The organism is Hyphomicrobium nitrativorans NL23 (assembly GCF_000503895.1).
Classification (GTDB): domain Bacteria; phylum Pseudomonadota; class Alphaproteobacteria; order Rhizobiales; family Hyphomicrobiaceae; genus Hyphomicrobium_C; species Hyphomicrobium_C nitrativorans.
The window spans coordinates 2013847-2069025 of record NC_022997.1 but is presented as its reverse complement, the minus strand read 5'-3'; the positions used below and the strand labels follow the sequence as shown (position 1 = coordinate 2069025).

Annotated in this window: 57 protein-coding genes (2 of these 57 cut by a window edge); 33 read left to right on the top strand and 24 right to left on the bottom strand. The window is 64.3% G+C overall.

Annotated elements, in window-relative coordinates:
- Positions 1-684, bottom strand: the 5' end (the start) of a protein-coding gene (locus tag W911_RS17390; RefSeq protein WP_023787353.1) for a pentapeptide repeat-containing protein. 1371 nt of this gene lie to the left of the window's left edge; 684 of the gene's 2055 nt are visible here — the first part of the coding sequence; its start codon is at positions 682-684; its stop codon lies off the left edge, out of view.
- Between the two features lie 332 nt (positions 685-1016).
- Between W911_RS17390 and W911_RS09630 the strand changes: the two genes are divergently transcribed.
- Both W911_RS09630 and W911_RS17385 read left to right on the top strand, forming a co-directional pair.
- Positions 1017-1379: a YkgJ family cysteine cluster protein gene (locus W911_RS09630; RefSeq protein ID WP_023787352.1), complete on the top strand. Its 363-nt coding sequence runs from the start codon at positions 1017-1019 to the stop codon at positions 1377-1379.
- 253 nt (positions 1380-1632) lie between these two features.
- Positions 1633-2154 (top strand): hypothetical protein, encoded by a 522-nt coding sequence (locus W911_RS17385; protein WP_023787351.1) that lies wholly within the window; start codon positions 1633-1635, stop codon positions 2152-2154.
- A 103-nt stretch (positions 2155-2257) separates the two neighbouring features.
- Here the strand turns inward: W911_RS17385 and W911_RS09615 are convergent, their stop codons facing one another.
- Complete coding sequence (locus tag W911_RS09615) at positions 2258-2857, bottom strand: hypothetical protein (RefSeq protein WP_023787350.1); 600 nt, start codon at positions 2855-2857, stop codon at positions 2258-2260.
- Positions 2858-3322: 465 nt separating this feature from the next.
- Here W911_RS09615 and W911_RS09610 point away from each other — a divergent pair, with 465 nt between their 5' ends.
- Complete coding sequence (locus tag W911_RS09610; RefSeq protein ID WP_023787349.1) at positions 3323-3622, top strand: hypothetical protein; 300 nt, start codon at positions 3323-3325, stop codon at positions 3620-3622.
- A 983-nt stretch (positions 3623-4605) separates the two neighbouring features.
- Here the strand turns inward: W911_RS09610 and W911_RS09605 are convergent.
- Positions 4606-5664, bottom strand: coding sequence for a sensor histidine kinase (locus tag W911_RS09605; RefSeq protein WP_023787348.1), 1059 nt, complete (start codon positions 5662-5664; stop codon positions 4606-4608).
- Positions 5665-5815: 151 nt separating this feature from the next.
- Complete coding sequence (locus tag W911_RS17380; RefSeq protein WP_081717695.1) at positions 5816-7282, bottom strand: sensor domain-containing diguanylate cyclase; 1467 nt, start codon at positions 7280-7282, stop codon at positions 5816-5818.
- 302 nt (positions 7283-7584) lie between these two features.
- On the opposite strand from W911_RS17380, the gene uvrA reads away from it, so the two are divergent.
- Together uvrA and W911_RS09590 are read left to right on the top strand one after the other, a co-directional pair.
- Positions 7585-10581 (top strand): excinuclease ABC subunit UvrA, encoded by a 2997-nt coding sequence (uvrA, locus tag W911_RS09595; protein ID WP_081717845.1) that lies wholly within the window; start codon positions 7585-7587, stop codon positions 10579-10581.
- 149 nt (positions 10582-10730) lie between these two features.
- A complete protein-coding gene (locus W911_RS09590) occupies positions 10731-11516 on the top strand; it encodes a hypothetical protein (RefSeq protein ID WP_023787345.1) in 786 nt (261 codons plus the stop codon).
- Between the two features lie 117 nt (positions 11517-11633).
- Here the strand turns inward: W911_RS09590 and W911_RS09585 are convergent, their stop codons facing one another.
- Positions 11634-11888: a hypothetical protein gene (locus W911_RS09585; protein ID WP_023787344.1), complete on the bottom strand. Its 255-nt coding sequence runs from the start codon at positions 11886-11888 to the stop codon at positions 11634-11636.
- 262 nt (positions 11889-12150) lie between these two features.
- Between W911_RS09585 and W911_RS09580 the strand changes: the two genes are divergently transcribed.
- From W911_RS09580 to W911_RS09565, 4 genes are all read left to right on the top strand, one after another.
- Complete coding sequence (locus W911_RS09580; RefSeq protein WP_023787343.1) at positions 12151-12435, top strand: hypothetical protein; 285 nt, start codon at positions 12151-12153, stop codon at positions 12433-12435.
- Between the two features lie 10 nt (positions 12436-12445).
- On the top strand, positions 12446-12733 hold the full coding sequence (locus W911_RS09575; RefSeq protein WP_023787342.1) for a YdeI/OmpD-associated family protein: 288 nt from the start codon (positions 12446-12448) through the stop codon (positions 12731-12733).
- 111 nt (positions 12734-12844) lie between these two features.
- On the top strand, positions 12845-13282 hold the full coding sequence (locus W911_RS09570) for a pyridoxamine 5'-phosphate oxidase family protein (RefSeq protein ID WP_023787341.1): 438 nt from the start codon (positions 12845-12847) through the stop codon (positions 13280-13282).
- Between the two features lie 171 nt (positions 13283-13453).
- Positions 13454-13639 (top strand): hypothetical protein, encoded by a 186-nt coding sequence (locus W911_RS09565; RefSeq protein WP_023787340.1) that lies wholly within the window; start codon positions 13454-13456, stop codon positions 13637-13639.
- Positions 13640-13716: 77 nt separating this feature from the next.
- Here the strand turns inward: W911_RS09565 and W911_RS09560 are convergent, their stop codons facing one another.
- A complete protein-coding gene (locus W911_RS09560) occupies positions 13717-14001 on the bottom strand; it encodes a hypothetical protein (protein WP_023787339.1) in 285 nt (94 codons plus the stop codon).
- Positions 14002-14218: 217 nt separating this feature from the next.
- Between W911_RS09560 and W911_RS09555 the strand changes: the two genes are divergently transcribed.
- Entirely contained in the window at positions 14219-14455 is a 237-nt protein-coding gene (locus W911_RS09555) for a hypothetical protein (RefSeq protein WP_023787338.1), read from the top strand.
- 157 nt (positions 14456-14612) lie between these two features.
- A complete protein-coding gene (locus W911_RS18170; protein WP_023787337.1) occupies positions 14613-14762 on the top strand; it encodes a hypothetical protein in 150 nt (49 codons plus the stop codon).
- A gap of 82 nt (positions 14763-14844) precedes the next feature.
- On the opposite strand, the gene W911_RS09550 is transcribed toward W911_RS18170, so the two are convergent.
- Positions 14845-15138, bottom strand: coding sequence for a hypothetical protein (locus W911_RS09550; RefSeq protein WP_023787336.1), 294 nt, complete (start codon positions 15136-15138; stop codon positions 14845-14847).
- A 241-nt stretch (positions 15139-15379) separates the two neighbouring features.
- On the opposite strand from W911_RS09550, the gene W911_RS09545 reads away from it, so the two are divergent.
- On the top strand, positions 15380-15937 hold the full coding sequence (locus tag W911_RS09545; RefSeq protein ID WP_023787335.1) for a TIGR00645 family protein: 558 nt from the start codon (positions 15380-15382) through the stop codon (positions 15935-15937).
- A gap of 62 nt (positions 15938-15999) precedes the next feature.
- Here W911_RS09545 and W911_RS09540 read toward each other — a convergent pair whose 3' ends face one another.
- The gene (locus W911_RS09540) at positions 16000-16254 is read right to left on the bottom strand and encodes a hypothetical protein (RefSeq protein ID WP_023787334.1); all 255 of its coding nucleotides are present in this window, start codon (positions 16252-16254) and stop codon (positions 16000-16002) included.
- 97 nt (positions 16255-16351) lie between these two features.
- On the bottom strand, positions 16352-17158 hold the full coding sequence (locus W911_RS09535; RefSeq protein ID WP_023787333.1) for a hypothetical protein: 807 nt from the start codon (positions 17156-17158) through the stop codon (positions 16352-16354).
- A gap of 217 nt (positions 17159-17375) precedes the next feature.
- On the opposite strand from W911_RS09535, the gene W911_RS09530 reads away from it, so the two are divergent.
- Entirely contained in the window at positions 17376-17819 is a 444-nt protein-coding gene (locus W911_RS09530; protein WP_023787332.1) for an FKBP-type peptidyl-prolyl cis-trans isomerase, read from the top strand.
- A 74-nt stretch (positions 17820-17893) separates the two neighbouring features.
- Here W911_RS09530 and W911_RS09525 read toward each other — a convergent pair whose 3' ends face one another.
- Positions 17894-19429, bottom strand: coding sequence for an MFS transporter (locus W911_RS09525; protein WP_023787331.1), 1536 nt, complete (start codon positions 19427-19429; stop codon positions 17894-17896).
- A 164-nt stretch (positions 19430-19593) separates the two neighbouring features.
- On the opposite strand from W911_RS09525, the gene W911_RS09520 reads away from it, so the two are divergent.
- The 4 genes from W911_RS09520 to W911_RS09505 all read left to right on the top strand — a co-directional run bounded on the left by W911_RS09520 (position 19594) and on the right by W911_RS09505 (position 23586).
- Positions 19594-20412, top strand: coding sequence for a DUF72 domain-containing protein (locus tag W911_RS09520; protein ID WP_023787330.1), 819 nt, complete (start codon positions 19594-19596; stop codon positions 20410-20412).
- A 68-nt stretch (positions 20413-20480) separates the two neighbouring features.
- Complete coding sequence (locus tag W911_RS09515) at positions 20481-20846, top strand: hypothetical protein (protein WP_023787329.1); 366 nt, start codon at positions 20481-20483, stop codon at positions 20844-20846.
- A gap of 447 nt (positions 20847-21293) precedes the next feature.
- On the top strand, positions 21294-22031 hold the full coding sequence (locus W911_RS09510) for a Spy/CpxP family protein refolding chaperone (protein ID WP_023787327.1): 738 nt from the start codon (positions 21294-21296) through the stop codon (positions 22029-22031).
- Between the two features lie 145 nt (positions 22032-22176).
- Complete coding sequence (locus W911_RS09505) at positions 22177-23586, top strand: OmpA family protein (protein ID WP_023787326.1); 1410 nt, start codon at positions 22177-22179, stop codon at positions 23584-23586.
- Between the two features lie 126 nt (positions 23587-23712).
- On the opposite strand, the gene W911_RS09500 is transcribed toward W911_RS09505, so the two are convergent.
- Complete coding sequence (locus W911_RS09500) at positions 23713-23964, bottom strand: hypothetical protein (RefSeq protein ID WP_023787325.1); 252 nt, start codon at positions 23962-23964, stop codon at positions 23713-23715.
- 170 nt (positions 23965-24134) lie between these two features.
- On the opposite strand from W911_RS09500, the gene W911_RS09495 reads away from it, so the two are divergent.
- The 3 genes from W911_RS09495 (at position 24135) to W911_RS17815 (ending at position 27291) form a co-directional block, all read left to right on the top strand.
- Positions 24135-24551 carry a thioesterase family protein gene (locus W911_RS09495; RefSeq protein ID WP_023787324.1) on the top strand — a complete coding sequence of 139 codons (417 nt, stop codon included), beginning with the start codon at positions 24135-24137 and terminating at the stop codon, positions 24549-24551.
- 103 nt (positions 24552-24654) lie between these two features.
- Positions 24655-25581: a polysaccharide deacetylase family protein gene (locus W911_RS09490; protein WP_023787323.1), complete on the top strand. Its 927-nt coding sequence runs from the start codon at positions 24655-24657 to the stop codon at positions 25579-25581.
- A 174-nt stretch (positions 25582-25755) separates the two neighbouring features.
- The gene (locus W911_RS17815) at positions 25756-27291 is read left to right on the top strand and encodes a DUF1134 domain-containing protein (protein WP_023787322.1); all 1536 of its coding nucleotides are present in this window, start codon (positions 25756-25758) and stop codon (positions 27289-27291) included.
- Between the two features lie 12 nt (positions 27292-27303).
- On the opposite strand, the gene W911_RS17810 is transcribed toward W911_RS17815, so the two are convergent.
- The 4 genes from W911_RS17810 to W911_RS09465 all read right to left on the bottom strand — a co-directional run bounded on the left by W911_RS17810 (position 27304) and on the right by W911_RS09465 (position 32291).
- Entirely contained in the window at positions 27304-28242 is a 939-nt protein-coding gene (locus tag W911_RS17810) for a L,D-transpeptidase (RefSeq protein WP_023787321.1), read from the bottom strand.
- Between the two features lie 86 nt (positions 28243-28328).
- The gene (locus tag W911_RS09475) at positions 28329-28754 is read right to left on the bottom strand and encodes a L,D-transpeptidase (RefSeq protein WP_023787320.1); all 426 of its coding nucleotides are present in this window, start codon (positions 28752-28754) and stop codon (positions 28329-28331) included.
- A gap of 4 nt (positions 28755-28758) precedes the next feature.
- Positions 28759-30726 (bottom strand): tetratricopeptide repeat protein, encoded by a 1968-nt coding sequence (locus W911_RS09470; protein WP_051388540.1) that lies wholly within the window; start codon positions 30724-30726, stop codon positions 28759-28761.
- A 116-nt stretch (positions 30727-30842) separates the two neighbouring features.
- Positions 30843-32291, bottom strand: coding sequence for an NAD(P)H-hydrate dehydratase (locus W911_RS09465; RefSeq protein WP_174394680.1), 1449 nt, complete (start codon positions 32289-32291; stop codon positions 30843-30845).
- A 416-nt stretch (positions 32292-32707) separates the two neighbouring features.
- Here W911_RS09465 and W911_RS09460 point away from each other — a divergent pair, with 416 nt between their 5' ends.
- Both W911_RS09460 and glnA read left to right on the top strand, forming a co-directional pair.
- Positions 32708-33046, top strand: a complete 339-nt coding sequence (locus tag W911_RS09460) for a P-II family nitrogen regulator (RefSeq protein WP_023787318.1) — start codon at positions 32708-32710, stop codon at positions 33044-33046.
- Positions 33047-33105: 59 nt separating this feature from the next.
- Complete coding sequence (gene glnA / locus W911_RS09455) at positions 33106-34512, top strand: type I glutamate--ammonia ligase (protein WP_023787317.1); 1407 nt, start codon at positions 33106-33108, stop codon at positions 34510-34512.
- Between the two features lie 86 nt (positions 34513-34598).
- Here the strand turns inward: glnA and W911_RS09450 are convergent, their stop codons facing one another.
- On the bottom strand, positions 34599-34907 hold the full coding sequence (locus tag W911_RS09450; protein WP_041318252.1) for a hypothetical protein: 309 nt from the start codon (positions 34905-34907) through the stop codon (positions 34599-34601).
- 829 nt (positions 34908-35736) lie between these two features.
- On the opposite strand from W911_RS09450, the gene W911_RS09445 reads away from it, so the two are divergent.
- Positions 35737-36543, top strand: coding sequence for a DUF4846 domain-containing protein (locus W911_RS09445; RefSeq protein ID WP_023787315.1), 807 nt, complete (start codon positions 35737-35739; stop codon positions 36541-36543).
- Between the two features lie 17 nt (positions 36544-36560).
- Here W911_RS09445 and W911_RS17375 read toward each other — a convergent pair whose 3' ends face one another.
- From W911_RS17375 to W911_RS09425, 4 genes are all read right to left on the bottom strand, one after another.
- Complete coding sequence (locus tag W911_RS17375; RefSeq protein ID WP_023787314.1) at positions 36561-36956, bottom strand: hypothetical protein; 396 nt, start codon at positions 36954-36956, stop codon at positions 36561-36563.
- 143 nt (positions 36957-37099) lie between these two features.
- Positions 37100-38221 (bottom strand): pyridoxal phosphate-dependent aminotransferase, encoded by a 1122-nt coding sequence (locus tag W911_RS09435; protein ID WP_023787313.1) that lies wholly within the window; start codon positions 38219-38221, stop codon positions 37100-37102.
- A 22-nt stretch (positions 38222-38243) separates the two neighbouring features.
- Positions 38244-38684 (bottom strand): DUF1489 family protein, encoded by a 441-nt coding sequence (locus W911_RS09430; RefSeq protein ID WP_023787312.1) that lies wholly within the window; start codon positions 38682-38684, stop codon positions 38244-38246.
- An 89-nt stretch (positions 38685-38773) separates the two neighbouring features.
- On the bottom strand, positions 38774-39253 hold the full coding sequence (locus W911_RS09425) for a hypothetical protein (RefSeq protein ID WP_023787311.1): 480 nt from the start codon (positions 39251-39253) through the stop codon (positions 38774-38776).
- A 185-nt stretch (positions 39254-39438) separates the two neighbouring features.
- Here W911_RS09425 and W911_RS17370 point away from each other — a divergent pair, with 185 nt between their 5' ends.
- Complete coding sequence (locus W911_RS17370) at positions 39439-39984, top strand: hypothetical protein (RefSeq protein ID WP_144083574.1); 546 nt, start codon at positions 39439-39441, stop codon at positions 39982-39984.
- Positions 39985-39993: 9 nt separating this feature from the next.
- Here the strand turns inward: W911_RS17370 and W911_RS09415 are convergent, their stop codons facing one another.
- Both W911_RS09415 and W911_RS09410 read right to left on the bottom strand, forming a co-directional pair.
- Positions 39994-40794, bottom strand: coding sequence for a YdcF family protein (locus tag W911_RS09415; RefSeq protein ID WP_023787309.1), 801 nt, complete (start codon positions 40792-40794; stop codon positions 39994-39996).
- 79 nt (positions 40795-40873) lie between these two features.
- The gene (locus W911_RS09410; protein WP_023787308.1) at positions 40874-41170 is read right to left on the bottom strand and encodes an SH3 domain-containing protein; all 297 of its coding nucleotides are present in this window, start codon (positions 41168-41170) and stop codon (positions 40874-40876) included.
- A 207-nt stretch (positions 41171-41377) separates the two neighbouring features.
- Between W911_RS09410 and W911_RS09405 the strand changes: the two genes are divergently transcribed.
- The 4 genes from W911_RS09405 (at position 41378) to W911_RS09390 (ending at position 44983) form a co-directional block, all read left to right on the top strand.
- A complete protein-coding gene (locus W911_RS09405) occupies positions 41378-41890 on the top strand; it encodes a methyltransferase family protein (protein ID WP_244438483.1) in 513 nt (170 codons plus the stop codon).
- Positions 41891-41950: 60 nt separating this feature from the next.
- Complete coding sequence (locus tag W911_RS17365) at positions 41951-42652, top strand: DUF5655 domain-containing protein (RefSeq protein ID WP_023787306.1); 702 nt, start codon at positions 41951-41953, stop codon at positions 42650-42652.
- 103 nt (positions 42653-42755) lie between these two features.
- Complete coding sequence (locus W911_RS09395; protein WP_023787305.1) at positions 42756-44108, top strand: hypothetical protein; 1353 nt, start codon at positions 42756-42758, stop codon at positions 44106-44108.
- A gap of 182 nt (positions 44109-44290) precedes the next feature.
- Positions 44291-44983, top strand: a complete 693-nt coding sequence (locus W911_RS09390; protein WP_023787304.1) for an MgtC/SapB family protein — start codon at positions 44291-44293, stop codon at positions 44981-44983.
- A 31-nt stretch (positions 44984-45014) separates the two neighbouring features.
- Here the strand turns inward: W911_RS09390 and mgtE are convergent, their stop codons facing one another.
- The gene (gene mgtE, locus W911_RS09385) at positions 45015-46391 is read right to left on the bottom strand and encodes a magnesium transporter (RefSeq protein ID WP_041318232.1); all 1377 of its coding nucleotides are present in this window, start codon (positions 46389-46391) and stop codon (positions 45015-45017) included.
- Between the two features lie 252 nt (positions 46392-46643).
- On the opposite strand from mgtE, the gene W911_RS09380 reads away from it, so the two are divergent.
- The 4 genes from W911_RS09380 to W911_RS09365 all read left to right on the top strand — a co-directional run bounded on the left by W911_RS09380 (position 46644) and on the right by W911_RS09365 (position 53371).
- Positions 46644-47747, top strand: coding sequence for a polysaccharide deacetylase family protein (locus W911_RS09380; RefSeq protein WP_023787302.1), 1104 nt, complete (start codon positions 46644-46646; stop codon positions 47745-47747).
- Positions 47748-47842: 95 nt separating this feature from the next.
- Positions 47843-48817 (top strand): polysaccharide deacetylase family protein, encoded by a 975-nt coding sequence (locus W911_RS09375; protein WP_023787301.1) that lies wholly within the window; start codon positions 47843-47845, stop codon positions 48815-48817.
- Between the two features lie 322 nt (positions 48818-49139).
- Entirely contained in the window at positions 49140-50300 is a 1161-nt protein-coding gene (locus W911_RS09370; RefSeq protein WP_023787300.1) for an efflux RND transporter periplasmic adaptor subunit, read from the top strand.
- Positions 50300-53371, top strand: a complete 3072-nt coding sequence (locus W911_RS09365; protein ID WP_023787299.1) for an efflux RND transporter permease subunit — start codon at positions 50300-50302, stop codon at positions 53369-53371. The genes W911_RS09370 and W911_RS09365 overlap by 1 nt, the downstream gene beginning before the upstream one ends.
- Positions 53372-53608: 237 nt before the next feature.
- On the opposite strand, the gene W911_RS09360 is transcribed toward W911_RS09365, so the two are convergent.
- Positions 53609-54358, bottom strand: coding sequence for an SDR family oxidoreductase (locus W911_RS09360; protein ID WP_023787298.1), 750 nt, complete (start codon positions 54356-54358; stop codon positions 53609-53611).
- Positions 54359-54744: 386 nt separating this feature from the next.
- Here W911_RS09360 and W911_RS09355 point away from each other — a divergent pair, with 386 nt between their 5' ends.
- Positions 54745-55179: the 5' portion of an EAL domain-containing protein gene (locus W911_RS09355; protein WP_023787297.1), read on the top strand. It continues 1278 nt past the right edge of the window; only the first 435 of its 1713 coding nucleotides appear in the window; its start codon is at positions 54745-54747; its stop codon lies off the right edge, out of view.

The following is a 55179-nucleotide window of genomic DNA, read 5'->3' as shown; positions in this document are numbered from 1 at the left end:
CGTCGTCACGACGAAGCTGACCGGATGCGCCCGCGTGCTCCGCATCAGCGCCTGCGGAAACGACGCCTCCGCGCGAAGCAGGAACACGCCGATCGAAATCAGCATCACGACATCCGCGATCAGCGCCGCGCGATGGATCCAGGTGATGCCCGCGTCGTGGTAGGGCAGAAACACGACCTGCACATAGAGCAGCAGCAGAACGGGAAGCGCGACAAGCGTCGTCCAGCTCATGGCGTAGAGAAACGCGCTCATCACGCGGCTTCGGTGCGGACCCGCGATCGCCTGCACGAAAAAGAAATTGTTGAGTTCGAGCCGCAAGGGATGTGTGCGCTTGTCGGTCGCCTCGATCAGCCGGATCGCCGCGTCGAACTCCAACGTCTCGCGCGCCAGGAGGGCGAGCTGCGACACCAGCCCCACGTGCATCAGCACCAGCACGACGGGCGCGAATTGGAAGAACTGACGAAGCTGAATGTCGACTTGCAGGATCGGCAGCGAGACCGCCGTTTCGAGCAGAAGATCCTTATGCGTCACCCCCGCCACCGCGATGGTGAGATAGGCCATGACGCCGAGAAAGATCAGCCACGCCGTGTGCGCCGTATGGCTCGAATTGTTGACGGCTTCGAGCAGGCTGTAGGGATTGACCGGCGTTTCCCCTTGCCGCTCATGACGCGTCAGGTCGACCATTCCGGGATCCCTCGATAAAATACGGGTACGGATATATTGGGCGGCTATTAAAGGAGAAAGTATGTCCGGAAGCCAGCGGAGGCGCTCGGCACCGCCGGCACTTTGGCGTTCGTTGTGGCCAAGGGGACGCAAGGGTTGCGGCAAAGCTGAGACAAAGCCCTGTATCATGCAGGGTTTGCCATTGCCGCCCGCGAAGCGGAGCGCTAACACAGCCGGGAGCCAGAGGCATATCCTTTCCCGCCTCGCGCCGCTTGGGTTCGAACCGGCGGCATCCGGACGTAACACGCGCCCCCGAAACATAGCGGTGCGCGCAACAGGGTCGCGTCGCTTCCGTGCAGTACGACTGTAGAAAATGCCCCGGCTATTGCTGCTCCTATCCGCTCATCGCACTCGATAAGCGCGACGTGGAACGCCTCGCCCGCTATCACAAACTGTCGTTCGAAGCCGCCCGCCGCGCCTTCACGCGCGAAGCCCACGGCCGCAAGTACGCAATGAAGCGGAAACGCGACCGTTATTACGGCGCCATCTGCCGCTTCTTCGATACCACGAAACGCTGCTGCACGATCTACGAGGCCCGCCCCTCCGTCTGCCGCAGCTTCCCCGGCAAAGGCCGTTGCGGCTACTACGATTTCCTGTCGTTCGAACGGCGCGCGCAGGAAGATCCCGAGTTCGTCGCTCTCACCGACAACCGCTGACCGAAATCGGTCCAGCCATACGCTCAGCCCCCGGCCCGTTCCGCGGTCGGGGTTGGAGTCCGTGAAATTATCATTTCGAGTCAAATGAATAAGACGGGAGGATGACGGGTAATAATAGCAATTTTAAGCAACTCGTTAACGTTGAATCGTTTACCCTGGCGTTCATGTCCCGTCCGCCCCCGGCGCGGCGGCAACAGCAGGGCCTCCGCAAAGGGGCGGCGCCTGCCGGAAACGAGACGACAAGGAGACGACCATGAGCGTCATGACACGCGTAGTCGCCGCCGCCGCGGTGCTTTTGGGCGCGGCCATCCCCGTCGGCGCGCTGACCGTCAAGAACACGTCCGACAAGGATTTCACCATCGGCGTATCCACCGGCTCCGAGCAGAAAGTCCACACCGTCCCCGCCGGCGGCTCGCTGGAGGTGAAGCAGGACTGCAGCAGCGATTGCGCGGTCACGGGCCCGTGGGGCTTCTCGCACATCGTGCCCCAGAACGCCGTCATCGAGAGCGACGGCAAGGCCATTGTGTCGCCCCGCCTCGCCACCGCGGACACGGCACCGAAATCCACGACCGGCCTCATCCCGCAGGACCCGTCGACAGCCGCCATCGAAACGCCCGACGAACCCGCCGCAACCGCGGTCCCGGCAGCGAAACCCGCCCCCGCCGCCCAGCCGCCGAAGCGCGCCGCCAGGTCGAAGCCCCGCCGCCCGGCCAAAAAGGCGAAGAAGGGCGCGGCGCCCGGCTCTTGGGGCGCGCTCATGCAGGGCAACAAATAGCCCGGCAGATCGGCACCGCCCGAGATAAAAATAGCCGCGGACGGGCCCACCCGTCCGCGGCTGTTGTTTTTCGATCCGCCCTAACCGAGCATCGCCAGCGGGCTCAACCCGCCGTGCACTGGGTATCGCACGGCACTTCCTCGCGCTTGTCGATGGAGCCCCGCATCGGCGAAAGCTCCTCGCGGAAGCACTTGCCGCCTTCACGCACCACCCGCACAAGCTGGTTCTTGGTCACGAGCGACTGACACACCACTTCCATTGCCTGCGCCGTCCTCACGCTCGGCGGCCCCGCCGTGTCAGCGCGCGCAACCCCGATAAAGAGATCGATCAGGTTCGTCGGCGGCTCCTCGCCGGGCTTCTGCAATTCGTTGTAGGCGATCCATTCGTACGTCGTTTTGCCGTCGGTCGACTCGATGCGGATCGCGATATCGCCCGTGGACGGGCACGCCCCCACATCGAGCTTCGTCCCCTGTGCCGTATCGAGCGCCTTGTATTCGATCTGGCAATCGAGGTTCTTCATCCAAAGGTCGTACTGGGCAAGCCGATGCGGCACCTTCGTGAACGGAACCTTGTATTGCCACGCATGATACGCCGTGATGGCCGTCGGGATCGCACCCACGATCGTCACCACCAGAGCCACCGTTTTCAGAAGAGAAACGACGCCACCGCTCTTGCCGTCACTGTTCGCTAGGTCTCTCAACATCGGATGTGTTCCCTCAAAAGTCGTCGCTGACATCGCACTGCTCCGTCCCGCGCGGCATACACGGCCGGAATGCCAAGGGTCCGCTGAACTGCTCCTGAGCGAAAGGTTCAGGCGCCGTTCAGAGAGGCGATGTCGGAAGTCTGGCAACGGAACGTAGCGCCACCAAGGCGGGATTTCCATGGGGCTGCGCATGGCGCGTGCGGCATGCCCCGGAAGGAATCGCCCTCCGCGATCCGAACGGCGGCGTAAGTCCTTCATGTTGGCGTCCTTCCCTGGGATTCAATGGGCAAAAACCCATAGTGGCCCGCCCGGACGGAACCGACCCAAATGTTACGGGGGTGTCCTGCCCCCACATGCCAGCCAATCGCGGGACGGTTCCGCCCCGCCGCGGCAATCGAGCCGGACTGTTGCGGCTCGGGGACAACCGTCCCGCGAGATAGGCAAAAAATAATTGGAGAGGAAGCAATGAAGTTCATGAAGGCCTCCACGCTGGCCATTGCCGCCGCCGTCTTTGCGGCGCCCGCCATGGCCCTCACCATCGACAACCAGGACGCGGACGAATTGAAGTTCGGCATCGATGAAGGCGAGACCGAGCACGTGGAAACCGTGGCAGCCGGTCAGACCGGCGACTTCTCCGACAAGTGCAAGGACGGCTGCGGTCTCACGGGCCCGTGGGGCTTCTCGTGGATGGCGAATGCCGGCGACAGCCTGACGGTCAAGGACGGCAAGCTGAATGGCGGCAAGGCCACCGCGCCCGAGTCATAAGCCTCGCGAACCCCAAAACATGACGTGTTTGCTGCGGTCTCCCCCCTAAGCGCAGCAGCGGGCCGGGTGTCGTGCATTCCCACGCGCACCCGGCCCTTTTTCAGCGGAGCGCACACCACCCGGGAGCGTCTTAGCGAAGCCACGCTCCGCATGGACTGCCGCCTGTATCTAAAGAAAAACGGCTGCGGCAGCAGCCAGGGAGCAACGCGACCCGCGGGTCATGGCGGAGCCATGCTCCGCATGGACTGCCGCGGCCATCCACAAAGCACCACGCTTCTTATCCGAAGCTTCCCTCAGCTTGTGTCCAAAACAAAAAACGGCTGCGGCAGCAGCCCTGGCGCCAAGGGCGCCCGGCGCAAGTGCGCCGGCCATCCACAAAGCACCACGCCCCTTGAGCAAAGTTTCTGACAGCTTGTGCCTGAATACAAAAATGAGCCCCCTCGCGCGTTACGCCGAGTGGGGCTCTCTGTCTTCGGTAACCTGTCCAGCCGAGCCGGACTTGTAAGGCAAGGCTCTGGAGATTGGCCCAGATCTAGGCCGCTCCTCCGCCCTCGCATGAGGTGGATCAAATCTGATTTTTAAAGGACCTGAGATACGCGGAGCTTTGCTGCAGCAGCTCTCGTTACCCAAGCCTGGACCTCGCGTCGGCGCGAGGTCCAATTCGACAACCAGGTGGCGTCATGCTCCCTCCGTTCGCTGTTGATCCAAAGCCGCGTATCGGCGTACGGGCGCTGATCAGGCGACGAGACCGAACACCGCGACTTAGACGGCCGTCCTCACAACCGGGGGTGCTGCGGGGCCGAGTGAACGATGTTGTTTCCAACGCTCGTTCTCAGGGAGGCCACGGAACAGCGACAGCCATCACCTATGAGATTTGGGTGCAACGCCTCGTCTGTCAAGAGCAGCCCGATACTTAAGCAGTCATCCGCATTTCCGTCGCAGAACCTGGGCCATCCGCGGCAGGCCCCGGCGAGCGGCGCAGCCTAGGTGTTGTCGATCGCAGCGGCAGGCGCTTCGAGTTCGTAAATCAGCCCGTCGCTCTCATACCGCATCCGGGCCTGACCGCTGAACGACGCCGGCACGAACTGCATCAGAACCTTGCTGCCGAACCCTTCGCGCGATGGCGCTTCGACGCCCGAGATCCCCGCTTCGCGCCACACGAAACGAAACCCGGCGCAATCCCACCGGATGCCGATCCGGCCTTCCGGTTTTGAGAGGGCGCCGTACTTGATCGAATTCGTGATCAGTTCGTTGAGCGCAAGCGACAAAGCGAGCGCCTGATTGGACCCGAGGCGAAAATCCGCACCCACCACATCGATCCTCTGGCGCAGGTTCGGATGCGCGGAGAAAGACTGTTCGATCAACTCGTAGATATGCGCATCCTCTGCCGCCTCGCCCGACAGAAACGATTGCGTTCTCCCCAGCGCCGCAAGCCGTTGCGAAAGCTGCCGGCGCGCCTCGTCGAGGCCTGTCGCATGCCGCAACGACATGGTCGCGATCGCACCAACCATCGCGAGCGCATTGCGCATCCGGTGCGAAAGTTCCGCATTCGTCACGGCGAGCTGCCGCTGCGCGAGCACGGTCTCGGTCGTCTCCATGACCGTGTCCATCATGCCGCCGACTTCACCGTTTTCGGCGCGGATCGGGCTGTAGCAAAACGTAAAATAGGCTTCCTCAGGATAGCCGTGCCGGTCGATGGTGAGCTTGAAGTTCTCGATGAACGTCGCTTCGCCCGCAAACGCCTTTTCGACCATCGGCTGGATCTCGGGCCAAACCTCTACCCATACCTCGCTGAAAGGTCGCCCCAACGCTTGCGGTTTGTCGCCAAGGATCGGGGCGAACGCATCGTTGTGAAAGGTAGTGAGCTCTCGGCCCCAGGCAATCGCCTTGGGGAAGCTCGACAACAGCATCATGCTGAGCGCGGTTTTCAGAGACTGCGGCCATTGACCGATCGGTCCGAGCGGTGTCGCCGCCCAATCGATCCGCGCGATCGCATCTGCAGCCTGTCCCCCGCCGATCAGAAATGAAGGCCGGCCGTCCAAATGATACTCCGTGACACACTCTCCAATTTGAGAGCTTGGCTTAGTGCAGCGAAGGTCCGCAAGCAATGGATTTCGGGAAGAGATTATGGAGGAGAACGGCGAGATCGTCTCAACGTCTTGGCCAGGCTCCCTTGTCTCGCCCATGGCGCGCCTATGCCTCGACCAGGGCGGATCGATTGCGGCCGCCAGATTTGGCTTGGTAAAGCGCTTTGTCCGCAATCGACAGCAGGCGTTCCAAGTCGCCCTCGCATGCCACCCCTGACGCAACCCCGATACTCAACGTCACCGAAATCCGGACACCGCCATCGATCGCAAACGGCTCGACCTCGATGGCAGACCGAATTCTGTCCGCGACGGCCATCGCCACGTCCGGCGCCGTCCCTGGAAGCAGCACCGCAAACTCTTCGCCGCCGAGCCGCCCCAGCAGGTCTCCCCCCTTCAAGAGACCGTCCATGCGTTTCGCCGTCAGCGAAAGGACGGCATCGCCGGCCGGATGGCCGTAGCCGTCGTTGATCTGCTTGAAATGATCGACATCGAGCATCAGGACGCTGACCCGACCGAACTCCCGCGCCAACTGCACAATGATCTTCTCCGAACGCTCGAAAAACGCGCGGCGCGTCAGCACGCCCGTAAGCTGATCCCAATTGGCGATGCGCTCAAGTTCGTAGGCGAGCCGTTGGCGTTCTTCAGAAAGGAGATAGGCGTCGTGAACGTCGGTGGACGTCCCGCACCAGCGCATGATCGCACCGCGGCCGTCGCGCACCGGCAACGCCATGACGCGAAGCCAGCGGTAGTCGCCGGAGTGATGCAAGAAGCGGTAGTCGATATCGTAGGGCTCCCCGGTGCGCCGCGCGCCTTCCCAGGCATGCCAAACCCTCTCCCAATCCTCGGGGTGGACAAGTTCTTTCCAGGTATCCTCGGTAATCTCGTGGGGCTCGATGCCCGTGAATTCCGTCCAGCGACGCGAAAAATAATCGTGGCGGCCCTCGGCATCGCTACTCCACACGATCTGAGGAAGCGACTCCGTGAGCGTATCGAACTGGAAGCGGCTCTCGGCCAAAGCCGTCTCCGTTTCGCCCGCGTCCGCAAGGATGACGGCAAGCTCAAGCTGTTTCCTCGCCACAGCGAGTTCACGTGCCCTTTCGACATGGTGGGTGACCTCGGACGCCATGCACAGCACGCCGAGCGTGAGCCCGTTCGCGTCCAGAACAGGCGTAAATTCCAGATTGAACCAGGCGGCGCCCGGCACGCCGTCGCGCACGCATCGCAACTCATGATTGCGGAAGCTCGTGCCCTCCCCGCGAGCGGCCCGCACAAGAGCCACCGCAAAAAGCTCTGCGTAACGGGGAAGGACATCGACGATCGGGCGCCCCAAAACGGGTCCATCCGCGCACGATCCGATCAAGGCAACGCCGGCCGAATTGGCATACAGGATCGCCTGGGGACCGATCAGGAGAAGCATCGGCCCGGGAGCGTTCGCGACGATCGCTGCCGAGATCTGGAGCGGCGCAGGCCAATTGCCGAAAGACGGCAGCCCCGCCCCGGACCAGTCGACGGCGTCCCCGCCGTCGAGGATGTTGTCTTGTGCGAGTTGAAGATCTCCCATCCGGCGGCCCATCAAGCCCGCTGCTCTTCCCGTCGATTTGAGCAGCCCACAAATCAATTCGCCATAAAGACCCGATCGCGCCGGTCGTGTCTTCCGTTGCTTAACAGTTTGGTTTCGCAGTCGTTTAGATGACCCCGGTTCGGAACGCCCAAGCGGCTCCCACCAATCCGCATGGATTTTTCAGGGCCTTGCTTTACCGCTACGAACACCCGATTTGTCCGGTCCACTTCCTCAATTCCGCCCGCGCCGTTGGGTTGCATTGCCGCCGCCCGAGCGGCGGGCTAGACACTCCGCCCATGAGCAAGGCGCCCCGCATGAGCAAGTCCACGAAAAAACCGTCCTCCGGCATCCGGCCTGAAACCGTGCCCGATCCGACAAAGTCGATCCACGTCCGCGGCGCACGCGAGCACAACCTGAAGAACGTCGATCTCGAAATCCCGCGCGACGCCCTCGTCGTGTTCACGGGCCTCTCGGGCTCCGGCAAATCCTCGCTCGCCTTCGACACCATCTACGCCGAAGGCCAGCGCCGCTACGTCGAAAGCCTCTCGGCCTACGCGCGCCAGTTCCTCGAAATGATGCAGAAGCCCGATGTCGACCACATCGACGGCCTCTCGCCTGCCATTTCCATCGAGCAGAAAACAACCTCCAAGAACCCGCGCTCGACCGTCGGCACCGTCACCGAGATCTACGACTACCTGCGCCTGCTCTTCGCCCGCGTCGGCGTCCCCTATTCGCCCGCAACGGGCCTCCCCATCGAAAGCCAGACCGTCTCGCAGATGGTCGACCGCGTGCTCGACATCCCCGAGGGCACGCGCCTTTACCTGCTCGCCCCCATCGCCCGCGGACGCAAGGGCGAGTTCAGGAAGGAACTGGCCGAGCTTCAGAAGAAGGGCTTCCAGCGCGTCAAGATCGACGGTGAATTCTACGAGATCCCGGACGCGCCCAAGCTCGACAAGAAGTTCAAGCACGACATCGACGTGGTGGTTGATCGCCTCGTCGTCAGGAAAGATATCGCCAAGCGCGCCGCCGACAGCTTCGAGACCGCGCTCGGGCTCGGCGACGGCATCGTCTTCGCCGAGTTCGCCGACAAGCCGCTGCCAAAGTCCGACACCGAAGGCGCCAACAAGAGCAAGAACGAAACGCACGAGCGCATCACCTTTTCGGCGCGCTTCGCCTGCCCGGTCTCCGGCTTCACCATCGAAGAGATCGAGCCCCGCCTCTTCTCCTTCAACGCCCCCGCCGGCGCCTGCCCCACCTGCGACGGCCTCGGCACCGAGCTCGTCTTCGAGCCCGAACTCGTCGTTCCCGACGCTTCGCTCAGCCTCGAAAAGGGCGCCATCTATCCGTGGGCCAAGACCGGCGCCATTTCGCCCTACTACGAGCAGACGCTCGAAAGCCTCGCCAAGCACTACAAGGTGTCGATGAAGACACCGTGGGAGCGCCTGCCGAAACACGTGCAGCTCGCCATCCTGTTCGGCTCCGGCGACGAAGAGATCAAGTTCACCTACTGGGACGGCTCCCGCGACTACGACACCGTGAAGCCCTTCGAAGGCGTCATCGGCAACATCGCGCGCCGCTTCAAGGAAACCGACAGCGACTGGGTCCGCGAGGAACTCTCCCGCTATCAGGCCGCCCACCCGTGCGACGCCTGCAACGGCTATCGCCTGAAGCCCCAGGCCCTCGCCGTCAAAATCGGCGAGAAGCACATCGGCGAAGTCGGCGACATGTCGATCAAGGCCGCCAACCAGTGGTTCGCCGAAATCCCGAAAACCTTTACGAGGCAGCAGACCGAGATCGCGACGCGCATCCTGAAGGAAATCCGCGAGCGCCTCGCCTTCCTCAACGACGTCGGCCTCGAATACCTGACGCTCTCGCGCAACTCGGGCACGCTCTCGGGCGGCGAAAGCCAGCGCATCCGCCTCGCGTCCCAGATCGGCTCCGGCCTCACCGGCGTGCTCTACGTGCTGGACGAACCCTCCATCGGCCTCCATCAGCGCGACAACGACCGCCTGCTCGGCACGCTCCGCCACCTGCGCGACCTCGGCAACACCGTCATCGTCGTCGAGCATGACGAGGACGCCGTCCTCGCCGCCGACCACGTGGTCGACATCGGCCCCGGCGCGGGCATCCACGGCGGCGAGATCATCGCCCAGGGCACACCCGCCGACATCATGGCGAACCCGAAAAGCCTCACCGGACAATATCTCTCCGGCACGCGCCAGATCCCGCTCCCGAAACGGCGCCGCCCCTTCGACAGGAAGCGCACGCTCAAAGTCACCGGCGCACGCGGCAACAACCTGCACAATCTCACGGCCGAGATCCCGGTCGGCCTCCTCACCTGCATCACCGGCGTCTCGGGGGGCGGCAAGTCCACGCTGCTCATCGACACGATCTACAAAGCCGTCGCCCGCAAGCTCAACAACGCGCGGGAGCACCCGGCCCCCTTCGACAAGCTCGAAGGCCTCGAACAGTTCGACAAGGTCATCGACATCGACCAGTCGCCCATCGGCCGCACGCCGCGCTCGAACCCGGCCACCTACACCGGCGCCTTCACGCCCATCCGCGACTGGTACGCGGGTCTCCCCGAAAGCAAGGTGCGCGGCTACGGACCCGGCCGCTTCTCGTTCAACGTCAAGGGCGGCCGCTGCGAAGCCTGCCAGGGCGACGGCGTCATCAAGATCGAGATGCACTTCCTGCCGGACGTCTACGTCACCTGCGACCAGTGCAAGGGCAAGCGCTACAACCGCGAGACGCTCGAAGTCGCCTTCCGCGAGAAGTCCATCGCCGACGTGCTCGACATGACGGTGGAAGAAGGCGCGCAATTCTTCAAGGCCGTGCCCCCGATCCGCGACAAGCTCGAAACGCTGGATCGCGTCGGCCTCGGCTACATCAAGATCGGCCAGCAGGCGACGACGCTCTCGGGCGGCGAAGCCCAGCGCATCAAGCTGTCGAAGGAGCTAAGCCGCCGCGCGACAGGACGCACCCTCTACATCCTCGACGAGCCGACGACGGGCCTCCACTTCCACGACGTCGCGAAGCTTCTCGAAGTGCTGCACGAGCTTGCCGACGCTGGAAACACCGTCGTCGTCATCGAGCACAATCTGGAGGTCATCAAGACGGCCGACTGGATCATCGACCTCGGCCCCGAAGGCGGCGACGGTGGCGGCCACATCGTGGCAGCCGGCACGCCGGAAGACGTCGCAGCCGTGAAGGAAAGCTACACGGGGCGGTATTTGAAAGGCCTATTAGTCCGCCGCTCGAAGGTCAGCAGCACCAAACCCACCAACGGCAAGAAACAGGCGGCGGAGTAATCCACCGCTCACCTTCCCTCCACGCCATGGCCGCGCAGGCGACCATCAACGCCAGCCTCGGCCACCGCTCCGAAAATGTGATTGGCAAACCCCGCCGCCCACTGATTAACTACCTGCGATGTGCGTAGTGTTTGCGTGGGGGCGTAGCAATGGACGTTGAAGCACTCGAACTTGCTTTGAAAGCACCACTCAGTCTCACCCTTGTCTTCGGCACCTTTCTGATTGCCCTCGTCTTTTGCGCAATTCAGCTCCTCCGTTTTGGGCCTGCTATCCGCAAGCTCAATAAAATCGAAGTCCTCGCCCAACTCTATCACTTGGCCGAAACGCAGCGCGAGATGACGCGCGAATTCGGACAAGCCATCGCAGCGTCGAACGCCACGAGGCTGGCCGCCGAACAGGTTCGCACGGAACTGGACGCCCTCCGCGAATTCATCGTCGAAGCCCAGGAGAAGATGTCCGAGTACAACGCGGACAACATCACCCAAGCCCGTCTCCAAGATGAGGATCAGGAACGAATGCAGAGCGGTTTTTTCCGCCGCCTCAATCCGATCCGTCCTGCGGAAAAAACGCCGGACGAGCTGTTCACAGACATGAAGTCGGCTTGGGAGCGCTTCACCGAAGTCTTTAGACGAAGGCTAGACGACGCTGGCATAGCTCCGCTGATGAACCGCATCGGGAAGATGACCTATATGCTCAGCGACAAGCGCCGAAAAAAGCCGCTCCCCATTGAGACCGCCAATTTGATCACAGCTCTGCACAGTCAATATCGACGCTACATCGCACTCCGCCGCATCAGTGCCAAAGAACACGACGATTTCGTCCAACTCGTGGACACGGCCATCCGCGAGATCAACGGCTCACCAACTCAAGGCGAACTCGCGCTCCCCGCAAACGGGTCCGACAACTTTCCCCCACCATCGCCCACGCTGAACTAGCGGTCCGACAACGGCCGCACCGCAGACCCAACTCACACCGTGGCCGCGCAGGCGGCCATCAACGCCACGCTTCGAAATCGCGCGCGCCCTTCCCGGCACGCCCGCGCGCGCCGCGGCCTAGCTCTCGCCCGTCTGGGCCCGGAAGCTCTCCAGATCCACGACGTTATCGCCGGGTTCGTTCACCTCAGAGAAATGCGTGACCTTGTTGGCGTCGCAAACGTAGATCCACTTCCAGTCGAACAGCTCCCCGTCCCGAACGTAGCCCAGCACCGCGCCCTTCTTGACGCGCCAGAACAGAAACGGCGGCAGCTCCGTTCCGTCCTTGAGCCAATTCGGCTCGACGTATTCGGCAACGGGCTTCCAGTGAATCATTCTGCTTCCCTTGCAACGGCGCCGCGGAGCGGCGTGCATCCTGGTTTCAATAGACGGCGGGCGCGCACGCGCTGCCGCGCTCATCGCCTCCCGCAAGCGGCCTATCTTGCCGCCGTCGGCGGCGTCGGCGGCACAACGAGCACGCGACTCACACTAGCACGTGGACAGGGCCAGACGCGGGGCATTCGCAAGCCGGAACCACGCATGCTGCCTGCCCCGCAGCCCCGCTCCACCAGCCGCCCGGGAACCCCCATCACGTCCCATGATCGGCTCTCGCCGCTCCACCCCCGAGAAGGGAGGGCACGAGATCCGCTCTTTGAGCCCACCCGCCAAAACACCCGCGCCGCTCGTGCCGCACGGCTATCCACTCGCGCCTATCAAGGAGATCACTAGAGCGTTTTCCAATCCGATGGAATCGGATCGGACGCTCTATCTCTTTGATGAGGCCGATGATTCACGCTTCGCCCTGATAGCGTCCGAAGCGATCATGGTCTGGATCTCGCGGCTGTTCGCTCCCCGGGTCGACGCTCAAGCCATGCAACGTTAGAGTGACGCCCATGAGCGACACCAAGATCAAAGCCCGGCCAAAAGCGCGGCAAGCCGAGACGCTCGATGGTGGCACCGTCCACGCGCTGCCGCCGGATCTGGAAAAGGCGTTGCGCAAGAACAAGGCCGCACTGGCCACCTGGTGCGACATCACTCCGCTGGCGCGCAACGAGTGGATTTGCTGGATCCAGTCCGCCAAAAAAGCCGAGACGCGGGAGCGGCGGATCGTCTGGGGCTGCAAAAACCTCGAAGCCGGTAAGAGGCGGCCATGCTGCTGGCCGGGCTGCAAACACCGGTAGAGGCTGCAAGCGCCGCTGAGCATCGACGAGTTCGCACCCGCTCCGCCGGAACCCGCCTCCCGCCAGCTCCGTTGTTCTCTCAAGAACAAAAACCGGAGCACGCAAAAGGCCATGGCCACCACCAAAACCCTCGCCGACATCGCCGACGACATGCAGGGCATCGACATCGCGATGCTGGCGACGAAAACCGCCACGGGCGAGATCACGAGCCGCCCCATGAGCAACAACGGCGACGTCACGTATGACGGCAACTCCCACTACTTCACGCACGACACATCCCGCCTCGTGGCCGAGATCGGGCACGACCCGCGCGTGACGCTCACCTTCACGGTCGAGCCCGGCCTGCTCACCGGCGGCGGCACCTTCATCGCCGTGCAGGGCCGCGCCGAGATCGTCCGTGAGAAGGCCCGCTTCGCCGAGCACTGGACGCCGGATCTCGACCTCTATTTCGAAGAGGGCGTCGACACGCCGGGCCTCGTCATGCTCACGGTGCGCGCCGGCCACATCCGCTACTGGTATGGCGCGGAGCAAGGCGAATTCGACGTTTAAATCGGACGCCGCCACACCTCATCTTTCCGCGTGCAGAGCTTGGAAGAAAATATGTGTTGCAGCACCCGCCCGACGCGCGGCACCATCGACCTTGCGGTGCGCTCCGTCAGGAACGCGCCGGCTTGGGGTTGGCCTTCCCCTCGAAGGCCATTTCAGAGGGGGATCTCTGTCATGACAGCCACGGCAAAGCTCTTGTCCGCACTCGCCGCTAGCGGCCTTATACTGGGCGCAATGGCCTCAGGCCCTGCGCTTGCCGCGCCGAAGAAGAAGGAAACGGACCTCGTCAAAATCATCGAGGCCGATCTGAAAGCGCTCGACAAAGCCATCGTCAGCCTCTTCACGCCGCCGAAGAAATAAGGCAGCGCGTTCCCGACGCAAAAAGGGAGGCGGCAGACTTCGGTCCACCGCCTCCGTGTTTATTCCGCGCTCACGAATTAGTAGCCGTACGGGTCGTAATAGGATCGCGGGCCAACGTAAATTCCGATACTCGGGCCATCGTAATAACCGGAGCTATAGCCGCCCCGGCGATACCCGTAGTCGTCGTTGCGCCCGTAGCGTCGAAGGTTCTCGCGCTGCTCGCGGTCGAGATACAGGCCCTGACGATCCTGCGCCCGCGCCCCTTCCACCTCCGCAATCGAATCCGCCTGTACGGCAGGCACCGCCGTCAACACCATCAGAGCCGCACTCGCCGCAATCCCAAGCGTCTTGGCTATGATCATCGCACACCTCCTTTATCGTTGCAGGCCCTGACGGCCCTTGCGGGGCTGCCGACCTTCCAACCGTCGCGAGAAAAACGTGGCGCACGGGAAACCGTTCCCGCGGCCTTCGCCGCACCATTGCAGGGGCTATGCCTCGCAACAGGGCATCCGCCGGAACCTTGGCCGTGCTCCCTCCGTTATGCCGTCCTTACGGGGGGACAGCCCTGAGGAGACCGATATGCAGAAACTCACGCTCGCGGCCATCGCTGCCGGTGCCATGCTCGGCTTCGCCTTTCCCTCGGCCCACGCAGCCCCGCCTGCCGCTCCCGCCATCGGACAATCGCTCGCAACCGGCGGCCTGATGGAGCCCGTTCAGTACTGGCGCCGCCACTGCCGCCGCTGGAACCGCGAGTGCCGCGCCCGTTGGGGGTGGGGCCCGCGCTATCGCCGCTGCATGATCCGCCGCGGTTGCTGAACGCGCCAGCCGCCTTACACGCAGCCCAGGCCGCAGCACATGCGGCCTGTTCGTTTCTGGGGGACCTTTCTCGCCCTGCCCCTTGCAAAGGCCAGGCGCACATCCATGTCACTGAATGTCGGGGGGACGACGGCCGATGGACCTCATGAGGTGTCCCATGGCACTGCACACGACGAACGACCCTGTCTCCGACCCAGACTATCAGGCTCACGTGGAAAGCTACCGCGGCTTCCTCTTCGGCATTCGCGCCTCCGTCGCGATCGCTGCGGCCGTGCTCGCGCTCTTAGGCTATTTCCTGCTGACCTGATCGGCCGAGACACCGGCGAAAACAAAAGCGCGCGGCAGCCTCCCGCCGCCGCGCGCCACGATAGAGTGCAGCCTAAGCGATCTTAGACCGGGAGCACCGTCCGAAGCTGCTGCTCGTACTGTTCGAGCGCATCGAGCGCGCGCTGCTTCATGGCAGGATCGCGCTCCCCGGACGTTTCCGGGCTGAAGCCCTGGATCGCGGTCCGGGCATCCGTCAACATCTTCGTCGCGGCATTCCAGGGGTTGAGTTCACGCTTCAGATTGGACTGCAGAAGCTGCGTAAGAAGGACACCCGTCGCCAGCGCCAAGCCGGAAAGCTCGGCCACCTCGCGCTTCAGCGCCTCGATTTCAGCATTCGCGTCCGTTGAATTCGTCATGACATCCTGCTCCGTTTTCCGGCCATCGTTCTCGGGCGTTGTTCTCGGGTTTCTGGCCGCTTGGTAATCTGCCCGATCCGGCGGCGCAAGTCAGCACGCGCATGGGCATCTCCTGCGACCCCACCATGCCCCCTGCGGCATCGTGGACCGCGATCCTTCATTCCGAAAGCCAAAAGCCAGTGATATGCGGGCCAACCCCGCCTCGCGCGGATCGCAACGCAACCTCGTCAACAGGTGAACAATGTCCCGAGACGCCCGCTCGCCTCACAGCCTGCTCGCATCCCTGATCTTCGGCTCGCGTTGGCTACAGGTGCCACTCTACCTCGGCCTGATCGTCGCCCAAGGCGTCTACGTGTTCCTGTTCCTCAAGGAGCTCACGCATCTCCTCTCCCACGCCACCTCCTTCGGCGAGCAGGAGATCATGCTGATCGTGCTCGGCCTCATCGACGTCGTGATGATCTCGAACCTGCTCGTGATGGTGATCGTCGGCGGTTATGAGACATTCGTATCGCGCCTCAAGCTCCAGGGTCATCCCGACCAGCCCGAGTGGCTCGATCACGTCAACGCAAGCGTCCTCAAGATCAAGCTCGCCATGGCCATCATCGGCATCTCGTCGATTCACCTCCTCAAGACCTTCATCGAAGCCGGCAACCTCGGCAACGACGGAGCGAAGTTCTCGGAGGCGGGCGTGATGTGGCAAACGATCATCCACATCGTGTTCATTCTCTCGGCCGTCGGCATCGCTTATGTCGACAAGCTGAGCCGAGACCTTCCGCATAAAAAGCACGCAGACCACTAACGACAAAGCGGGGCGGCTGAATTTCCGCCCCGCTCGAACTTTCAAGCGCGAAACGCGGCGCGCTACTTGATCGCAGCTTCGATGTCCTTTGCGGTGGCGCCCGCGTCCGCGAGCTTACCTTCGCCGCACTGACCCTCAAGCTTACCGATCAGTTGATCGACCTTGAGCGCTTCAGGTTCCGACAGCTTCTTCTTCGCAGCCTTATCGGCAAGCTCGAAAGCAAGACTGTTGCAGGCATCCTGATCGGCAGGGGCAGCCAGCGCGGACGTAGCGACGAGCGCAGCCGCAACGGCAAAAGCGGCGAGGGGCTTGTGCATGATAGACATCCTCATCTCGGCAATTTCGTTTCAAACTGTGTTCTGAAAACAATGCGCGGCGCCGAGCGGATCGGCTGCTGCGCAACGCGAATGGCGCTCATCGGCGTCCAGGACGCTGACCGCCGCCACGACCGCCCCGTCCACCATCTTCGCCCTCCTGCGCGAGAACGCACACGCGCGGACCGCGCTTCAGGCTGATGGTCGGGATATATTCGAGTTCGACACGCTCGATCGTGCGCCGGCGTCCGTCGAGATCGATCGAGCGTGTTTCCGATCCGGCCGGGATCGCGGAACGCACGTCGAACGTCTGCACGGAACGGTCTCCGAACACGACGCGCAAACGGTTGAGACGAAGCGTGGAATCTTCAACCGTGAGCTTGAGCGCCCGGAACGCGCCCTCGCGCCGCCCGACTTTGATGACGTCGTTGGTCTCAAGGAAACCGACGCGGTGACACCCGAGTTCGGCCCATGCTGCCGCCCGCCGCTTCTCGCCGAAGACTTCGATCTTGACGGGACCGAATGCGCGGTAGGCAATCTCGATGCGCTGGATAAAGGAGCCGCCGCGACCGGCAAGATCGATAGGCCGTGAGCGCGTTCCCGCTTTGAACACCTCGCCGACCTTCAGCACCTCGCTGTCGTTCCCCCCGTACACGATCTTAAGCTCTTCGATGCGGGCATCTCCGCCCGTCACCGTGAAACCGATCGACTGAAAGCGTCCTTCGCGCCGGCCCACTTCGATAACGTCGCGCTCGATCCTCGTGCCGATCTGCGCGGTGCCGAGAAGCTCCCAATCCGTGCGATTGTCGGGCCGCCAATCGTCGCGGCCCCGCTGCGCCTCCGCGCTCGCGAGCGGCACCAGCACTGCGAAAGCAGCCGCGATCGCAAGAAACCTCTTTTTCGTCATGACGTGCTCCTTGGCCTCCCGTAACGTCCGCGGCGTCTGCTACGAGAACGGCGCGGCCCCAGAAATTCTCCGTTAAGAACCCATTGAGCCTAAACGATGACCGCGCAATGACGATCGCAAGCCCGCATAAGGGATCTATTGTTCCCGCGCGCCACCGTGCTAGGAGCACGTCAACGAGCAAGAAGAAATTCAACGGAACGCCTGACAAGGAGGACGAATGAACACGTTACTGAAAATGGCAAGCAACGTCGCGTTGAGCCTGCTGCTGGCTCTGAGCACGGTTGCAATGACGGCATCTGCAAACGCCGAGGAGACGACGGCATCCGGCCTCAAGATTGTCGACACCGAGACCGGCACCGGCGAACAGCCGAAGACCGGCCAGACGGCCGTCGTCCATTACACAGGTTGGCTGTACGAGAACGGCGCGAAGGGCAACAAGTTCGACAGCTCCGTCGACCGCGGCGAGCCCTTCGGCTTCAAGATCGGCACCGGCCAAGTGATCCGCGGATGGGATGAAGGCGTCGCGACCATGAAGGTCGGCGGCAAGCGCACGCTGATCCTGCCGCCGGAACTCGGCTACGGTGCAAGCGGCGCGGGCGGCGTCATTCCTCCGAACGCGACCCTCATCTTCGACGTCGAGTTGCTCGAAATCCGCGACTAAGAACCTCTCGATGAATGACAAGGGCGGGCCCGCTGCGTTCGACGCAGGGGCCCGTTCTTTTCGTGGCCGCGCCGTCACCGCCCCGCACCGCGCAAGAAGGCTGCCGCCATAAAAGCCGCCGCGAGCGACAGTAAAGCCGAAATTCCGGCACTCACCGCAAAGGCGTGAACGAACGCTTCTCGCGCCGTTTCGAGCAACACCGCGCCCCGCTCCGCCGCAAGCGTTTCCGCAACGGCAATGGCGCCGCCCAACGTATCCTTCGCTTCCGCGATCGCATGAGCCGGCAGCCCATCGAGATCCGCGCGATCCATGGCCGTCCGATACGCAGCCGTCACCACGCTGCCCAGAACCGCGATACCGAGCGCGCCGCCGAATTCGAAACTGGTTTCCGAGATCGCCGAAGCCGCCCCCGCCCTCTCGGGCGGCGCCGCACCCAGAATGAGATCCGTCGTGACCGTACCGAGAGGCGCAATGCCCGCCGAGAACACGAGCATCGCAACCAATGCGAGTTCCGGCCCTTCGACCGATCCGATCCACGTCAGAATGAGGAATCCGACCGCCGACAGGAGAAACCCCGCCGTGAGGATTCGGGCCGGAGAGAACACGCGCACGAGCGGCGCAGCCGCGAGCGAGCCGACCGCAAACACGATCCCCGATGGCGCAAGCCAGAGACCTGCTTCGAGCGGGCCCATGCCGAGCACGAGTTGCAGATATTGCGCAAGAAAAAGGAACACCCCCACCACGATGAACGGGCCCGCAATGTTCGCGCCCAGCGCAGCCGAAAAGGTCCGTTTCCGGAAGAGGGTCACATCGATCAGCGGATCGGCAAGGCGCGCCTGCCTGCGAAAGAACGCGGCACCGACAAGGAGACCGGCAAGAATCGCAATGAAATTGAGCGCCTGCGGACCGGCCTCCGCGATGCGTTTCATGCCGTAGATGAGGAGAAGAACAGCCGCCAGAGACTGCGCCGCGCCCAAGATGTCCATACGCCCTGCATGGGGATCGCGGAACTCCGGCAACAGCACCGGCCCGACCGCGAGCAGCAGCAGCATGATCGGCACGTTGATGAGAAACACCGCGCCCCACCAGAATTGGGACAGGATCGCGCCCCCCACGAGCGGCCCCGCAACGGCGCCGACGGAAAAGGCCGCGACCCAGACGCCGATGGCGAACCGGCGCTCGTCGTCGTCGTGAAACATGTTCCGGATCAGCGAAAGGGTGGATGGCGCGAGCGTCGCGCCTGCAAGCCCCTGCAGCGCGCGCGCCACGACGAGCATGTCCGCCGTGGGCGCAAACGCGGCCATCAGCGACGTCACGCCGAACGCGGCAGCACCGATCAACAGCAGAAGCCGGCGTCCGATGCGGTCGCCAAGCGTCCCCATCGTCACGAGCGCGCCCGCGATCATGAACCCGTAGATGTCGACCATCCACAACAGCTGACCCGACGTCGGCTTGAGCGCCTGCGTGATCTGCGGCACCGCAAGATGCAGCACCGTGAGATCCATGGAATAGATGAAGGCGGGCAAAGCCAGCGCCGCAAGTCCGATCCACGCGCGCCGGTCGGCCTTCTGCGCAACGGGCGCAGCGTCGTCTGAGGTATGATGAGACACGGGACAGAAGCCTCCAGCGGCAGGGCTGCGCGTCATACCGCCAACCTTGCCCCTTGTCACGTGGCGCGCTTCGTTTGGCCGCTCGCCAGCTCTTCCCACGACACCCGCTTCGCGGGAATGTGACAGGGGCGGTAACGCGCACCATAAAAAGTGGAGAAGAACCGATGAGCGGACACGGAACCATCAGAGCCGGTATCGGCGGCTGGACGTTCGCACCCTGGCGCGGCGTCTTCTATCCTGAAAAGTTACAGCAGGCGAAAGAGCTGCACTTCGCAAGCCGCGCACTCTCCACCATAGAGATCAACGGCACCTATTACCGCTCCCAGACGCCCAACACCTTTGCCAAGTGGGCCCGCGACGTGCCCGACGGCTTTGTCTTTTCGCTTAAGGGACCGCGCTTCGCGACCAACCGGCGCGTGCTCGCGGAAGCCGGCGACTCGATCAAACGCTTCCTCGACTCCGGCCCCACGATGCTGGGCGACCGGCTCGGACCGATCCTCTGGCAGTTCGCACCGACAAAGACATTCGACGAAGCCGATTTCGGAGCGTTTCTCGAATTGCTGCCCAAGGAGCTCGACGGCAAAGCGCTCCGCCACACCGTTGAAGTACGCCACGACACGTTCAAGTGCCCGGAGTTCATCGCCTTGATCCGACGGCACGCCGTGCCCGTCGTCTATGCCGATCATCCGGTGTACCCCGCAATTGCCGATCTTGCGGGCGGCTTCGTCTACGCCCGTTTACAGAAAGGCGAGGACACGATCCCGACCGCATATCCGCCGAAGGAGATCGCGCAGTGGGCGGACGCTGCGCGATCATGGGCGGAAGGCAACCTCCCGAAGCGCGTCGAAGGCGATCTCTTCGCGCCCGCGCTCCCGTCCAAAAAAACGAAGCCCAAGCCGCGCGACGTGTTCGTGTACTTCATCCATGGCGGCAAAGTGCACGCCCCTGCCGCCGCCCAGGCGTTCACCGCGCTCTTGACATAATGACCGCGGACACGCTTGCTCGTGAAGAATGCGGCCACGAGCGCGCGAAGACCCGGAGACACACGACGATGCACACGGCACCCCAGAAGTTTTCGCGCGCGTTGACCGCGCTCGCCGCCCTCACGCTCGCCGCGGGGTCCGCACACGCGGCAGCCCCGTCCTATGTCGGCACGTGGGCCTCCGACCTCGCTCAATGCAAAGTCCCGCAGGAACGCCCGGAAGCCCCGCTTGTCCTGCAGGAGAAGCGCTTCGACCAGTACGAAACCCACTGCACGTTCTCGTCTGCCGAGGGTGCGGGCGACGAATGGAAGGTGAAGGCGAATTGCCAGGTCGAGGGCGACGCTCAGGCCTACGATTTCACCCTTACCGTCTCGGGCGACACGCTGACGCTCACGGACGACGCCGGAAGCCAGGATCTTCTGCGCTGCCGCTAGGCTCCAAACCCAATCAGGATGGCGTCACGATGAGACAAGATTGATCGAGGGCCAGGAGAAGTGCGAAGAGAGATGCCTGCGCATCGGTCGAGCGGCTCATGCCGGAGGCGTGCTTCCAGCACGACGCCGCCATCGGCCAATCTTGTCTCACGGCGGAGCCGCGCGGCTCTTTTGCCCGGCAGGTGCGTCGCAAGGTCTTGCAAACCATGAGGTTTGCTGCAACCTCGCTCCTGCCAGCCGAACAAAAGCCCTCGCGTCGTAAGGCTATCCCGATTGGGTTTGGAGCCTAGACGAGCGATCCCGTTTCAATCGGGCTCAACTGCCATCAACGCAAAAAAGAGCGACGGAAAACCCCGTCGCCCCCGTTCTACCCAGCAAGACGGTGCACCCGGCTCCCCCCAAACTTCCCCGGGATCTCGCGCCGATCGATCAAGGGAGAACGAATTTATGACAGGTAAGAAGACGTTCATTCTGGCCGGCATCGCAGCCGTAGCCGTGGGCCTCACCGCAGCCAGCGCCATCGCGCATCGCGGTCATCATTGGAACGGCCACCACAAGGGTCATCACGCTGGCCACGGCGGCACCATCGGGTTTCTCGATCGCTCGTTCGCGAACCCGGGGTTCAGCCCCTTCTGCCGCGACAGTAGCGCGGAATTCACCGATGTCATGCTGGTGCGGCTCCAGCATCGCCTGAAGATCACGACCGACCAGCAGAACGCGTTCGACACCTTCAAGACCGCGACCCACAGCGCCGTCGAAAAGCTGCGCGAAGGCTGCCCGGAAGGACGCAAGGACCGCAGCAAGGCGGAAAAGGCCGAGAAGGCCGGCGGCGACGATAAGGCGGAGAAGACCGAAGCGACCGAGCGCAAGCGCCCGACACCCGTCGATCGCCTGGCCCGCCGCCAGATCCAGCTCGAAAGCTCACTCGAAGCGCTCAAGGCTTACCGCCCGGCAGCCGAGGCATTCTATGCGGTGCTGACAGACGACCAGAAAAAGACGCTGACTGAGCGCCGCGGAAAGCGGCACGCCCATCGCGGCGGAAAGCACGGCGGCAAGTGGGAACACCGCGGTCCGCGTCATGAGCGTGGCGAGCACCGCGGCCACCACGACCGCGCCAACGACAGTGATCGTGATCAGGCCGGCGAAACTGAACGCGAGGCGGATACTCCGAATTCCGACGAATAGGACGAACCGCCCCCGGAGAGGCGCAGAGGTTCCCCCCACTCTGCGCCTCTTTCCATGACCGAAATCGTGCCGATGGCTTGATAATCCGTTAAACCTGGATCATCGTGCGGCTCTCATTTGGGGGCCGTTTTTGATCGAGGTGGGTATGTTGCGGCGCACAGCACTCGTTTTGCTGGGACTTTTGGTGACGGCGGCCGCCGGCATCTTCGCCGCCGATCGTCTCGGCATGGATCTTCCCTGGACGGTCGCGTCCACTCAAGCCCCTGAACAGCCTTCAACAGAGAACGAAGCGCCTCGCGCCCCAGGAGAAGCTCCGAGCAAAGCCTCCGCCTCCGCCGAGCGCGCCATCGAAGACACCGTTGCGGCGCTCGCAGGCGACACGGCGGCGGACACACAGCCGCCTCCGGGCGATGTCGCACTCGACATTTCGCGCATCTCTCCGGACGGACCGTCGGTGTTCGCCGGACGCGCCGAGCCCCGCGCCTACATCACGGTGTACGCGGACGGAAAATCTGCGGGCACGGTCCAGGCCGACGATGGAGGTTCGTGGAGCCTCTCGACCGAGCACAAGTTCGCAGGCGCGGATCCCACCATCACGTTCGAATCTGCGCCCACACCGCCCGCCAAGTCTGAGCCCGCTCCGGCCCCAGAACCCTCCGTAACACCACCCTCCTCAACGACAGAGACCGCGGCAGCCGAAGCCGCACCAGCGACAGAGCAGGTCACGGAGGATGCGCCCGCCGCCGCCGGCGACGTCATGCGCAAGTTCGAAGAACTCGTCTCCGAAGCCCGCGAGGACGCTGCCCGCGAAAAGGAAGCTGAAGAAAAAGCTGCGCGCGAGAAGAAGGAAGCCGAGCGCAGGCAGCTTGCCCAAGCGCAAACCCAAGCCGCACTCAAGGCCCAACGCGAGGCCGAGCAGGCAGCCGCCGAAGCCGCCCGCAAGGACGCAGCGAAACGAGAGACCGAGCGCCAGACGGTCGCGGCAGCGGCAACCGCAACGCCAGCGTCCTCCGCCGCCACAGACAAGCCGCAGGCCGAGGCGGCAACGGAGGAACCTGCCGCCTCATCGGACACCACAGCGAGCGCAAGCGCGGATGCCGTTCCAGGCGGGAAAAGCACCGTCGAGGGAGACGCTGCCCAGAAGGATACGGAAACCAAAGCCGCGATGCTTGCCGCTCCCGGCAAGGCCGCGAAGCCCGCAGCCCAGGCCCCGATCCCCGTCCCGATCATGTTCGTGTACAATCAGGCGGCGCTCACGGTGGAAGGCGAGCGGGCCGCGGAGCTTCTTCTCGAATACCTGCTCCTCAAGCGCCTCGATTCCGTGGAACTCACCGGCCATGCCGACGAGCGCGGAACGCACAATTACAATTTCGACCTGTCGCGCGAACGGCTCGAAGCCGTCTCGCGGATTCTGACGGACGGCGGCTACAAGGGCAAACTGACGCTCACGCCCAAAGGCAAGACCGAGCCGTTCAAAGGCATCGACCGCAAGAAATACCGCGGCGAAGCGCTCTATCAGTTCGACCGCCGCGTTGAACTGCGCGTGACGCGCTAACCCCGCAACCTGAGAGAACCCTACGCCCCGCGAGCGCGCCCAAACGTGCAAGCGAAAAAATGGCCCCGATCATACCGGGGCCAAGGTCGTCTTTGGGAGGAGGAACCTGCGAAACGGGGCCAAAACTTACTGACAGGTCTGAAGCAGCTCCCAGACGCGCTTGCATTTGCCCTTGTGACACACCTGCTTCGGCGTGCGCACGTACGAGCAGTGGTACGCACCCGAAAACCCCTGGTAGCCGTCCATCGGCCGATCGAACCGATAGGTCTGCTGGAAATACTCTTTGCCGCCGCGCGCATCCGCGTCCGCCGCAAAGCCCAGTGCCCCAAGCGCCGCAACGGCAGCGACAACGGCAGTGCGCGTGAATGACGTGATCATGACATTCTCCATCCGGCCTCGCCCAATGGGCTGCGAAATCCGATGCGCGGACCCTATGCGCCTGCCGGCTCTGCCGCTGTTCCTGGCGTGACACGCCAACTTTTTTTGTGAAGACTTGCGAAGCGCCGTGACAACAGGCGAACCGAACGACGCAGAGAGAAGCTTCGTCCATGACAGCATCCGAGCGATCCACATCGTTGATACCGGGCCTAGAAGGCCGCGCGGAAACCGTGGTGACGCACGCGCTCACCGCCGCCGCTCTGGGGAGCGGAACGGCGGATGTCTACGCCACCCCTGCCATGATTGCCTTGATGGAAGCGGCAGCCGTCGCGGCAATCGAAAAACACCTCGCACCCGGCGAAACGAGCGTCGGCACCCATCTCGATGTAAGCCACAAGGCCGCAACCCCGCCTGGCCTCGCCGTCAGCGCGACGGCAACCCTCCTGGCCGTGGATGGCCGCAAGCTCACGTTCGCCATCGAAGCCCGCGACGCGACCGAACAGATCGGCGACGCCCGTCACACGCGCGTCATCATCGACCGGACGCGTTTCGAGGCCAAGGCGCGCGCAAAAGGGGGACCGGCGTGAAGAGGCGCACCTTGCGCCCCTTCCCCACAGTATCCTGAGCCGCCGCCTCCCCCGCGCCGACATTTGTTGCTATGTAGGCCGAAGGAATCAGGAGGGAACGACCATGCGCGCCATTCTGTCGACGCTGCTCATTTTGCTCGCAACCGCCGCTTATGCCGGCGGTGCGAACCAGGCGGCGCCCGATCCCGATCCGAAACCAGGCGCGGAAACCGCCGCACTCCCCGATAAGGCGGCAGGGCAGGCCTGCGCCAACCCGGACGCGCTTGGCGTTTCACGCACGGTGGAAGTCGACACGACGGGCGGACCCGGCTTCGGCATGGAGCACTACAAAGCCTACGACTTCTTGCAGGATAAGGAAGTCGTCCTGACCTTCGACGATGGCCCACAAGTCCGCACGACCACCGCCATCCTCGACGCGCTGGAGCACGAGTGCACCAAGGGCATCTTCTTCAGCCTCGGCAAAATGGCCATCGGCCTTCCCAACATTCTGCGCGACGTTGCACGGCGCGGCCACACCATCGGCACCCACACCTGGTCGCACAAGGACATGCGCAAGGCTTCCGACCAGGAAGCGAAGGACGAGATCGAGAAAGGCGTCAGTGCGGTGGCACGCGGAGCCGGTGCGCCCGTCGCGCCCTTCTTCCGCTATCCCTATCTTCGGGATTCCAAAGCCTCTCTCGCACATCTCGCAGGGCGCAACATCGCCGTCTTCTCGACCGACGTCGACAGCTTCGACTTCCGCCGCCAGAGCCCGGACCGTCTCGTCAAGGCGACGATGGAGCGCCTCAACAAGCGCGGCAAAGGCATCCTCCTGATGCACGACATCCAGCCGCGCACCGCCGAGGCCATGCCCGCGCTGCTCAAGGCGCTCAAGGCTGGCGGCTATAAGATCGTGCACATGACGGCGAAGGACAGCCTCCAGACCCTCGCCGAATACGATGCGCTGATCGAAAAGGACGTGAAAGGCCTGCCGGCGGTCGGCGCCGAACGCCCGATGACAAGCATCATCCGCACGGTGCCGACCGAATGAGGCGGCCGCCGGAATTGCGGGTTGGCACTCTGCCTCGGGCTTCCCGCCCGGCTGGAAGACACCCGCGGGTCACGGCCTAAGATCTCTTCTCCCAACGAAAAAAGAAGTCCCGCAAGTGAGCCTTCATCGCTAAGCTCCCTAAAAGCGCCAAAAAGTTGGCGAGGAAGAGTTTCGATGAAAACAAGATCGCGGTTCGGCCTGGCCCTGCTGGGACTGGCAATGGTGCTGGCTCTTCCTCCGTCGCATGTGCGCGCCGAGGAAGCATGCTCTGTCGAGAGCTTCGGCGACGCGGTGGACGACTCCGCCGAAGCCCTGCGCGCCTTCAGCGCCGAGACCCAACCTCGCCTCAAGCAAAAGCTCCAGGAACTGCGAGATCACAAAGGCTGGCCCGACGCCGACTATGAAGCCAAGGGCCTGGCCCTGGTGCACGATCAGGCCCTCGACGGGTTCGACGCTCAGGCCGGCGAGCTTCTCGGCCGTATCGACACGCTCGGCACGCCCGACGCCGCAAATCCCGGCAGCGCAAGCTGTGCCAAGCTCGAAGAGCTCAAGACGTCCGCAGACGAGCTGATGGCCGTGATGCGCGCCAAGTCGGAACATCTGATCGCGCGGATCGACCGTGAGATCGCAACCTCGCCTGCAGGTGTCCAGCCGAGGGTGGCCGCGGCGGAACAGACACCTGCACCCGCTCCCGCGCGTCTCCCCGTCGCGGCGACGGAAACCTCGAAGGCGCCGGAGCCGCAGCCCGACCTCTCGCCGATCCGCCGGACCGAAAATCCGCGCACCGCGCCGGGCGCCGTGCCGTCCACGGAGGGGGCGATCCCAGAGGGAACTGGCCCACCGGCGGCGCCTTCCGACGCCTTGCCGCGCGCCGAGACGCTCCCAAAGGCGAAAACCGCGCCGGATGCAGCCCCTCATCCCGAAGCAACGGCGCCGGCATCGCCCCCCTTGGAGCCCAGGCTGCCCTATGTGCCGCCCGACCTCGCGGCCGATCCTGAGACGGAGCCCCGAAACGAAAGCAAGCACGAAAGCACATCGAGCTGGAGCACGACCACGGCACAGGCGGTGATCCCCCCGCCCATGATGCGGCCCGTACCTCCGCCCGGCGGCCAGCCCCACGATGACCATTCGCCCAGCTACGCGCCACCCGCTCCCGGCGATCCTCCGGGCATGCCCTATACGCTTCCCGAGGATGGCGATGTCCAAGGCGAGTACAGCGACGGCGAACCCGGCTATTCGATCGACGAAATTCGCGAGGTATCACGCGGCTTCTTCGGCACCATCTCGACATCGCTGGCGAGCGTCATCGAGTACGCGTTCCAGCAATCGGGACGGCCAACGGCTTATGTGCTCGGGAGTGAAGGCGGCGCAGCGTTCCTGGCCGGTCTGCGCTACGGCGAAGGCACGCTCTACCACCGCTCGGGCGCCCGCCAGCAGGTTTACTGGCACGGCCCTTCGATCGGCTACGACATCGGCGGGGACGGCTCGCGCACGCTGTTCCTGATCTACAGCCTGGAAGAGCCGGAGGCCCTGTTCCGCCGCTTCACCGGCGTGGACGGCTCCGCCTATCTGGTGGGCGGCGTCGGCATGACCCTGCTGCGGGGCGGGAACGTCACAATGGCGCCCATCCGCTCGGGCCTCGGGCTGAGGCTCGGCGCCAGCATCGGCTACGTGCGCTTCACCCCTCGCCCCACCTGGAACCCGTTCTGACGCCGAAAACGATCAGAACCCATAGCCGGTGAACAGTCCACGCGGAGGGCGCGGGTAATAGGCTTGCGCCTGCCCGCGACGGCGCGCCCGCGGCGGCATGTATGCGCTCTGGGACGCCGCATTCCGCCCCGCGGCAGAGGGCGGCAGGTAGGTGTAGGCGCTGCCGCCAGCAGCACGACGAGCTTGCATTCCGCGCGTCGTCCGCTGTTCGCGCGAGGCCACGGCCGGCGGCGGGCCGAAATTGGGCGTGCCATCGACAACGATCCGCGTCCGCTCCTTGCCATGCCGGTTGACCATGCGGAACAGCGTCGAGGCATTCTTGGGCGCAAGCCGCACGCACCCATGCGACGCCGGACGCCCCAGCGAGCGAAGTGCCCAGCTCCCGTGGATCGCGACGCCCTCATGGAAGAAAATCGAATGCGGCATCGGCGCGTTGTCGTACTGCTTCGAGAACCACTGGCGCGCCATCCACGTCGGCTGGAAGGTGCCGGTCGGCGTCGCATAACCGCGCCGGCCTGACGAGATCGGCCAGGAGTGGCGCACGGCGCCGCCTTCGGACACCGTCATCGTCTGGTTCGTAAGATCGACGTCGATATGGAGCGTCGGCGGGGGAGGCGGTACGCGCGCTTCGGCCGCCTCGGTCTCGCCGTCGTGCGCCGTTAGGGCGTCACCCGGCAAAGCGTCGTCGGCACGCGGCGGCACTTCATCAACTTCAGGCTCAGAAACGGCCTCGCGCACGCGCGTGGGAAGAACGCCCTCCGCCTCCGTCTCGTTGACGATGGAAAGCGCGTTCGGCTCCTCCGCATCGGCTTCCGCGGGAGCCTTGTTGATGATGGTCACGGTGGGGACGCCACCGGGTTCGACCGTTATCTGGCCTGCCGCTTCCGCCGAAGCGGCTCCCGCCCCGAAAAGCAGCGCGAGAAGCGCACCCGCCAGAACCTGAACCCGCATCGCAACACTCCAACGCAATACAAAATCGGATATTTCAATTGGATAGCATCAATCGCCCGGTGTTCCAGACGAGCTTGAAAATGTCCCTAATTCCCGATCGTGATGCGCGTCCGGGAGAAACCATGGGCACGCACAAGCTCGAAAAACTGGGACGCATGGCGCGGCAAGAGCCGAACGCAACCCCGGGACGCGGGGCGCCCCAGCCGGTTCACCTCGTTCGTGGCGTGGATCGCATAGCCCTTGTGGTAGAACACCGCGTAATGCATGGGCGCATTGTTGTATTTCGTCGAAAACCAGCGGCGCTCAAGTCGCTGCGGACGGAACGATCCGGAAGGAGTTGCATAGCGCCCTCGGCCCGTCGACACGGGCCAGCTATGGCGCAGTTGCCCGTGCACATAGACGTTCATGGTCTGCGTGCTCTTGCTGACACGGGCTTGGACGCCGGCAGACGCCGCGGTGGGGGCGAGCGCAGCCGCTGCAAGCACAGCAGCCGCGACGAAGGTCAGGCGCATCTCTCTACTCCGCACAAAACGAGAAGCGTGAGTTCGAAGAGAAACGCAATCGCGTTAGGATATCGTTGCCGTAAACGGACAATATGACGGGATCTGCCACCCGTCCCCTATCCGTTAACGGGTGCGAAGGCATCGAGCGCCGCCTGCCGCGCCGACGCATGATCCACGATCGGAGTCGGACACCTGCGCCCGAACGGTTCGCGATCCCATGCTGCGACAGGAGCGCTTCGGCAAGGATCAGTTGAACAGGAGTTCGAAAAACGACTTCGGCTTCTTCTTGGCCGTCGCGCGCTTGGGCGGAGAGGATGGCGCACCGCCGAACGCACCGAACGGCGTGTTCCACGGCGCCCACGCCTCGCCCCCTTCGTGGCCGTGTTGTATAGCGCCGCTCGCCGGCGCGCGATGCGGGCCGGCGCGCGCGCAGCGTAACGGTAAGTCCGTCGAGCCGTCGACACTCGCGACCGTCACCCGCCCCTCTTCCCACGTCCAGGTCGCGACACGCTCGCCCTCGCCGGTGCGGTTCGATGGCGACGACCAGGCCACGCTCCACGTCGACGATGGCGGCCTGTTCGAGCTCGGCCGACCCCGTCCGCGCCGTCACCGCGCCGCCATGGAAGTGCAGCACGCCGATGCCGCGAAACGGCGCCTCTTTAAGTTCCCATTTGATGAGCCGTGGCGCAGCCTCGCCCATCATTTCGAGCGGAACCGAGACGCGCGGATACTGATCGTTAACGGCGAAGAAACGCTGCCCGCGCTTCACCACGCGCCAGTCGTCCACGCCCGCGCCCTTGACCACCGTTTCGTCGGAGAGCAACGAAGCGCCGCCCAGTCGTTGCAACGTTTCATTGGCCGCATAAAAACCTGGCCGAAGCTCCAGCGCCCGCTCGATGTTGCGAATGGCATCCGTGACCTGGCCTTGGCTTTCGGAGATCTCGGCCTTGACCCAGTGAACTTCCGGCGTATCGGGGTTGAGTTTCTGCGCGACCTCGATGTCCCGCTCCGCGATGTCCGTCTGTCCGTTCTGTCGGTAGATATAGGCGCGGTACGCGAACGCGAGTGCCGAGCGCGGATCGATTTCGATGGCGCGATTGAGATCGCCCATCGCCTCGTCGTAGGCCTGCGCAACGCCGTGCGCGAAACCGCGCTCGGCATAAGCCGCGGCATTTCCGGGCGCGAGTTCGATGGCCTTGGAAAAATCCTTGATCGCGGATACGGCGTTGCGCGTCGCGAGATAGGCTTTGCCGCGTAAGATGTACGTTTCCGCGAGATCGGGATCGAACGCGATGGCCCGCGACAGATCCTCGATGGCTTCCTCGAAGTGCTCCACTTCGAGCTTGGCTTCGGCGCGGTTGCGATAAGCGGTGGCGAAGCGGGAATCGGCCGCCACCGCGCGCGTGAAGTCGCGGATCGCCGCGTGCGGACGCAACTGCGCGAGATGCGCGAGCCCACGCCCGCTGAGTGGCGCCGGATTAGCCGGCAGCAAACGCACCGCCTGTGTATAATCCGCAATCGCTTCGTCCAGCTCGCCAAGCCGCATATAGGCGCCTGCGCGATTGTTGTAGGCGGCGGCATAGCCCGGCGCGAGAACGATGGCGCGGTCGAAATCCTTCACGGCTTCGCCCGCGAGTCCGAGAGACAGAAGCAGATTGCCGCGATTGTTGTAGACGGCGGAGAATTCCGGAAAGAGCTGAACGGCCAGGTTGAAGTCGTCGAACGCTTTGCGCGTATCGCCGAGCTTGATGTACGCCACGCCGCGGTCGTTCAAAATAGCCGCGCGCCGGTCGTTGGAAAGGCCGGTTTCCGCAAGCGCTTCCGTGTAGCGCGCCACGGCCTCGCGCGCCTCGCCGCGGACGAGAGCACGCGCACCGTCCTCCGCGCGCGGCATCTCCTCGGTCGGCGCCGCGTGGAGCGACGGACCGTAAGCGGCGAGCGCAAGCGCGAGACAAGCACGGACGCAAGCGGAGCGGATCATCGAACCTCCAGGTCATGGCCGGCCAGATGCCATGATAGAGCGGCAGGACCGCGGAATCTTCCCCTGAATCTTACGGACGGGTCAAGCGCACGCATCCGAATCGGAACACCGCGAAACTAAGCTTCGCCGTAGAGACGGGAAAGCACGCGCGGAAGCCGGTCCGGCAAATCCTCCGCGATCAACCCCGGCCCGAAGTCTCGTGCGGCTTCGCCGTGAAGCCATGCAGCCGCCGCCGTGGCCTCGAAGGCGGACATGCCCTGCGCAAGAAGCCCGGTCACGAAGCCGCCGAGCACGTCGCCTGCGCCCGCCGTCGCAAGCCACGGCGGCGCATTGGCCGTGATCGCAGCCCGCCCGCCGGGCTCGGCAATCACGGTGTCCGCACCCTTGAGCAGAACGATGGCGCCGCTCTCGTCTGCCGCGTGCCGTGCACGCACAAGCCGCGACCCCGGCACGTGGCCGAACAGCCGCTCGAACTCTCCGTCATGCGGTGTGAGGACAACAGGCGCACGACGCAAAGCCATCGCATCCTTGAGACGCGAAAGATCTCCTGCAAACGAGGTCAGCGCATCCGCATCCAGCACCACCGCCGCAGGCGACCGCAACGCCGCCTCGACCAGGCGGCGCGTCGCTTCGCCCAAGCCCGCACCCGGCCCCAACAGCACCGCATTCTTACGTGTGTCTTCGAGAAGGCTCGCGAGTCCCTCCGGCGCCTCGAACGGGCGCAGCATGATCGCCGTCAGATGCATGGCGTTGACGCCGACCGCATCGAGCGGGCTTGCGACCGTGACGAGCCCAGCGCCCGCCCTCAGCGCGCCCCGCGCACCGAGCCGCGCAGCTCCCGTCGCCTCCGCAGGGCCGGACACGACGAGCGCATGCCCGCGTGTGTATTTGTGCCCATTGGCCGAAGGCCATCGGTAAGCCTCGCGCCAGAGCGGCGGCGCATTGAGGAAGGTGGCGCTCCCGATTTCGCCGAGCACGGCGCGCGGAATCCCGATATCGGCAACCCGCACCGTGCCGCAATAGCCGCGCCCCGGATAGAGCATGTGGCCGGGCTTCGCGCGGAAGAACGTCACCGTTTCGACGGCACGGAACACGGGACCGGCCACCGCGCCGGTTTCGCCGTCGAGGCCGCTCGGCACATCGACCGCAAGCACCGGCGTGCCCGCCTCAACCACGGCCGCGACGGCCTCTGCCGCACGCCCATCGAGCGGGCGCGTAAGGCCCGCACCGAACAGAGCGTCGATGACGAGATGCAGGCTTTCGAGCTGAAACGGATCGAGCGGACGCACCGGCCCGTCGAAGCGGCGCGCCATCTCCGCCGCATCGCCCTTGAGTTGAGAAACTTCGCCATGGAGGAACAGACGGACGTCGTAGGACGCGCGCTTCAGATAGCGGGCCGCGACGAACCCGTCACCGCCGTTGTTGCCGGGGCCGCAGAGCACGGCAACACGCGAACCCGGCGGAACGAGACGGCGCGCGGCATCCGCGACGGCCCGCCCGGCCGCTTCCATGAGCGTCAGGCTCGATACACCGCGCTCGACCGCCAGCGCATCCGCACGCGCCATGTCTTGCGGCGTAAGAAGATCCACGCCGCCCTCGATCCAAACCGTTTCTTTTGTCACCCGCGTCCTCCCCGCACGTCCTGCGAGCCGTCGTTTTTTATGCCCCACCCTACCCTTCCGCCGGGTGGTGCGGGAAGGAAAGTCGCGCGGGAAACGCCATGCCGCGATAACCGCGGGAAGGCGCAAGCCAGCCGCGGCGGACGTCGCCCTGCCGCCGAGGCCTGCACAAAAAGCGATCATAAAGCCCACATTTTAGGCTATTCAAACGGGAGAAAGTGCCTGCCGGAAAGGCAGCCTCAGACTAATCGTCTGAAAATTAAACGATATTTTCATTTCAAACGGCTTGGCATACCCCGTGCAATCCGATGGCCGCTCCGGCACATCAGATTTGCGCCGGAACCGGCGGAGGATAAGGGTGCATGAAAAAAATCGAGGCCATCATCAAGCCCTTCAAGCTCGACGAGGTGAAGGAAGCTCTGCAGGAGATCGGTCTGCAGGGGATCACCGTGATCGAGGCTAAGGGATTTGGCCGCCAGAAAGGCCATACGGAGCTGTATCGCGGCGCCGAATACGTGGTCGACTTCCTGCCGAAGGTGAAGATCGAGGTCGTGTTGGGCGACGAGATGCTCGACAAGGCCGTCGAGGCCATCCAGAAGGCGGCCAAGACCGGCCGCATCGGCGACGGCAAGATCTTCATTTCTCAAGTCGAGGAAGCCATCCGCATCCGCACGGGCGAAACCGGCGCCGAAGCCATCTGATCGGGCCTGCGGCGGCCCGGCAATCTAGCGCAACATCCTAATCTCAAAGGGGAGTGTTTATGACAACGGTCAACGATGTCCTGCAGCTGATCAAGGACAAGGACGTCAAGTTCGTCGACCTTCGCTTCACCGACACGAAGGGCAAGATGCAGCACGTGACGGCCGACGTAAGCTGCGTCGATGCCGACATGTTCGAAGGCTACGCGTTCGACGGATCGTCGATTGCCGGTTGGAAGGGTATCGAAAGCTCGGACATGTTCCTGAAGCCCGATCCCGTATCGGCTCACATCGATCCGTTCTTCGCTCAGACCACGCTCGCCGTCTTCTGCGACGTGATCGAGCCGCTGACGGGCCAGCCCTACGAGCGCGACCCGCGCTCCATCGCCAAGAAGGCCGAGGCTTACATGGCCTCCCTCGGAATCGGCGACAAAGTCTATTTCGGCCCGGAAGCTGAATTCTTCATCTTCGACGACGTCAAGTTCTCGGTCGATCCGTACAACGTCGGCTTCAAGGTCGATAGCTCCGAGCTGCCCACGAACTCGGCCACCGAGTACGAGATGGGCAACCTCGGCCACCGTCCGCGCATGAAGGGCGGCTACTTCCCCGTGCCACCGATCGACAGCTGCCAGGACATCCGTTCCGAAATGCTCTCGGTCCTCACCGAGATGGGCGTCGTCGTCGAGAAGCATCACCACGAGGTGGCCTCCGCCCAGCACGAGCTTGGCATCAAGTTCGGCGAGATGATCACGATGGCCGACCATCTCCAGATCTACAAATACGTCGTGCACCAGGTTTCGCAGGCGTACGGCAAGTCGGCGACCTTCATGCCGAAGCCCGTCTACGGCGACAACGGCTCGGGCATGCACGTTCATCAGTCGATCTGGAAGAACGGCGAACCGACGTTTGCAGGCAACAAATACGCCGATCTTTCGGAATCGTGCCTGTTCTATATCGGCGGTATCCTGAAGCACGCCAAAGCCATCAACGCGTTCACGAACCCGCTGACGAACTCCTACAAGCGTCTCGTGCCGGGCTATGAGGCGCCCGTGCTGCTGGCATACTCCGCCCGCAACCGTTCGGCGTCCTGCCGTATTCCGGTCGTGACGAGCCCGAAGGGCAAGCGCATCGAAGTCCGCTTCCCGGATCCGGGCGCGAACCCCTACCTCGCCTTCACGGCGCTGCTCATGGCGGGCCTCGACGGCATCCAGAACAAGATCCATCCTGGCGACCCGATGGACAAGAACCTCTACGATCTGCCGCCCGCAGAACTCGCCGAGATTCCGACCGTCGCGGGCAGCCTGCGCGAAGCGCTCGCAGCACTCGACGCCGACCGCGCCTTCCTGAAGGCCGGTGGCGTCATGACCGACGACATGATCGACGCCTATATCGAGCTGCGCATGAGCGAGAACATGCGCTACGAGATGACGCCGCATCCGGTCGAGTACGACATGTACTACTCTGTCTGATCGACGTCGTTCGATTTAAGAAGATGGGAGAAGGCCCGGCCGCGATGCCGGGCCTTTTTCATGTCTCGCAAAAGAGAGCGTGAAGCTCAGTAGAAGACGAGAATGCCGAGAAAGACGCCGACGAGACCCAGGCGAAAGAAGATGCGCTCGTGACTGAGCAGCCAGGCGACGAACCGGCGCGGCAACTCGGTCCATGACACGCGCGCAAGCGCCGAGAGCACCACGCCAAGCACGAGGCCGACGAAGAGCGAGCCCGGATGCAACCCCTCTCCGTCACGCACACCAAGAAGCTCCGCAATCGCAGCATCTCCTTCCGCCGTGCCGACGACGGTGAGAACGCCCGCGCCGAGAACGCCGAACGCGAGCAGCGAGAAAAAGCCGAGTGCCGATCTCATGGAAAACTCCGCCGGCCGGAAGAGGGCCCGAAGGCTGGCGCAATCGACATCGATCGCGTGGATCTTGGATGAGCATAAGCAGCCGGCCGTCAACGTTCGGTTAACTATCCCTGCCCCTTCCAACTTGCACATACTTCGTGAATTGACACCCCCGCGGATTGAGCGCACACTTCACGCACTTCACTGGAAGGAGGTCTAAGAAAATGTGGCCACCGGATCAGTATTAGCCGCTCGGTCGAGACCGGGATTGCTCGATAACGCCGGTTGTCGGCGAGCGGCGCGAGACAAACAATTCGATTTTATGCGTGGAGACTTGAAGGAAACTGCGATTGAGCTTGAATCGCGTTTGAATAGTCGTGCGTTCGCGTGCAGACGCCCAGGCGAGACCGAGGATCGGTCGCCGGAACGTGCATTTAGGGCCGTCAAATCAGCCCCAGGGGATCGAAGCTGGATCGTCTCACGGAGCCCGATCCGAGCCGCCCCAAGCGAACCCAGGCGACCGACAGCGCCATCAACTCGCCGCAGCTTTTTCAAGAACCCGCGAAATCTAAGATCTAACGACTTGGACAGAACGGCGGTGCGCACCCCGATCCGAACACCGAAACCGCATCCCGACACCGGGACACCTTCGGATTGAGCGACGGGACGACAGCGCCACCGCCCAGAAAATCTCATTGGTCCTCATCGTTGATCTCGCGAGCCCGTCCCGGACACCTCCTCCGGCGGGCTCGCAACTTTTTGGAGCAATCTGCACGCGGCCTGATACGCGCGTGCCCGCCCGCTACCGACCGTCGCGGCCATGCCACGATTGCGTGCGAGCGAAAGGCCCATGACACAGACCTTCCGCACCCGCGCGATGCAAGCGGCCGCCTCGATCGCGCTTTCCCTTGCAGCCCTCTATGCCCCCGCCGCCGAGGCGCGCCCGACCTACGGCTGGACGTCGGAAAAACGTGCATCGACGCCGCTGTCGTCACGCATCGCACCGCCCGCCGGATTTACGCGGAGACGGGCCGAAAGCGGCAGCTTCGCCCATTGGCTGCGCGGACTGCCGATGAAGCCCGAAGGCGCCCCCGTCCTGACCCACACCGGCAAGCCGAAATGGCGCCAGGATGTACATAGCGACGTCATCGACATCGACGTGGGCGAGCGCGACCTGCAGCAATGCGCCGACGCAATCATGCGCCTGCGCGCCGAATGGCTCTACAGCGCGCGGCGCGACAAGGAGATCGCGTTCAACGACACCAAGGGCAAGCGGCTGATCTTCGTCAACCGCGCCAAGCGCACAGATTACCCGGGTCTGCGCCGCTACCTGAATTATGTGTTCGCTTACGCAGGCACCTACTCTCTCGAACGCGAGCTGAAGCCCGTCGCCATCGAAGAGATGGAAATTGGCGACGTCTTCATCCGAGGAGGCTTCCCGGGACACGCGGTTCTCGTGGCCGACATGGCCGAAAACCGCGAGACCGGCGAAAAGCGGTTTCTGCTCTTGCAAAGCTACATGCCCGCGCAAGACATCCACGTGCTCAAGAACCCGGCCGCCGAAGACGGATCGCCCTGGTATTCGGCCGCGATGGGCGAAACGCTGGTCACACCGGAATGGACGTTCCCTCGCACTCAGCTCCGCCGCTGGCCGTAATCGCGACGCTGCCGCTCTTACCGCGCGCGGGAGAGCCGGATCACCGCCGTTCCATGGTTGCTCGTCAGCCGCGCCACCATGCTGCCGCCGGAGAGATTAAGCTGGATGTTGCCGGTGGCATCGAACTCGGGATTGTAGAAGGTACCGCGATAGCGGTTGCCGCGGCCGCGCACGAACGCTTCCTGAGTGACGGTGCCAGTCTGAGACGAGCACGATGCGGTCGCGTCATAAGCGTTCTGCCCGCTCGGCTTGAAGTTTGCGCGGCAGGTCGCGCGTTCCTGTGAACCGTTAGAAAACGTCACCGTGCCGCTCCCGCGCCAGGCCCCGCGGAGTGAATCGGCCGAAGAAGCCGGCATCGCAAACGTTGCGAGCCAGAGCGAAGAGAGGATCGTCCCCCAGAGGGCACTTTTCATCGGACTCCCTTTCCAGTTTTTTCGGCCTCCACACGCATACGCGCGTCCGGCCAGCTTAGATCTCGTGATCATCGATGTCGTGAATCAGGCGTTGCGACCATCTTAGCGCAATTCGATGACGTACACGTACGGCTTTGCGGACCTTACGCGGAGGCAACGCGGTTGCGGGCCGCGTCCAGCGCCTCCGGAAGGATACGGCCGAAGATGCCGAGATCCTCGTCCCGCCCGCACGAGACCCGAATACAGCGGTCCAGCGGAGCGACACCCGGCTTTCTCGCGAACACGTCCCGTTCCAGAAGCGCATCGAGAACTGCTTTCGCGAACGCGCCATCGGCACCGCAGTCGATGGTGACGAAGTTGGCGCCCGACGGAAGCGGCACCAGTCCTGAACTCCGTGCGATGTCCGCGATCCGCTCGCGAGCATTCACGATATGACGAACGACCTCCACAAGATAGGGTTGATCCTGCATCGCCGCCAGGGCACCGATCTGTCCGACGCGGTTGATGCCGTAATGGTTCCGTACCTTGTCGAACTGGCAAATGAGATCCGGCGATCCGACGGCATACCCGATCCGCGCTCCCGCAAGCCCATAGGCCTTGGAGAAAGTACGCAGCCGCAGCACTTGCGGATTGGAAATATCGATGGCAGGCACGGCGTCGGGCGGTGCCGTGTCGCAATAGGCTTCGTCGAGAAGCAGGAGAACGCCATCCGGCAGCGCCGCGATCAGCCGCTCCAGATCGGCGGCCGGCCACCACGAGCCCATGGGATTGTCGGGGTTCGAAACGTAGAGCACACGCGCTTCGCGGCGGCGGGCCGCATCCAAAAGCGCGTCGAGATCCTCCCGGTCGTCACAATACGGCACCTTGACGAGGCGCGCCCCCTGCGCCGCCACGTGGAAATTAAAGGTCGGATACGCCCCGTCCGACGTGACGACGACCGTCCCTGGATCCGCCGCCACCTTGACGGCAAGGCCGAGCAACCCGTCGATGCCCTCCCCAACGACGACGCAATCGGCCGGGACGCGGTGATGGGCAGCAATCGCCTCCCGCAGATCGTGGTTCTCGGGATCGGAATACATCCAGTTCTGAGGCGCAGCTTCGATCATCGCCCCGATCGCCTTGGGGCTCGGCCCGAACACGTTCTCGTTCGCACCGAGCCGGAGCACGAACGGCCGCCCCCGCGCGCGCTCCTGCGCTTCGGGACCGACGAACGGCACGAGCGCCGGCAAATCCCGCACGATGCGCGTCAGCGTCGGTCGTCCCATCACAGCCTCGGGAAAATTGCGGTCAGATCAGGCAAAGCTCTAACAGCTCCTGGCGCAGCTTGGGCGGAAACGATGCAAGGTCTCCACCGGGCCCGTGGCCGAGATCCTTCGGCGCATCGTCCGCCGTGAGATAGCGCCAGCCCTGAAAGGCACGCCGCGGAACCGGCCGCACCGGAACGAGCGCCGTGTCGAGAAGGATCAGGCAGCAGGACGAGCCGTCCTCTCGCGTGCCCTCATCGAAGCCGACGACGCGCTGGCGCACCTGGATCACGCCCTTGATCACCCAGTAGAGCGAGCCGCCGTCGAGCAGTTCGGCCTGCCGCTTGGGCATTTGGAAGGTCGCATGAAAGATCCGCATAGCCTCGCCGCGGGCTTTCTGTTCGGCAAGCCGCCCCTTCTGCCAGGACGCGAGATCCTCGACGGAGGCGGCGCCGACACAGAGCTTCACGAGATTGAGCGACATGCCATTCTCCGAACGTCCGGCACCGTGGCCAGTTCGTTCACCTTCTAGCCTGAAACGCGGCGGATGGATCGCAACCGTCCACAGGCGGATCACTCAGGACGGCAGAACCCCGTATATTGCCCGAACACCGGCTGGCCGATGAGACCGAAGTGACGGGAGTGGACGGCCGGGTGCTGTCCCGTCTTCTGGTCGACATCGTAAACGGTCGTGAGGTTCAGAAAGCCCTCCGTGACCGCCTCGATGAAATGGTTAGCGTTGATGGCACGAACGACGCTGAGCTTGCCACCCTCGTCCTCCGGCTTGAGGCGGAGCACCGCCGTTTGCTCTTCAAGGTCGATGTCGCCGATCCTGAAGGACAGCGGCTGCGGTGTCGTGGATTTGAAGGCGCCGTCCTCGTAGCTCCACGAGGCTCCGTTTTCGAACGTGCAAACGAGGTTCCGCGGCCCCTCATCGGCCGTGGCAGGCGGGTGACCCACGGCAAGTGTCATCAGAACGGCACCGGCAACAAGAGCGAACTTCCAAACGAGAAAACCTCTCTCGCCCCAACCGAAACCCCGTGCCCGTTCCATGCATCCTCGCTCGCCCGAAAGCCCCGAAGGGCTTAGCCACCTTACGCGATGGCGTAGCCCGTGAGGTGGACAAGGGTCAACCGGGGTAAGCCTGCCTTCCTGAGGCCCCGTTTCTGCGGCATGTGGTGGCAGGGTCACACCTGAGGGCGCGACCTGTCGTAGACTCGGCCACGTCGAGTCCCTTAATGCAAGCCACCATATCGCCATTGCCCATGACACTCGCATTGAGATCGCACCTGACAGCCGCGCTCGCGGCCTTGCTGCTGGGCGCATGCGCGTCCCAGGGCAACGATCTGACGACGAGCAGTCTCGGCCCGGCTCCCCAGCCGGCGTCCGCCAGCCAGCTCTCGCCCAGCCTCGCGCCTGTCGCCCAGACGGTCTCGCGGCTGCCGGCCGAAGGAGGCTACCAGCTCACGGCGGCCGAGCGCGATATGGACTGCCGGGCCCTGACCGGGCGCACGGCGGTCAGGATCATGCAGCTCCGCGATTACGAGAACCGCCGTCAAGCCTCGCTCGTGTCCCGCGCCGTTCAGTCAACCACGAGTGCGGTCTTTTTCGGCGGCACGGGCGCCGGCCTCGATCCCGACGGCCGCCATCGGCGCGAGCGGGCCCAGCTTGTCGCGTACAACGGGCTTCTTGCAGAAAAACAATGCGCGAATTTCGATCTCGACGCTGAACTGAAGCCGGGCGCCAAGGAGCCGCCGCGCACGCGGCCATCCAAGCGGACGTAAAAGCGGTCCTCAGGGCGCCGGAAAAAGCTCGTCGGTCCGCCCGAGCAGGCGATACGCCAAAAGCCCGAGCCATTCGTTGACAGCCACATCGAGACGCATCAAGCCCTGCGGGATCCTCGCGAACGTCCGCGTGGCGTCTTCGGCCCCGCGCGTGCGATAATCGACGGGATAGGCGATGACGTCGAACCCGGCCTTGCGAAACAGGCCGATGGCGCGCGGCATGTGAAAGGCGCTCGTCACGAGATACCAGCGCTGGCCAGGCCGCGGCTTGACCATCTCCCGCGTGAGCACGGCATTCTCATAGGTGTTGCGCGATCGGTTTTCGAGCACGAGGCGCGCCGGATCGATCCCGGCTTCGGCAAGAAACGCCCCGACCGGCCCGGAGGCTTCCGCCGTCGCGAAAAGCCCTCCGGCGCCGCCCGTAAAGACGACTTTCGCCTCGGGATGACGCAGCGCAAGCCTTAAGCCTTCGGTCACGCGCTCCGCCGCTTCGTTGAGGCCGAGTCCGCCGCGCCCTGCGGAAACGTGGGCATCCTCGAAGCCGCCGAGCAAAATGATCCCGTCGACGCGCGCGCCCGGCTGAGGCTGAAGCACTGCCGCGAAGCGCTGCTCAAGCGGAAGGATAAGGACGTTTGCGACCGGAGACAGCCCCCCGCCGACGAGCAGGACAAGCCCGCCCCACGCGAGCAGGCGGGACAGGCGCGGAGCACATCCGCGCGCCAGCAACAAGATGCCGGCCACGAGCGCAAGCACCGCCATCGACGACGGCTGCGCGAGAGATGCCAGGATTTTGGAGAGCGTATACGGCATCACACCACCCGAGAGGATGCGCCGCAGTCACGCGGCGCACCCCCGGCAGGAGCAGCCCTAGCGAAGTGGACGAAAAACACTAACCCGGGCACTTCACCCGACGCATGAAGTTTTTGTCTGCATAGCCCTCGATGGAGCCCTTGCGGATCGCGCACCAGAAGCCGCGCGGCGTACAGATGAGCTTGCGCTTCTCCAGGATGTCGCCCTTCTTGGCCATGCCGACCACGTCGGAGGCCGCGCGCGGACGGGCGCGGATGTTGAGCGAATCCGTCGTCACCACGAAGCAGCCGTAGGGGGACGCTTCGGCTTCCGTCGCGGAGCCGGTGAAAACCATCAGCCCGAGCGCGGCAGCAGCGATCGAATAAAACAGTCGCATGGGACATCCCTCCTTGAGATTTGCAACGCAGGGTGCGTTGGGACACCCCGTACACGGGCCATTATGAACGGCAATTGAACCGATCGCTCACGTCCCGAAGCTGGTAATGCCGATTACGGATGAAAGTATGGCTATGGCTCTACGTCTATTTGCCTGCCGCGGCTCCTGGCATTAACCCTACGTCTCACCCCGTGTCGGCGCCGGAAAATGGCGCGGCCGCCCCTGAAAGTCGAGAGCATGACGCAACCGAACGCCTCCCCCACGCTCCTGCCCCGCATTCCCTGGCCGCCCATCCTCCTGGTCTCCGTCATCGCAGGCGCAATCGGGCTCGGAGAGGCGCTGCCGCTCTCCTGGCCCGGTGTGGACGATACGCCGACGCGCCTCGTCGGGTCCGCGTTCGGGCTCATGGGCGCGGCCCTGTTTGTCTGGAGCGTTTGGACGCTTCATCGGCACGAAACCACCGTGCGCCCCGACCGGCCCGCACGTGTGCTCGTCACGGACGGGCCCTTTCGCTTCCGCCGCAACCCGATCTACCTCGCGCATCTCCTGATCCTGCTCGGCGTGGCGGAACTCACCAAGAACGTCTGGTTTGCGATCCTCGTTATCCCCTACGCCGTGCTCGTGACGTGGCTCGCCATCGGCCCGGAGGAGCGGCATCTCGAAGACCGATTCGGCGACGCCTATCGTGACTACAAAGAGCGCACCCGTCGTTTGCTATAGCCGTGAACGCGGTACGATCGGTCACCGCAACCCCAGAGACGAACCGAAGCGAGCAGTCCCGTGAGCATCGACTACGGAGAAAAGGAGCGCCAGTTTCTGGCAACGCTCAAGGCCGACACCGGCCGCGATCTCGACGAATGGATGGCCGCCATCGCCGCCGAAGGGCTCGCACATCGAAACGACGTCATCGACTGGCTGCGCCGTCAGGGGTTCATGTTCTCGAAGGCCTCGTGGATCGAGCGCATCCATAACAACGGCGGCCAGCCGATCTATGCTGGCGGAGGTGCGCCACGCGCGCGGGCAGTGCCACGCCGCACATCGCCGCGCGTACCGCCAACTCCCGTTGCGCCGCGCCCAGCGCCACCAGCCGCACCCTTGCCGCCAACGCAAACGCCGCCCGCCGCCGATTTGGCAGCCCTCGACGCGCTCCTCGCGCGCGCCAAAGCCTATCGTCCCCTCGCGGCATACGTCGTGGCGGAAGTCCGCAAGGCGGTTCCGAACGTCACCGTCATCCCGCGCGACGGCTGCGTTGCGTTTCACCTGGCGGGGCGAGAATTTGCCCTCCTCGCCGTCGGCCCGCGCGAGTTGCGTCTCGGACTTGCCACGCACGATGCACCCGCAAGCGCGGCCCTGGGGCCGGCGCGGACCTCGCCCCCACATCGCGGCGCACCGGAAATGGCCCGCATGACGGTGCTGACCGACGCGCGCCAAATCACGCCTGCCCTCGTAGACGCCATTGCTCAGGCCGCGAAGCGCGGCTGAGACGGTGGGCTGCGGACGAAACCATTGCGTGTGGCCAACACGGCCCCACATCATCGATTTGCCCTATTCGAAGCGCTGCATGCCTCGAATTGAGGAGGATCGATTGAGAACGAACGCACGCACCGCTGCATCTCTTTCCCCCCGCCGCCACGCGGCGACGGGCGCTGCGGTGTGGACGGGCGCTGCGGTATGCGTGCTTCTCCTCTCGCCTCTTTTCGTGAGCGCCGCCGCAGCCGACACGCCCCGCGCGACCGACGACGCCATCGGCAATCTCTTGCGCACCGAAAGCCCTGTCCGGCTTGCGGAAGGCCCGTCGCCCGAAGCGCAGGAGCCGCGCGACCCGCGCGCAGACGACCCCGCTTACAAACAGGCCCGCGCGCTGATGAGCGCCATCGACCAACTCCTCGCTGACGTCGCCCAACAGCGCGCCGAAGCCCGCAAGCTTCCCGCTAAAAGCGAGTTCATCGTCACGCCGCTGTGGACGGAAACGCGCGAAGACCGCGAGATCCGCATCCGCAGGCTGCTCGATAGCGCGCTCGGCATCGTAACCGACGTCCCTGTGGTGGACGTGCAGAAGCGCATCGAAACCCACCGCCGCAACATCCGCGATCTCGAAACCGAAATCGTGACGTTGAAGGAAAAGCAGCTCAAGGCCCCGGCCGACGGCATGTTGCCCGGCGTACTCACCGACACCGTCGATAGCCTCGCCGGCAACATCCGCGACCGCGAAAAACGCATCGTCGACAACGAAGCCGCCATCGCAGCCGCCAAGGGCGAGGTCGGCAAGGCGCTGATCGAGACCGGCGTCACGCTCGAAGACAATCAGCTCGACCTGCTCCTCGACGGAGTGCTCTCGGGCGATCTCGTACGGCTCGCGGCGACGTTCCACGCGGCTAAGCTCATCGACAGCCAACTCTCCCGGCTGATGGAGGCAACGTCCGATAACCCCGGCGCGGCCCGCAAATACTTTGCCATGCACGCGGCCCTCTTCGCCGTGCTCGTGCACGCCCAGGACGCCGCTATCGAAAAGATCGATACGCAGTATCTGCCGCGCCTCGACGCGATCCTGAAGGACCTCGACAAAGCCAAGGCCAAGACGCGCGAATTGATGCGCGCCGACAACCGCCCCGACCAGCAGCGCGCGCTCGAAGCCAATCGCGAAAGCCAGGCCCTCGCGGAAGAAGCGGCCAAGGGCTACCGCCGCTATCTCGCCCAGCAGCGCGAACAGATCGCAGGCTCCCGCACCCGCGCCGTGCACGATCTGAGGATCGCCGACAATACCTTCGAAACCGTCGAAGCGAGCCTTGAGCTCCACAACCTGATGCGCGATAGCCGCACCTCGTTCGAGGCCATCCAGAAGCTCGAAGCGCCCACCTTCGAGCAGATCTTCAAGAACGAAGCGCTCCGCCGCGAGTTCGAGAACCTCACACGCAAGCTCGACCAGCCGACGAGTTGAGAACTCCATCGCGCCGCGCTCGCTTTTCGGCCAGCGGAAAGTGCTTATCGACAAATCGTCGTTCGACCAGCGCCGAAGCCGCTCTACCTTCGTAGTTTCACCGAGCCGTCATGTCCGCGCGTTCCGCATACGCGCCGCAGGGTTCTCGTGCGCTTCAACGCACAATCGAAATGTAGAGTTCAATGGCGCAGCATCACATCGACATCGCAATCCATCTTGCCGCAGCATGGACGGCCGGAAGCCTGATCGGCCTGGAAAGAAGTTTCCACGGCCGCCCCGCAGGCTTCCGCACGCACGCGCTGGTGTGCCTGTCGTCCGGCCTGCTCATGCTGGTGACGGCCTATCAGTGGGATTGGCTCGGCAAAGTCCCGCTCGATACGGTGCGCACAGATCCGACGCGCATTGCACAAGGCATCATGACCGGAATCGGCTTTCTCGGAGCCGGCGTAATTTTCAAGGAAGGTCTGACGGTGCGGGGGCTCACGACCGCGGCCTCCATCTGGATGACCGCGGCCATCGGCATCCTCTTCGGCGTCGGCTTCTTTTACCCTGCCGCGCTTGCGACCCTCGCAACGCTCGGAACCCTCGCCATCTTCCGCCGCATCGAAGGCTGGCTGCCGAGCCAATCGTTCGGCCAGCTTGTCTTGCGCTTTGCGGAGAACGGAGTTCCGCCCGAAAGCAAAGTGCGCGAGCTTATCGCGAACGAGAGCTTCTCCATCGCCAACATGGCCTACCGCCTGGACCGTGAAGCGGGCTTCTTCGAGTATCGCATGACGATCCGCACCCAGAGCGGCAAAGCGCTCGAAAAGCTTGCCGACATCCTGCGCGCGAGGACCGACATTCTCGAATTCCGCATTTCGCCGAGCGGCGATTAAAAGCGCTTAAAGCACGCGCTGTCCGATGCCCTCAAAGCAGGATCAGCGAGGCGAGCCCGAGGAAGGCGAAGAATCCGACGACGTCGGTGATCATCGATACGAACACGCCGGACGCGGGCGCGGGGTCGAGCTTGAGGCGATCCAGCGCGAGCGGGATCAGAATTCCCGCCAACCCCGCAGCAAACAAATTGACGACCATGGCCGCCGCGATCACGCCGCCGAGCATTCCCGAGCCGAACCACAGAAACACGATACCGGCGATGATCGTCGAAAGAACGACGCCGTTGATGAGCGCAACGAGTGCTTCGCGCGTGATGATGCGCGGCGCATTCGCAGCACCGAGCTTGCTCGTCGCAAGCGCGCGCACGGTCACCGTCATGGTTTGGGTGCCCGCATTGCCGCCGATGGAAGCGACCACCGGCATGAGGACGGCCAGCGCCACCATCTGCTCGATGGTCGCGTCGAACTGCTGGATCACGAGCGAGCCCAGCACCGCTGTGCCGAGATTGACGATCAGCCAGGGAATGCGGCTGCGTGCGGTCGACGCGACGGACGCGCCGATGCTCTCGTCACCGACGCCACCGAGTGCGAGCATGTCCTCGTCGGCTTCGTCCTGGATCACCTCCACCACGTCGTCGACCGTGATGACACCGACGAGCTTGTTGTTCTGATCTACGACGGGCGCGGCCATCAGGTCGTAGCGTTCGAACTGACGCGCCACCTCGCCCTGCTCGTCGGTTGCCTTCACGAGATGGATGTCCGTCTCCATGATCTCGGAGACGAGAACCTCGCGCTTGCTGCGGATCACGCGCGAAAGATCGACGCTTCCGAGAACCCGGAACGCCGGATCGACCACGAAGATCTCGGAGAACGTATCGGGCAGATCGTCCGTCTCCCGCGCATGCTCGATCACCTGCTGCACGGTCCAATAGGGCGCAACCGCGACGAAGTCGCTCTGCATGAGGCGCCCGGCCGAGTAATCCGGAAATTCGAGCTGCCGTTCGAGGATGGCGCGCTCGTTGCGCGGCAACTGCGAAAGAATTTCCTCGCGGTCTTCGTCTTCGAGATTCTCGATCAGGTACGCGGCATCGTCCGTGTCGAGCTCGGTGACGGCCTTGGCCAGGAGTTCGTTCGGCAACGCTTCCGAGAGTTGATCTCGCACCGTTTCGTCGATTTCGGAGAGCACCTCGAAATCGAACGCCGCTCCCAGCGCCTGAATGAGCGCAATGCGGTTCTCCGGCGTCAGCAGCTCGATGACGTCCGCGAGGTCGCGCGTGCGCAGGTCCTTGACGATCTCGGCCGCGCGGGCGCTGTCGCCCTCCTGCATGGCCAAGGTGACGTCGCGCACGAGTTCGTCGACGCTCAGGGCCTCGGCGGCCGGAGTGACCTGCTCTTCTAAGCCCGCCATCGATGCTCCAACGGCCTTAAGGGCCAGCTTGAAAAAGACCCGCATGGGCCTGCCTGAAAGACGCCGCGATACTCCTGCATCACGGCGCGCCTTGTGAAAAACCGCAATCGCCTAGCATAGCCGTCACATCGGCGACACTGCGAACCGCCAAAAAAGGCGCCGATCTTGAGCCCGGTTGCCAAATCGCTACAAACTCTTCTACGAACCAGGGGACGAGACGACCGGCCGACCGGGCTGAAAGGGAGACGGACGATGAGCGCCGGCCGTGCGACATGGCTGATGGCGGTTGGGATCGGGCTTGCCGCTTTTGCCGGCACGGACGTCCGGCTCGATCGTGCCCTCGCCCAAAATGCCGAGATCCAGGCGGCTGCCGAGCCTCCGGCCTTGATCACCGTTGGCGCCACGAGCCTCCGCCCGACCATAGCGCCGGAATGCGCCAACCGGACGGATGTTCTCGGCGTTTCCCGCGTTGTCGAAATCGACACCAGCCGTGGACCTTACTTTGGCGAGCAGTACAAGGGGCTCGAAGACGACTTCCTGAACTTCGGCGAAGTGGTCATCACCTTCGACGACGGCCCGATGCGCCGGCACACGATCCCCGTGCTCGACGCGCTCGACGAGCAATGCACCAAGGCCACGTTCTTCGCGGTCGGCCGCATGGCCGTCTCCGACCCCACGACCCTGCAGGAGGTCCAGGACCGCGGCCACACCATCGCGACCCACACCTGGTCCCACAAAAATCTGGCGAGCCTCGGCGCCGACGCCATGAAGCGGGAGATCGAGCTCGGGTTCTCCGCCGTGGCGGCAGCCGTCGACAAACCGATCGCCCCGTTTTTCCGTTTTCCCTACCTGGGCCACAGCAAGGCCTCGCGCGCCTATCTGGAAAGTCGCGGCATTGGCGTCTTCGGTATTCACGTGGATTCCCAGGATTTCCGCACGCGCAACGCGGCGGTGATGCAGCGGACGCTGCTGAACCGGCTTGAGCGCAACGGAAAGGGAATACTACTGTTTCATGACATTCAGGTGTCGACCGCGCGCGGCATCCGTGAGCTTCTAGCCGAGCTCAAGACCCGCGGCTTCCGCGTCGTCCACATCGTGCCGAAGCAAGCAGCCACCACGCTTCCCGAATTCGACGCCGTTGCCGCAAAGTCCATCAAAGGACGCAAGAAGGCGACCACCAAGGCTCCTCTCGCAGACCGTGCCGTGACATGGCCCGTGGCGGGCGAAGAGGCTGCTCCGCCCGCCGAACGGCCTGCCCCGCCTCCGCCCCAGGCAGAACGCAGGGCGCCGCCCGCCGTCAAGGACTGGGCCAATCCGGACAACGACCCCTGGCAGCTCCGCTCGATGGGGCAGTAAGCGCGGGTCCGCGCCGAGAGAAGCCTGGGACAGCAGCGTACGCGTACGTCGCCGGACCGTCCCGTGATAGGGGCCTAACCAAGGGAATCGTGCCTATGCGCCGCTTCACCGCTCATGCAATCGCCGGACTTGCCGTCTTCGCGGCGTGGGGCTCGCCCGCAAGCGCCACCGAGTGCAAGGATCCGGCGAAAGCCTTAGGCGTCTCCCGCATCGTCGAAATCGACACGGCGAACGGCCCGATGTTCGGCGCAGTCACCAAACGGGATACCGAGGAGCGCTTCCTCGCCGACGATGAGGTCGTCCTGACCTTCGACGACGGTCCCGTACCGTGGGTGACAGGACCGATCCTCGACACGCTCGACGCCTTTTGCACCAAAGCCACCTTCTTTCCCGTGGGGCGAATGGCCATCAGCCGCCCGGCCTTGGTGAAGGACATCCTGGCCCGAGGCCACACGTTGGGGGGCCACACCTGGTCGCACCCCAACAACCTGCGACGGCTTTCGCGCGATAAGGCGGTTGACCAGATCGAGCGCGGATTCGCGGCCGTAGCGCTCGCGGCCGGAACCGACATCGCACCCTTCTTCCGCTTTCCGGGCCTGAACGACAGCGACGAGTTGCTCGACTATCTGCAAGGCCGCAACATCGCGAGCTTCACCGTCGACGTCATTTCCAACGACAGTTTTATCTCCAGTCCGAAGGCCATCGCCGAACGCACCTTGCGCCTCACGACCGCCCAGCGCGGCGGCATCCTCCTTTTCCATGACCTCAAGCGCCCGACGGCGCGCGCGCTTCCCGCCATTCTCGCGGGCCTCAAGGCACGTGGCTTCAAGGTCGTCCATCTCGTCCCCAAAGCGCCTGCAACGCCCCTCGCCACTCTGGATGCCGAACTGCAACCCATCCTCGCGAAGGCCAAGCCCAGCGCTCTGGTGCCGATTTACGGCTCACCGGCCCAGGCACGCACCCGCGAAGGAGACCGCCCCCGCGTCACGACGCTCGCGCCGGAACCACGCGCGCGCAGTCGCGAGGCGCAGGCGGCCGCAGGCGCCGCGAAAACGGCCGGCGCGCCCTGAGCGACGGGCCCGAGACCTGAGGCCAAGTCCCCCCACGGCATCGTCTCAAGGCCCGAACCCCACGGAGCCTGTAGCTCCTGCCATATTTCAAGCGTAGTGTCGGCCAGCCCGGAGCCCGCACCGCGACTCGAAAAAAAATCGACGGATCGGACAGGGCGCTGACGTTAGGTGACGTACGCCATCGTAAGGCTCGAAGGCTCGCCCCGCAGAGAGCCACGAACCGCTCTGCGCCGTTGGAGTTCTGGCCTCCAAACCCAATCGATCCTTCGCCGGCCACGGCCCGACACGTGACAGCCTACGACCACCGGAATAGGGTGCCGACATGTTGAAAGTCTTGTTGGTGGTCTGTGCCTTGCTGATTGTCTCGGCAGGCGCGGCGTTGCACTGGTCGGGCGAGAGCCCGTCCGCGCTCGCCGACCGGCTGGGCGTGGCCGAGCACCTCGGCCTGCGCGGTTCGGAGACCCTTGCAGCACCCAAACCGGCCGCAACCTCTCCAGCCGCGCTCCGTCCGCCGGAAGGTGTCGCCGTCGAAACGGCCATCGCCATGGCCACCACCTCGACCGAGGATCTCCGCGCCATCGGCACGCTCCAGTCGGACGAATCGGTCCAGATCAGCCCCGAGATCGCGGGCCGCGTGACCGACATCCCGCTCTCCGAGGGCAAGCCCGTCGCGGCCGGAGACGTGCTCGTCAAACTCGACGATGCGCTGGCTCGCGCCGAAGTGTCGGACGCGGAGGCGCGCTACCAACTCGCCGTCAGCAACCTGCGGCGCGCCGACCGGCTAGCCGAATCCGGCAACGTGACCGAACGCGCACGCGACGAAGCGAAAACCAACGCCGAGACGACGCGCGCCGCTCTCGAACTCTCGAAGGTCCGCCTCGACAAGCACACGATCCGCGCGCCTTTCAGCGGTGTGGCCGGTATCCGCCGCGTATCGCCCGGTGCGTACGTCGCGGCTGGACACCCCATCGTCAACTTAGAGAAGATCGACACCCTCAAGATCGACTTCAAGCTGCCCGAGCTCTTCCTCTCTCAAATCGGCACGGGCCAGAAGATCAAGATCACCGTCGATGCCTTCCGGGAGCGGACGTTCGAAGGCGCGATCTACGTCATCGACCCCCACATGGATGTCAACGGACGGGCATTGAACATCCGCGCGCGCCTCGCAAATCCGGATCTTCTCCTCCGCCCGGGCCTGTTCGCCCGTATCTTTATCGAGGGCCAGATCAAGCGCGATGTGGTCGTCGTCCCGGAAAGCGCCATCGTTCCTCGTGGCCAGGACAAATTCGTCTACCGCGTGGAAAACGGAGAAGCGCGCGAAACCAAGGTCACGCTCGGCAACCGTAAGGACGGAAAGGTCGAAGTGCTTGACGGGCTGCTTGCGGAGCAAACCGTCGTCGTGGCCGGTCAGCAGAAGCTCAGAGACGGGGCCCCGGTTGAGATCGTGACCGGCTCGCGCGAACCGCGTGCGCGGGGCACCTGATGGGGCTGTTCGAGCTCTGCATTCGCCGCCCGGTGTTTGCAACAGTTTTGAGCCTGGTTGTCGTTCTGATCGGCTTCGTCTCCTACTCGCGCCTGACGGTGCGCGAATACCCGAACGTCGACGAGCCCGTGGTCTCGGTGCAGACGCGCTACCCCGGCGCTTCGGCGAAGATCGTCGAATCCCAGGTGACGCAGATCCTCGAAGGCTCCATCGCCGGCATTCCCGGCATCGATATCATCGACTCATCCAGCCGCTCCGAGCAAAGCCGCATCAGTGTGCGCTTCCGCCCCGAGATCGATCAGGACGTCGCCGCGAGCGACGTGCGCGATCGCGTCTCGCGCGTCCGCGGGCGCCTGCCGGACGAGATCGACGAGCCCGTCATCGCCAAAGTGGAAGCGGACGCCCAGCCGATCATGCTGCTGGTGTTCAACTCGCCGGTGCTGAACCCGCTGCAGATTACGGATTACATCGACCGCTTCGTCATCGACCAGTTCAAAAACCTCAACGGCGTCGCCGACGTGACGATTTACGGCGAGCGGCGATACGCCATGCGGATCTGGATCGACCGCGAGCGGCTGGCCGCGTTCGCCTTGACCGTGCAGGACATCGAGAACGCGCTGCGCGCCCAGAACGTCGAACTGCCGTCGGGGCGGATCGAAAGCGCCAACCGCGAGTTCAGCGTGCTGTCCCGCACGGGCCTCGTGACGCCGGAGGAATTCCGCAACATCGTCATCAAGGTCTCGGGCAATCACCAGGTGAAATTAGGCGAGGTCGCGCGCGTCGAACTGGGCGCATTCGACGAGCGGCGCGAAAGCCGGTTCGAGGGCGGAACGGCGATTGCGGTGGGCGTCATCAAACAGGCCGTATCGAACCCGCTCGATGTGTCGAAGGCGGTCCGCGACTTGCTTCCGCGCATCAACGAAACGATGCCGGACGGCATGAAGGCGCACGTCGCCAACGACGATGCCATCTTCATCGAGCGCTCGATCCAGGCTGTCTACGTGACGATTGCGGAAGCCATCCTTCTCGTCGTGATCGTCATCATCTTTTTCCTGCGCTCGCCCCGAGCCTCTCTGATTCCGATTGTCACCATCCCGATCTCCCTGATCGGCACGTTCACGCTGATGTTCGCGTTCGGCTTCAGCGTGAACACGCTGACGCTCCTCGCCATGGTGCTGGCCATCGGCCTCGTCGTCGACGACGCCATCGTCGTGCTCGAAAACATCTATCGTCACATCGAAGACGGCATGAAGCCCATCGACGCTGCCGTTAAAGGCACGCGCGAGATCGGCTTTGCCGTCATCGCCATGACGTTGACGCTCGCCGCCGTCTACGCGCCAATCGCCTTCGCGCCCGGCAAGACAGGCCGCCTGTTCCTCGAATTCGCGCTCACGCTTGCAGGCGCCGTCATCATCTCCGGTTTCGTCGCGCTCACGCTGACGCCGATGATGTGTTCGCGCCTCCTGAAGCATCAGCAGAAGCCCGGCCGCCTATTCATGGTCATCGAGCGTTTCCTGAACGGCTTGGAGCGCGGCTATCGCCGCCTGCTCCAAGCGACCCTCGCGCACCGCAGCGTCATCGTTCTGCTCGCAGTCGCCGTGGCAGGATCTTGCGCCTATTTCTTCGTCAACCTCAAATCCGAACTCGCGCCGGTCGAGGATCGCGGCGTGATCCGCGTGCGCGGCAGTGGCCCCGAGGGCGCGACACTTGCCTACACGAGCCGCTACAGCGCCCAGGCCGACGCGATCCTGGCCGACGTGCCCGAGATCAGCTCCCGCCTCGTGATCGACGGCAATCCGGAGGTGTCCGGCTTCCTGATCTTCGCCCCGCTCAAGGACTGGAGCGAGCGCCAGCGCTCGCAGCAGGAGATCACCCGCGAGATCAGCCCGAAGGTCCGGCGCATCGCCGGCGTGCTGGCCGCCGTGCCCAACCCGAACGCCTTCGGCCAGCGCGGATCGAGCAAACCCGTCGAATTCGTCCTGCAATCGTCCGCGAGCTACGAGGAGCTCGACGAGATGGCGAAAAAGGTCCTCGACAGGCTGGAGGCCTATCCGGGCCTCGAAAGCCTCGATACGGACCTCAAGCTGAACACGCCCGAGTTCCGCATCGAGATGGATCGGGCCAAGGTGTCGGACCTGCGCCTTGACGTGAACGTCGTTGGGCGCACGCTTGAAACGCTGCTCGGCGGACGGCAGGTCACACGCTTCGAGATGAACGGCGAGCAGTATGACGTCATGGTCCAGCTCGATATCCCGGACCGCTCGACCCCGGCCGCCCTCGACACGATCTTCCTGCGCTCGCCGACAGGCGAAATGATCCAGCTTTCCAATATCGTGAGAGTTGTGGAGGACATCGCACCCAAGGAACTCAGGCGGTTCAACCAGCTTCGCTCCGTCACGATCTCCGCGAGCATCTCGCCGGGCTATGCGTTGGGCGAGGTTCTCGATCACATCGAGCGCGTCGTGGACGAGATTCTGCCGCCGACGACCCAGACCGACGTCAACGGCCAGAGCCGCGACTACCGGGCATCCAGCCAGAGCCTTGCCATGGTCTTCGTCATGGCGCTGGCCTTCATCTATCTCGTGCTGGCGGCACAGTTCGAAAGCTACCGCGACCCGCTGATCATCCTGGTGACGGTTCCGCTTTCCATGGCCGGCGCGCTCGGCGCGCTCTACTACGTCGGCGGATCGCTCAACGTCTATTCGCAAATCGGCCTCGTGACGCTCGTCGGCCTGATCACCAAGCACGGCATCCTCATCGTCGAGTTCACCAATCAGCTCGCGGCGCGGGGAATGCGGCGCGCCGAAGCCGTCGTGGAGGCATCCACGCTGCGCCTCAGGCCCATCCTGATGACGACGGGCGCCATGGTGCTGGGCGCCGTGCCGCTCGCGCTCGCCGACGGCGCGGGCGCGGAAAGCCGCCAGCAGATCGGCTGGGTGATCGTGGGCGGCTTGAGCCTCGGCACGCTGCTGACGCTGTTCGTCGTGCCGACGGTACTGAGCTTCGTGGGCGAGGCGAAGCCGGCCGAGGACGAGCACGCAGCCGCTGCCGCCCCCTCACCGGCGGAGTGAACTCCGAAGCTGTCATCCCGGCCAAGCGAGGCGGTCACGCCGGAGGCGTGCCTTCGGGCCATGCCGTAGGCATGCTTTCAGCACGACAGCCGAGCGCCGCGCCGGGATCCAGGAGAAGCTCCTATCGCGAAATATCGCGTCTTCGACGACTCTTACGCTGGGTCCCGGCTCTGCGTTCCCCCGGCTCAAGGCCGGGTCCACTTGGCCGGGATGACAGGGTGGGCGCTCGTTCGAAAATCAGCACCAGCGCCGCGCGGCGCCCTCCGCGTCGAGCACATGACCCGTCACGCTGCGGGCTTTGCGGCTCGCGAGGTCGAGCGCAACAGTCGCGAGATCCGCATCCGACGCCGCCACGTCGCCGCTCATTGCCGCCACGGATGACGGCGGCGCAATCGCGTTGACACGGATGCCCGCGTCCGCCCAGTCCTCGGCGAGGCCGCGCGTCATGTCGGCAAGGCGCGCACGCAGCACGTCGGCGAACATCATGGCGCGCCCGCTACGGGACGGGCCGATCCGCACGACATTGAGGATCATACCCTCGGCCCACACGAGCCGCATGCGGTTGGCAGCGCACTCCGTGAGCATGAACGGGATGCGCAGCGTCTCCGCGACCAGTCCTTCGACATCCTCCATCGTCTCAAGCGCGGCAATCGCATCCGCCTCGACCGAAACGAGATTGACGACCGCATCGAGCCCGCCGAAGTCCTGCGCCGTCGTCTGCACCAGACGCCGCGCGTCCTCGTCGCTCGTGAGCGGATCGTTGAAGAGGCGGACCTCCGCCGCGTTCTCGGCAAGCACGGCGCCGAGTTCGGTCATCTCAGGACCGTCGTCGGGCGATTGAACCACCAGACGCGCGCCGTGATCGGCGAAAGTCCGGGCGATATCGAAACCTGAGGTCGAGGTCAGGCCGGAGATGAGAACGCGAGAACCCGTGATTTCGGGCGTGGCAACGGACTCTGCGCAGCGCGCAATCACACTCATCAACATCGGGTCGTGGTCTCCTTCGTACGCCGGACGGAAGCGAAGCGGCCCGGACACGACGATACCATGCCGATTCGCCTAACGACATCTAAACGGCACCCCGATTCGGGTTGCCTCTGGGCTCGACCGTGGCGCCATTGCGGCTCTCCCCAGGGGGCCGTTTTGCCGCTCCCGAGCGCCCAGCCGATGTATTATCGCCACGCCTTTCCTTAAGCCGTCCCCCTGCCTCACGAAATGCTGGTGATACCCGCGCCCCGGCACATTGCCTTAGGGCCGCAAGGCCGTGACTCTGAACCCAGCGATTCGCGTGGGCGGAGTCGGGTGACGTGGGCGCATAGCGTGGCGGAGCGCAAAGTGCGGCGGGCGCCAAGAGTAGCGGAGAAGACGGGATCATGATGCAAAATCAGACAGGCTCACAGACGGTGTTGGTCGTGGCCATGGGGCTGGTCACAACCGCCACTGCCGTCGCGCTCTATCAGCACATCGGCGTGCCTGGTCCGGTGGCCACGACGGCTGCACTCGCCACCTTTCTTCTTCTGACCGCCGGACACGCCCTCGCCTGGCGCCGGGAGCGGCGCGTCCGCGACGCGGCCCCGACCCGGGACCGCAGAGAACAGGACGTCCGCCGACTGAAAGATGCCCCCCGTTCCACCCACGGCGGCGCCGCGCCGGCTGCGCGTGGCCCACGGCCCATGGGCGCTCCAGGTCCCGCAGCAGGCGCGGGTCCGGTGCCCCCGCGTGCTCCGGGACGCGGCGAGGCATCATCCACGGTCGCACGCGCCGCCGAGCGCACCGGCCCGCCGCCGCTGAAGGCCGTGCCGCCCTCC

Excerpts from the sequence above, each read along its gene's own strand:
- W911_RS17385 (WP_023787351.1), top strand. The coding sequence starts at position 1,633 with ATGAGCGTCATGACACGCGTAGTCGCCGCCGCCGCGGTGCTTTTGGGC.
- W911_RS09615 (WP_023787350.1), bottom strand. The coding sequence starts at position 2,857 with ATGTTGAGAGACCTAGCGAACAGTGACGGCAAGAGCGGTGGCGTCGTT.
- W911_RS09610 (WP_023787349.1), top strand. The coding sequence starts at position 3,323 with ATGAAGTTCATGAAGGCCTCCACGCTGGCCATTGCCGCCGCCGTCTTT.
- W911_RS17380 (WP_081717695.1), bottom strand. The coding sequence starts at position 7,282 with ATGGGCCGCCGGATGGGAGATCTTCAACTCGCACAAGACAACATCCTC.
- uvrA (WP_081717845.1), top strand. The coding sequence starts at position 7,585 with ATGAGCAAGTCCACGAAAAAACCGTCCTCCGGCATCCGGCCTGAAACC.
- W911_RS09590 (WP_023787345.1), top strand. The coding sequence starts at position 10,731 with ATGGACGTTGAAGCACTCGAACTTGCTTTGAAAGCACCACTCAGTCTC.
- W911_RS09585 (WP_023787344.1), bottom strand. The coding sequence starts at position 11,888 with ATGATTCACTGGAAGCCCGTTGCCGAATACGTCGAGCCGAATTGGCTC.
- W911_RS09580 (WP_023787343.1), top strand. The coding sequence starts at position 12,151 with ATGATCGGCTCTCGCCGCTCCACCCCCGAGAAGGGAGGGCACGAGATC.
- W911_RS09575 (WP_023787342.1), top strand. The coding sequence starts at position 12,446 with ATGAGCGACACCAAGATCAAAGCCCGGCCAAAAGCGCGGCAAGCCGAG.
- W911_RS09570 (WP_023787341.1), top strand. The coding sequence starts at position 12,845 with ATGGCCACCACCAAAACCCTCGCCGACATCGCCGACGACATGCAGGGC.
- W911_RS09565 (WP_023787340.1), top strand. The coding sequence starts at position 13,454 with ATGACAGCCACGGCAAAGCTCTTGTCCGCACTCGCCGCTAGCGGCCTT.
- W911_RS09560 (WP_023787339.1), bottom strand. The coding sequence starts at position 14,001 with ATGATCATAGCCAAGACGCTTGGGATTGCGGCGAGTGCGGCTCTGATG.
- W911_RS09555 (WP_023787338.1), top strand. The coding sequence starts at position 14,219 with ATGCAGAAACTCACGCTCGCGGCCATCGCTGCCGGTGCCATGCTCGGC.
- W911_RS18170 (WP_023787337.1), top strand. The coding sequence starts at position 14,613 with ATGGCACTGCACACGACGAACGACCCTGTCTCCGACCCAGACTATCAG.
- W911_RS09550 (WP_023787336.1), bottom strand. The coding sequence starts at position 15,138 with ATGACGAATTCAACGGACGCGAATGCTGAAATCGAGGCGCTGAAGCGC.
- W911_RS09545 (WP_023787335.1), top strand. The coding sequence starts at position 15,380 with ATGTCCCGAGACGCCCGCTCGCCTCACAGCCTGCTCGCATCCCTGATC.
- W911_RS09540 (WP_023787334.1), bottom strand. The coding sequence starts at position 16,254 with ATGCACAAGCCCCTCGCCGCTTTTGCCGTTGCGGCTGCGCTCGTCGCT.
- W911_RS09535 (WP_023787333.1), bottom strand. The coding sequence starts at position 17,158 with ATGACGAAAAAGAGGTTTCTTGCGATCGCGGCTGCTTTCGCAGTGCTG.
- W911_RS09530 (WP_023787332.1), top strand. The coding sequence starts at position 17,376 with ATGAACACGTTACTGAAAATGGCAAGCAACGTCGCGTTGAGCCTGCTG.
- W911_RS09520 (WP_023787330.1), top strand. The coding sequence starts at position 19,594 with ATGAGCGGACACGGAACCATCAGAGCCGGTATCGGCGGCTGGACGTTC.
- W911_RS09515 (WP_023787329.1), top strand. The coding sequence starts at position 20,481 with ATGCACACGGCACCCCAGAAGTTTTCGCGCGCGTTGACCGCGCTCGCC.
- W911_RS09510 (WP_023787327.1), top strand. The coding sequence starts at position 21,294 with ATGACAGGTAAGAAGACGTTCATTCTGGCCGGCATCGCAGCCGTAGCC.
- W911_RS09505 (WP_023787326.1), top strand. The coding sequence starts at position 22,177 with ATGTTGCGGCGCACAGCACTCGTTTTGCTGGGACTTTTGGTGACGGCG.
- W911_RS09500 (WP_023787325.1), bottom strand. The coding sequence starts at position 23,964 with ATGATCACGTCATTCACGCGCACTGCCGTTGTCGCTGCCGTTGCGGCG.
- W911_RS09495 (WP_023787324.1), top strand. The coding sequence starts at position 24,135 with ATGACAGCATCCGAGCGATCCACATCGTTGATACCGGGCCTAGAAGGC.
- W911_RS09490 (WP_023787323.1), top strand. The coding sequence starts at position 24,655 with ATGCGCGCCATTCTGTCGACGCTGCTCATTTTGCTCGCAACCGCCGCT.
- W911_RS17815 (WP_023787322.1), top strand. The coding sequence starts at position 25,756 with ATGAAAACAAGATCGCGGTTCGGCCTGGCCCTGCTGGGACTGGCAATG.
- W911_RS17810 (WP_023787321.1), bottom strand. The coding sequence starts at position 28,242 with ATGCGGGTTCAGGTTCTGGCGGGTGCGCTTCTCGCGCTGCTTTTCGGG.
- W911_RS09475 (WP_023787320.1), bottom strand. The coding sequence starts at position 28,754 with ATGCGCCTGACCTTCGTCGCGGCTGCTGTGCTTGCAGCGGCTGCGCTC.
- W911_RS09470 (WP_051388540.1), bottom strand. The coding sequence starts at position 30,726 with ATGATCCGCTCCGCTTGCGTCCGTGCTTGTCTCGCGCTTGCGCTCGCC.
- W911_RS09465 (WP_174394680.1), bottom strand. The coding sequence starts at position 32,291 with ATGGCGCGTGCGGATGCGCTGGCGGTCGAGCGCGGTGTATCGAGCCTG.
- W911_RS09460 (WP_023787318.1), top strand. The coding sequence starts at position 32,708 with ATGAAAAAAATCGAGGCCATCATCAAGCCCTTCAAGCTCGACGAGGTG.
- glnA (WP_023787317.1), top strand. The coding sequence starts at position 33,106 with ATGACAACGGTCAACGATGTCCTGCAGCTGATCAAGGACAAGGACGTC.
- W911_RS09450 (WP_041318252.1), bottom strand. The coding sequence starts at position 34,907 with ATGAGATCGGCACTCGGCTTTTTCTCGCTGCTCGCGTTCGGCGTTCTC.
- W911_RS09445 (WP_023787315.1), top strand. The coding sequence starts at position 35,737 with ATGACACAGACCTTCCGCACCCGCGCGATGCAAGCGGCCGCCTCGATC.
- W911_RS17375 (WP_023787314.1), bottom strand. The coding sequence starts at position 36,956 with ATGAAAAGTGCCCTCTGGGGGACGATCCTCTCTTCGCTCTGGCTCGCA.
- W911_RS09435 (WP_023787313.1), bottom strand. The coding sequence starts at position 38,221 with ATGGGACGACCGACGCTGACGCGCATCGTGCGGGATTTGCCGGCGCTC.
- W911_RS09430 (WP_023787312.1), bottom strand. The coding sequence starts at position 38,684 with ATGTCGCTCAATCTCGTGAAGCTCTGTGTCGGCGCCGCCTCCGTCGAG.
- W911_RS09425 (WP_023787311.1), bottom strand. The coding sequence starts at position 39,253 with ATGGAACGGGCACGGGGTTTCGGTTGGGGCGAGAGAGGTTTTCTCGTT.
- W911_RS17370 (WP_144083574.1), top strand. The coding sequence starts at position 39,439 with ATGCAAGCCACCATATCGCCATTGCCCATGACACTCGCATTGAGATCG.
- W911_RS09415 (WP_023787309.1), bottom strand. The coding sequence starts at position 40,794 with ATGCCGTATACGCTCTCCAAAATCCTGGCATCTCTCGCGCAGCCGTCG.
- W911_RS09410 (WP_023787308.1), bottom strand. The coding sequence starts at position 41,170 with ATGCGACTGTTTTATTCGATCGCTGCTGCCGCGCTCGGGCTGATGGTT.
- W911_RS09405 (WP_244438483.1), top strand. The coding sequence starts at position 41,378 with ATGGCGCGGCCGCCCCTGAAAGTCGAGAGCATGACGCAACCGAACGCC.
- W911_RS09390 (WP_023787304.1), top strand. The coding sequence starts at position 44,291 with ATGGCGCAGCATCACATCGACATCGCAATCCATCTTGCCGCAGCATGG.
- mgtE (WP_041318232.1), bottom strand. The coding sequence starts at position 46,391 with ATGGCGGGCTTAGAAGAGCAGGTCACTCCGGCCGCCGAGGCCCTGAGC.
- W911_RS09380 (WP_023787302.1), top strand. The coding sequence starts at position 46,644 with ATGAGCGCCGGCCGTGCGACATGGCTGATGGCGGTTGGGATCGGGCTT.
- W911_RS09375 (WP_023787301.1), top strand. The coding sequence starts at position 47,843 with ATGCGCCGCTTCACCGCTCATGCAATCGCCGGACTTGCCGTCTTCGCG.
- W911_RS09370 (WP_023787300.1), top strand. The coding sequence starts at position 49,140 with ATGTTGAAAGTCTTGTTGGTGGTCTGTGCCTTGCTGATTGTCTCGGCA.
- W911_RS09365 (WP_023787299.1), top strand. The coding sequence starts at position 50,300 with ATGGGGCTGTTCGAGCTCTGCATTCGCCGCCCGGTGTTTGCAACAGTT.
- W911_RS09360 (WP_023787298.1), bottom strand. The coding sequence starts at position 54,358 with ATGTTGATGAGTGTGATTGCGCGCTGCGCAGAGTCCGTTGCCACGCCC.